The following is a 57,671-nucleotide window of genomic DNA, read 5'->3' on the forward strand; positions in this document are numbered from 1 at the left end:
TTCGATCCGCTGAATATTTTTGCCACGAATGATGACGCATCGCCAGCGGCTAGCAAGACCGGAACCATCTATGGTTCAGAGGTCGAGTCCGAGGTGAGCTTGAAGACAGTCGCCTTTCCGACCAAGAACAGTCCTTTTGCTTTTGCCGGTGCGATGAGTTTCGACGAAGTTGAAGAGGCCGTCCGCTCCAACGGTTCGATGTTGACCGATGGCAATGAGCAACTGTCGGCGCTTTATTATATCGACCCACGTCGTTTCGAAGCGACCGAGGACGTGGATATGACGGCGGGACTTTCGGCGCGTGTGGTGGAGCAGAACATGTCGGTCTCCACGCCGCAGGCCTCTACGGTCAAGGTTCAGGAATATGCCGACGACGTCATTCCGGTGCGTCAGGCTGAAACGATGGAAGAGGCACTGTTCGGGGCCGGCTATTCCAAAGAACAGGCCAAGCAGACGGCGCTGGCACTCAGCAGCGAAAATGGGTCTGGCGACGTGCAGGCTGGCGATGTTCTGCGGATCGGTATTCTCCAGAGCGACGAGAAGAGCGATATCGTCCGCGCCAGTCTTTACCGCAAAGCACGCCATGTGGTCACCGTTGCGACCGATGACAGCAAGACCTTCGTGAAGGCAAGCGAGCCTCCGCATCTCGACGCTGTCGCCACGGCCTTTGATAGCAGCAACGCACCATTGACCGCCAATCGCGATCTGCCGCGGGTCTATGACGGCGTATACCGCGCCGCCCTGACCTATGGCATGAACCAGACGATGGTCGCACAACTCGTCAAACTTCTGGCGAGCAGCGTCGATTTTCAGGCGCAATTGAAGCCGACGGATTCACTGGAGGCCTTCTTCTCGGTCGAAGGACCGGATGGCAAGGCGACCGACCAGTCAGAGCTTTTGTATGTGAATGCCAAATTCGGCGACAACGAAACCCGCTTCTATCGTTTCCAGAACCCCGATGACGGCAGCGTCGATTACTTCGACGGTCAGGGCAAGAGCATCCGGCAGTTCCTGCTGCGCAATCCCGTTCCAAACGGGCGCATGACATCCGGCTTCGGGATGCGTCGTCACCCTGTGCTGCGTTTCAGCCGAATGCATACCGGCACGGACTGGGCAGCCCCACGCGGGACGCCGATCATTGCGACTGGCAATGGTGTCGTGGAGAAGGCGGGATGGGCATCCGGTTACGGCAACCAGACGCTGATCCGTCATGCGAACGGCTATGTCTCATCTTACAATCACCAGAATGCCATCGCCAAAGGCGTGACCGAGGGGGCACGCGTGACGCAGGGCCAAGTGATCGGCTATGTGGGCTCGACTGGATTGTCTACCGGCGCGCACCTGCATTACGAACTGATCGTCAACGGCACCAAGGTCGATGCGATGAAGGTGCGCCTGCCGGGCGGCAAGTCGCTTTCAGGCGAGGCGCTGGCACGCTTTTCCGATGAGCGACGTCGTATCGACACATTGCTGAACATCGAAGGCAAGCCCGAGCAGGTGGCGAGCAGGTAGCGCGTGATTGTTCCCTCGCAGACGACGACCGTTTCGCAGACAATCTCATTCGTTGAAAAAGGGCTCCACATCGGGAGCCCTTTTCATTTTCATCAAGCTGCGCTGATCATTACGCGGCGTCGGCGGTCTCGACGTCGGGTCGCAGCGGCTTCACCTTGAACAGCAGCCGGTCCGTGCCCGAGGTGACCTTGACGCGCGAGCCGTCAGGAATTTCCCCGCCGAGGATCATTTCAGCCAGGCGGTCCTGGACGCTCTTCTGGATGATGCGCTTCAGCGGGCGGGCACCATAGGCGGGGTCGTAACCCTTGTCGGCCAGCCAAATCCGGGCATCTTCGTCGAGGTCGAGAACGATCTTGCGATCGCTGAGCAGCGAGACCAGCCGCTGGAGCTGGATGTCCACGATCGCACCCATCTCGTTGCGGTGCAGGCGATGGAACAGAATGATGTCATCGATACGGTTGAGGAACTCCGGCCGGAAGTGGCCGCGAACCCGCTCCATAACCAGTTCACGGACCGAACCGACATCATCATTGTCCCCCATCTGCGTCAGGAACTCGGAACCGAGGTTCGAGGTCATGATGATGATCGTGTTCTTGAAATCGACGGTGCGGCCCTGCCCGTCGGTCAGACGGCCATCATCCAGCACCTGCAGCAGGACGTTGAACACATCCGGATGCGCCTTTTCGATCTCGTCGAACAGCACGACCTGATACGGCCTGCGACGAACGGCTTCGGTCAGGGCACCGCCCTCCTCGTAGCCGACATAGCCCGGAGGCGCACCGATCAGCCGGGCAACGGAGTGCTTCTCCATATATTCCGACATGTCGAGGCGGACCATCGCGGTCTCGTCATCAAAGAGGAAGCGGGCCAGTGCCTTGGTCAGCTCGGTCTTGCCCACGCCCGTCGGGCCAAGGAAGATGAAGGAGCCGATCGGGCGGTTGGGGTCCTGCAATCCGGCACGCGAACGGCGAACCGCACGTGAAACCGCCTGAACCGCCTCGCCCTGTCCGACAACGGACTTGGCCAGATCGTCTTCCATGCGCAGAAGCTTTTCACGCTGGCCCTCCAGCATCCGGTCGACGGGAATGCCGGTCCAACGCGAAACGACCTGGGCGATGTTGTCTGCCGAAACCACCTCCTGCACCATCGAAGCGGCACCGCTGCTGTCACGTTCTTCAGCGGCTGCAAGCTCCTTTTCAAGGCCGGGAATGATGCCATAGGTCAACTCACCCGCACGCTGGAACTGGCCGTTGCGCTGTGCGGTGGCCAACTCGTTGCGGGCATCGTCCAACTGCTTCTTCAGGTCTGCGGCATGGCCGAGCTTCTGCTTTTCCGCCTGCCAGCGGGCCGTCAGCGCATCGGCTTTTTCTTCCGTTTCGGTCAGCTCGTCTTCGAGTTTCCTGAGGCGATCGGCAGACGACGCATCGGTCTCCTGCTTGAGCGCTTCACGCTCGATCTTGAGCTGAATGATACGACGATCCAGCTCGTCCAGCTCCTCGGGCTTGCTGTCCACCTGCATGCGCAGGCGCGATGCGGCCTCGTCCATCAGGTCGATGGCCTTATCCGGCAGGAAGCGGTCGGTGATGTAACGGTTGGACAGCATGGCGGAGGCCACCAGAGCCGAATCCGAAATGCGGACCTTGTGGTGCTGCTCGTATTTTTCCTTGAGGCCACGCAGGATGGAAATCGTGTCCTCGACGGTCGGCTCGCTGACAAGTACCGGCTGGAAACGGCGGGCAAGCGCCGGGTCCTTCTCGACATGCTTGCGATATTCGTCCAGCGTCGTGGCACCGACGCAGTGAAGCTCGCCGCGTGCCAGAGCCGGCTTGAGCAGGTTGGACGCATCCATCGCGCCATCCGCCTTGCCCGCGCCGACCAGCGTGTGCATCTCATCGATGAACAGAATAATGCCACCGGCTTCCGCCTGAACTTCGTTCAGCACGGCCTTCAGGCGCTCCTCGAACTCGCCGCGATACTTCGCACCGGCGATCAACGCACCCATATCGAGTGCCATCAGCTTCTTGTCCTTGAGGCTCTCGGGCACATCGCCATTGATGATGCGCAGCGCCAGACCTTCGGCAATCGCCGTCTTACCGACGCCGGGTTCACCGATGAGGACCGGATTGTTCTTGGTGCGGCGTGACAGGACCTGGATCGTGCGACGAATTTCCTCGTCACGACCGATCACTGGATCGAGCCTGCCTTCGCGGGCCTCTTCCGTCAGGTCGCGGGCATATTTCTTCAGCGCGTCAAATCCCTGTTCGGCATTGGCACTGTCGGCTGTGCGCCCCTTGCGGATATCGTTGATGACCTGATTGAGCGCCTGCGCGGTAACGCCAGCCTTTTTCAGGGTGGACGCGGTGGAGGCGGACGTCTCGATGGCAAGCGCCTGCAACAGCCGCTCGACGGTGACGAAACTGTCTCCGGCCTTTTTCGACAGGTCTTCTGCGGTTGAAAACACCTTGGCCAGAGGCCCGGTCAAAGACAGACCGCCATTGCCGCCGGAAACCTTGGGCAGACGCGCCAGTGCAGCATCATTGGCAAGACGCGCTTCCTTGGCGTTACCACCTGCCCGTTCGATCAACGCCGCTGCCATGCCCTGATCATCGTCCAGCAGGACCTTCAGGACATGTTCGGCTGCAAATTGCTGATGGTTTTCGCCCAGCGCATAGGTCTGCGCCGATTGCAGGAAACCACGAACCCGCTCGGAATATTTCTCAATGTTCATTCTTATAACTCCTCTTACCGCCCTGCCCGTCGTCGGCACAGTTTGGAATGTTAGGGTTGAGGCCCCCTGAAGCGGCAGACCCCGTTACGATATCGGGCAGATGGATTTGCCCGTATCGCCTCAAGCAGACGTTCGGCCCCTGGCCTCGCAATCCGCTCTGATGGGCTTGATATGGTATGGGATTTTGCCTATTTAAAGAGGTGGGTGATGGGGGTGTGACGATTTTTTGGAGTGGGGAGATCAGAGGGGGCGAGCGGCATACACTGACCTCTCGATAGGCTCCCGGCTACCACACCGCCGCTCTCATGCTGAGGTGGGAGCGAAGCGACCCTAGAAGCATCCGCCACGCACTCCTGCCTCAAGCCCGCAACCCTCGTCCTTCGAGGCTACGGCTGCGCCTGCGCACCTCAGGATGAGGGTTGCTCTGTTGCACTCTGCATCCCAAGCTGAAAACGGCCACGCTTTCGCACTTGGCATCCTATTTGTCCTGTCAAAAACCCCGGCCACCGCTCAGCCAAGCTTCGCCGTTCACGCGGCAGCACCTGCCCGTGGTATGACCTTCAATCAGTTCCCACCGCCATTCGCGGCCATGGGTATTCGGACGGGGCGCTGTAAGTTGCCTCGTTGGGTAGTCTAAGAATGGCACCTCGCAGCGCCCCGTTCAGCTCTTTTGGCCAAACAGCGATCCNCGACACGAGCTCAGACCGTTGCCTGAGCAATTGATTCCATTCGCGGCCATGGGTATTCGGACGGGGCGCTGTAAGTTGCCTCGTTGGGTAGTCTAAGAATGGCACCTCGCAGCGCCCCGTTCAGCTCTTTTGGCCAAACAGCGATCCTCTTGCCATGGCTGGCAGAACCCGGGAGGGCAAGGGGGCCTTGCCGTTGGAACGGTCGGACATGTTCAAGGTCCGACCCTTACCCCTCCGGGTGGCGATGGCCCGTTGCCAGTTCATCGCCCTGCCAGTTCGGCCACATCTGCCTTCGAGGATGCGGACGCTCATTCTGACGAAGCGCCCGCAGCCATCGATCCGTTCTCCGCAAGGGCGWTCCACAGCGCACATGGCTGCGGTTTCCCTTGCGATCCGTCCGCGCCGTTTCACAACGGTGCGGGGCAGATGCAGCGTGTTCCTGTGTACCGCCTGACTTTCGCTTCAATCCCCATGGTCGCAGATGGCTGCGGTTTCCCTTGCGATCCGTCCGCGCCGTTTCACAACGGTGCGGGGCAGATGCAGCGTGTTCCTGTGTACCGCCTGACTTTCGCTTCAATCCCCATGGTCGCGTTCGACCAGAGGACGATGAGCTGTCGGTACACCCGGTGGTGGGCGAACCGGACCGCCATGACCTCACCCGCAAAACCCGAAACGGTGTTTTGGGGCGGAGACATGCCGGGCCGGTCCGGACATTGGAAAGGCAACGACAGCCGGTCCGAAACCGCCGCCGCCTTTCTCCCGTCCCACCGGGGAGATCCCTGCCCGACCCCGAGGTTGAGAGGTTTGCGTCACCCTCCCAACCCCAGCGCCGGTCCCGCCTCGCCGCAACGCCTTGCGGTGTATCCGAGGGCGGAACGGGACCAGTGTGCGGGTGATTCGCGCGCCATTTTGGCCCTCATCCCTCCTGCCTTATCCTCGGCGACAACATCTTCTACGGNAGGTTTGCGTCACCCTCCCAACCCCAGCGCCGGTCCCGCCTCGCCGCAACGCCTTGCGGTGTATCCGAGGGCGGAACGGGACCAGTGTGCGGGTGATTCGCGCGCCATTGAGAAAGTTGCAGGGGGAATTTTGGTGTTTTTTGCGGGGTTTCGAGTAAGGGATTGATTTGGTTGGGAAGTATTTTCATCCGCGCAGTGTGGCGTCCGTATCGTAAGACCTGAGGGTGGGGCTTACCCCCCTCTGGCCTGCCGGCCATCTCCCCCTCAGGTGGGGAGATCGACTCGTGGTTGGCTCCCGGCCATCTTGGACGTCGAAGATGGAGCGACGAAAGCGCGGCTGGCCGATCTCCCCCCTTGAGGGGGAGATGCCTGGCAAGGCAGAGGGGGGTTAGCGGCTGGCTTTGTTCATTGAGGCGGGCACGGGGCACCCTCGGCATTCGCTGAAAAATTCAGGGGCGTCGAGCGATGCCGCTCTTTTATCCAGTCAATCCCGACCATCCCTCACAAGCCCGATTTCTTCACGCCGACGCAGACGCTATCGTTCCGCGAAAACTCATCCATTCCGGCATTTCAAAGCAGCGAATTTGGCGTCTGGTCGGTTGATGTCGCACACGATATCGGCTAAGAACGGCCCGCGACAGCGCATTGATGTCCACGTAGCTCAGCAGGATAGAGCACAGGATTCCTTTTAATTGGGGGTTGCACTGGGAAACCTATGCAATCAAGCCGCTCAAAGTCGGGGAACGCTTCGCTGGACTTCCAGCATGCCAATCCCGAGCCAAGCCCCGGAGAAATCCGGGGAAGTGTGTAGAGACTGGACGGGCGGCACCTAACGGCTTCATGCCCATGGTGAAGGGACAGTCCAGACCACGAACGCGCCGATCCTTACGGACGGGGCGGCGGCGAAAGTCGAAGTGGTATGAATCCTGGGGTCGGAGGTTCGAATCCTCTCGTGGACACCACTTTTTCCAAAGATAATCAATGCATTAACGGGCCTGATAATCAGGCCCCCGTATTTCCATCTCCGTGGTGACGGCAGACGAAGTCGCGCCTGAGCGGGAAATGTGGCCGTCGCTATCGTGCGATCAACGGCAGAGATGCCGTTGATCTGTACAGGTGTTGGAAGACGACCTCGACGATTTCGCTCGCCTGAGCTGATCAAGCCGACATGGTTTTCCCGGCGTAGGGAACGGGCGTTTCCAGCAAATCGTCCTCGTCCTGCGCTGTTGTGGGCGTCAGTTGTCCTTCCCATTTCGCAACGACTGCCGTTGCTATTCCGTTGCCCAGCACGTTGGTCATGGTCCGTCCCATGTCGAGGAACTGATCTATGCCCATGATGAGCAGCAGGCCGGCGGCGGGGAGGTTGAACATGGGGATCGTGGCGGCGACGACGACGAGGGAGGCGCGGGGAACGCCTGCGACACCCTTGCTGGTGATCATCATCGTCAACAGCATGGTGATCTGCTGCCACAAATCCATTTCGATGCCGTAGGCCTGTGCGATGAACAGGGCCGCAAAGGCCTGATACATCATGGAGCCATCGAGATTGAAGGAATAGCCGAGCGGCAGCACGAAGCCGGACACGCGGGGCTGGACGCCGAAGGTCTTCAACTGCTCGATCATCTTGGGATAGGCGGCCTCGCTGCTGGCGGTGGAAAATGCAAGCAGCATGGCCGGGCGCAACAGCTTCAGAAGGTCCAGCACCGGCCGGCCGAGCACTAGGGCACCGGCACCGATCAGGACCGCCCAGAGAACGACCAGGGCCAGATAGAAGGAGGCGATGAATTTTCCGTAGGTGATCAGAACGCCGAAACCCTGCACGGTGACGACGGCAGCGATTGCCGCAAAGACTGCAATGGGTGCAAACCGCATGACATAATCGGTGATCTTGAGAATGACGTGAACGAGTTCATCGATGCAGGTGGCGATCGTCTTTGCGTGGGTCGAGCGCAGCTGGCTCAGCGCGAAGCCGAAGAAGACCGAAAACACCAGAATCTGCAGGATTTCGTTCGTCGCCATCGCCTGGACGGCGCTGGTGGGGAAGATGTGGCCGATGAAATCCTTCAGGTTGAGGCTGGTGGTCTGAAGGTTCGTCTGGGCGTCCGCTGCCGGAAGCGCCTGGGCAAGGCCGCTGCCGGGGGAAAACAGGTTGGCAAACAGCATTCCCAGCCCGAGAGACACCAGAGAGGCGGTGACGAACCAGCCCATCGAGCGGACGGCCATGCGGCCCACGACGCCGCTTTCGGAGCCCAGGCTGGCAATGCCCGACACGATCGTCGCAAACACCAGCGGCGCGATGATCATCTTGATCATCTTCATGAAGATATCGGTGAGAAGGGAGAAATACCCCGCAATTTCCTTGAGCATCGCCTGATCGGCGGCCAGCATGTTGCAGGCGTAGCCCACACCTATTCCAAGCACGAGACCGATGATGATCGCTCTCGTCAGCTTGTTGATCTTGTTTTCAGTCGCAACCGCAGTGTGCGCAGCCATGGTCTTATCCTCCTGTCAGATTAGGCCTCGTTCGAACGGGTGTTCGAGCGTCAGGATGCCGCCGCAAAAGCTTGAGGCCTCGTCAGCATTTCGGGGTTCAATATCTCGGCGAGCTTTTCTCTGGAAAGCAGGCCTTTTTCAAGAACCAGTTCGACGACGCCCCTGCCCGTCGAATGCGCTTCCACGGCAACAGCCGTTGCTGCCGCATAACCGATATAGGGGTTGAGCGCGGTGACGAGGCCAATCGAGTTCTCGACATCGGCTCGCGTTCTGTCCCGGTTTGCGGTGATGTGGGTCACGCAACGGTTTTCGAGCGTCAGAAACGCCTGCGTGAGATGGGTGATGCTCTTGAAAAGGCTGTGGGCGATGAGCGGCTCGAAGGCGTTCAACTGAAGCTGCCCACCCTCGGCAGCAAAGGTGATGGCCACATCATTGCCGATCACCTCGAAGGCGACCTGATTGACCACTTCGGGAATGACCGGATTGATCTTGCCCGGCATGATGGACGATCCGGCCTGTACCGGGGGCAGATTGATTTCGTTGAAGCCTGCGCGCGGGCCGCTGGAAAGAAGGCGCAAGTCGTTGCAGACCTTGGATATCTTGACGGCGACGCGCTTGAGGACACCGGACAGATGCACGAATGCGCCGCAATCCTGTGTTGCCTCCACCAGATCCGCAGCGGTTTCCAGAGGAAGCCCCGTGATTGCCTTCAAATGTCTGCAGACGACCACGGCGTAATCGGGATGCGAGGCGATGCCGGTGCCGATGGCCGTGCCGCCCAGATTGATTTCGTTGACCAGACGGCCTGCCTCACGCAACCGGTTCTGATCCTCCTCGATCATGACGGCATAGGTTCTGAATTCCTGACCCAGCGTCATCGGAACGGCATCCTGCAACTGGGTGCGGCCCATCTTCAGCACATCGGCAAATTCGACCGCCTTGCGCTCGAAGGTGTTGCGCAGCACATCCATGGCGTCGATGAGATCGAGAATGCTGCTGTAGGAGGCGATCTTCAGGGCCGTCGGGTAAACGTCATTGGTGCTCTGGCTCATATTGACGTGTTCGTTGGGGTGCAGACGCGTGTAATCGCCGCGACCGTGGCCCAGAAGCTCCAGCGCCCTGTTGGCGATGACCTCGTTGGCATTCATGTTGGTGGAGGTACCGGCGCCACCCTGAATGACGTCGATCGGGAAGTGTTCGTTGAGCAGACCCTGGCGAACCTCCCTGCAGGCCGCAACGATCGCCTCGCCCCGCACAGCGTCGAGAAGCCCCAGCTCCATATTCGCCAAGGCAGCCGCCTCCTTGACGGCGGCCAGTGCCTGGATCAAAGATGGGTAGGTCGAAATCGGTATTCCGGTAATGCGGAAATTCTCGATCGCCCGCAGGGTATGGATGCCGTAATAGGCATCCGCAGGCACATCGCGATCGCCGAGAAGGTCGTGTTCGCTACGCGTTTGTGAAAATTGCATCTGTTCCTCCCATGTGCAAACTGGTCGTGACACGCAGCATTCCGGCGTGATTGGCGGGGACTCCTCACGCTTTCTGCCCCGCCAGTCCAATGCTTAGTCGGACAGACCTATGCAGGTTCGGAATAGTTATGTGGCGCAACGGCTTTTGCGGCGGGCCGCGGGGCGGTCTTATTTACGCCAGAATTTTCCATTGGTGGAACGCAATCGCCCGTCTGGCGACAGGGCACCGCGCAGGGTAGGAACAGATGGAACTGAAGTGGCTGGAAGATTTCCTGAGCCTTGCAAGAACGCGTAGTTTTTCACGCTCCGCCTCGGAGCGGAACGTGACGCAATCGGCGTTCAGCCGACGCGTCAAGGCGCTGGAACAGTGGCTGGACGTCCAGCTCATCGACAGAAGCACCTACCCGACCACCCTGACCGATGCGGGCCTGCAGTTTCTCGAAACGGCGGAGGAAACCGTCAGAATGCTGCAGACATCGCGCGCTGCGCTGCAGGCGAAGTCGCGGCCCGGCACGCAGGTCATCTCTATCGCCGCGTTGCACAGCCTGTCGCTGCAGTTTTTCCCCCGATGGTTCCACCTTGTGGAGGAACAGACAGGCTTTGTCGGCAGCCGGCTGCTTCCCGATGATTTCCACAATTGCATACAGGCGCTGGTGGAAGGCACCTATGACTTCCTGCTGACCTATCACCACACCAGCGTCACGGTGCCGCTGGACAGCACCCACTACCCGCACATCATCGTTGGCCATGACGAGCTGGTGCCTATTCTGGCGGCGCGTTACCGGGTGTCGGACAAAGCGTCGAACCCGCTGCTGAGCTATGCGCCGAATTCCTTTCTGGGACGTGTGGCGATGTTTGCATCGTCGCAGCCCGGTGCGCCGCAGACATATATTGCCCACACCAACGAAAACGCCATGGCAGAGGCGCTGAAAGCCATGGCTGTCGAGGGACACGGGCTTGCCTGGCTTCCCAAAAGCATCATCTCGCGCGAGCTCTCCGACGGTGTTCTCGACATCGTCGGGCCGGCCATTCCGCTGGAAATCCGGCTCTACAGAAACGCACGCCGCATGCGCCAGGTCGTCGAGACCGTATGGACCGCAGCCTCCAAGATTGAGTTCACGCCGTAAACTATTCGAATCGCGAATAGATGCTTCCGAATTAGCATTGGAATTGCACATGCCGAGCGAGCATGTCTGCGGAACAACCCGGAGATTCGATATGCTTGGTATTCTCGGCGGCATGGGCCCGCTCGCTACCGTCGACTTTATGACCAAGGTCATCAGGAACACACCCGCATCCTACGATCAGGATCATATCGAGATGATCGTCTCCGTGGCGACCAAGATTCCCGATAGAACTCGCGCTATTCTCGAACAGGGCGAAGACCCCTTCCCGCTGATGAGAAAGGCAGCCCACGACCTTGTCGAGGCCGGTGCAACTCTCATCGCCATTCCCTGCAACACCGCGCACTTCTGGTACGATGCCCTGCAAAAGGAAGTCTCGGTCCCCATCATCCATGTGGTCGATGCCTTCGCAGAGGCCCTGCCTCCGTCGAGCCGACAGGGATCGACGGTCGGCATTCTGGCGACGGATGGCACGATACAGGCGGAGATATACCAGAAACGGCTGGAACTGCGCGGCATTCACTGCCTTTCTCCGGATAGGGATGGCCAGGCGGAGGTCATGGCCGCGATCCGCCATGTGAAAGCTGGCGACATTCCAACAGCAACCGGAATTCTGGAACGACAGGCCGAACGTCTGGTCGAGCGCGGCTGCGCTGCCGTTGCCATGGCCTGCACGGAAATCCCGCTCGCTCTCCTTCATCCCGCCCCGGCTCTTGCCCCCTTCCTGGTCGATCCGACCGAGGCCCTCGCCCTGGCGTGCATCAACGCCTACGACCGTCACGCGACCCCCATCCTCCTGTCTGCGTGACCCGACTGCGGGTGGCGACGCCACTCGATGAAACGACGGAGACCTCCCCTCCGTCGACTGTTGAAAACAAGAAAGCCAAACATTGAAAGCCTGCCTGCCTCCCTCTCTCCTCGCCCGCTCCGTCCTGATGATGTGTCTTTTGGCCGGTGCCGGGTGCACAACCTCGCAAACGGAAAAACCCGCCCTTCAAACGAAGCCTGAGAAAACCGCGACCTACCCCAGTCCCGAGCCCGTTTCGCTTGCCTATGCGCCGATAACCGACAGCCCGGAATACATGTATCGCGAGATCGTGGATAACGGCTTCCGCATCGTGGCCAGAGATACGCGCAAGATAAAGCCAAGCCACGTCCGGCAAGTCGTCGATTATGCAACGACCGAAAAGCCCGGCACGATCATCGTCGATCAGAAGGCGCATTTCCTCTATTTCATCCTTCCCGACGACAGGGCGGTTCGCTACGCAATCGGCGTTGGTTCAGCGGCCAAGGGCTTTCAGGAAGGCGATGCCATCATTGACCGCAAACAGACCTGGCCGAGATGGATTCCGACACCGGATATGGTACGCAGAAGCCCCGAGCATTACGAAAAATATCGCGATGGCGTCGATGGTGGACCGACCAATCCTTTAGGTGCTCGTGCGCTCTACATGCAGAAGAACGGGCAGGACACCTATTACCGGGTGCATGGCACCAACGATCCGTCATCGATCGGCAAGTCCGTTTCGGCTGGCTGCATCCGTCTTCTCAATCAGGACATTCTCGATCTTTATGAGCGCGTAAAGATCGGCGCACGCATCGTCGTGCTGTGATTTCTGCAACGGGGGCTGCGCTGCGCATCGCAGCCAGCACCCCGCGCCGGGAAACGACCGTCAAAGACAAAAAAGTTTCTCGTTCTTTTTCAATTTCTTGACGCCCGAGAGCGCCCTTGCCTCCACATTTTGCAAGACCGATGCAAAATTTGCATTGGCCATGCAATTAACGTTGTGCCATCGTTCATGCAGTAATATCTCACTGCCTGGAAGGTCATTACCGTGCGCCAGAAGAGTCTTATAGGTTTACTTGGAGGAATGGGGCCTGCGGCAACTGTAGATTTCATGTCGAAGGTTATTTCTTTGACGCCCGCCAATTTCGATCAAGACCATGTACCGCTGATTGTACATGACGTACCGCAAATTCCAGACAGATCGACTGCAATCGAAGCAGGAAAGGACGATCCTTTTCTTCCGATGCTCTCGGGTATTCGTTTGCTGGATGCGGCAGGCGTCGACTTTATTGCGATCCCCTGCAATACCGCGCACTATTGGTACGAAAGACTGCAGAAGGGCTGCCGGGCCGAAATCCTGCATATCGCCGACGCGGTCGTCCAACATCTGATCGATACGCAGGGACGCGTCGGTTCGATTGCCGTCATGGCGACGAGAGGCACGATTGCAGCTGGCATCTATTCCGAGCGTTTGCTGAAGGCGACAGACCGCGTCATCATTCCCGATGAAGACACCCAGCGGCTGATCGACAGGGCCATCGCATCGGTCAAGGCTGGCAAGCTGACCGTGGCGCGCAGCCAGGCGGTCGAGGCGGCGGACAAGCTGACGGCCATCGGCGCCGACTGCCTGCTGCTGGCCTGCACCGAACTGCCGGTCGTGCTTGGAGATTTTGCCGGAGGACCTGTCATTGCCGACGCGACCGAGGCTCTGGCGCGCGCCTGCGTCAAGGCCTCCATCGGAACTGCTCCTCTAGCGATGGTTGGCTGACATGGACATACGGTGGCTGCAAGACTTTCTGGCGGTGGCGGAAACGGGCAATTTCACCCGGGCTGCGAGCGAGCGTAACGCATCGCAGGCCGCCTTCAGCCGCCGCATACAGTCTCTGGAATCCTGGCTGGGCGTCGCCCTGATCGACAGAAGCGTGTTTCCCACACGCCTGACCATCGAAGGCGAGCGTTTCCGCGATCAGGCCGCCGTGATCCTGCGCAGCCTTCTCGACACACGCACCGAGCTTGGCAAGGAGCCGGTCACCCGTCGCGATCAGGTTCGTCTGGCGCTGCCGCACGCACTGGCGACAGGACGCCTGCCCGGCTGGTGGTCGGACTGGTCCGAAGGACGCGCGCTGAGTTGCCAGCTGGTGCCGGGCAACGTGCACGACACCGTAACGTCGCTCGTTGCGGGCGAAGTGGACATGTTGGTGTGCTTCCACCATGCCCAGCAGCCAATCCATCTGGACCCGGATGTCTATGAGCGGGTGGAACTGGGAACGGAAAAACTCAGACCCTATGCGGCCCAGCATGTGGCCGAAACCTTCTCCTTTCCGGGAACGGCGGCAGCACCGCTGCCTCTGCTCGGCTATTCCCATGGCACCTATCTGGGCCGAATGGTGGATCTTGCCATAGAAACCTCGGCACAGCCCTTCTTCGGCACGCCGGTTTTCAAAAGCGACATGGCGGACGTGTTGCGGGAATTGGTTCTGACGGGCGCAGGCGTGGCCTGGCTGCCGGATTGTACCGCACGGAAAGCCGGTGACAGTCTCGTCGTGCTCGACGACGACAAATGGGCCGTAACCCTGTCGATCGTCGCATACCGCGATCGCAACAACGTATCGCGGGCGCTCAACCGATTATGGGCGGCTATCGATAACTGACCGCTGCCGATAGTTCAGCAGTCAACATACTTCGGCGCGTCCGGACACGACCGAAGCCATAAAAATTTCCGGCATCATCAACACTTGAACCAGAGGGAAACCAAATGAAAATCAATAGAATTCTCGCCGCCGCCTTCGTCGCCGCAACCGCGTCGTCCTTGCCGGTCATCGCCCATGCCGAAAGCGCCACGCTCGACCGCATCAAATCCGCAGGCGCAATCACGCTCGGCTATCGCGAAGCATCCATTCCGTTCTCCTATCTCGGAGCGGATCAGAAGCCGATCGGTTTTTCACTCGATCTTTGTGCCGATGTCGTTGCGGCGATCAAGACGAAGCTCAACCTGCCCGACCTGACGGTCAACTACACCCCCGTCAATTCCTCCAACCGTATCCCGCTCATTCAAAGCGGCACGGTCGATCTGGAATGCGGCAGCACGGCGGTAACGGCCCAGCGTGTGGAACAGGTGTCCTTCAGCGTTTCGACCTTCATGGTTCAGCCAAGCTGGCTGGTGAAGACCGCCGCCAAGATCACCGGCGCGAAGGATCTTTCGGGAAAGACTGTCGTGGTGACACAAGGGTCGAACGCAGTCGGTTTCGCCCAGGGCCTCAACGCCAAGGACAACCTCAACCTTTCGCTCATTCAGGCGAAGGACCATGCGGAATCCTTCCTGACACTGAACACGGGCCGCGCCGTTGCCTTTCTTGAAGACGACATTCTTCTTGCCGGTTTCCGGGCGTCTTCGGGCAATCCGTCCGCATTCACCATCGTTCCCGGCGGTTTCGGCAACATTCCCTATGCTTTGATGTTCACCAAGGGTGATACCGAATTCAAGGCCGTCGTCGACGAAACCCTGTCGAAGAAGATGGCGTCTGGCGAGTTCGAGAAAATCTACAAGAAGTGGTTCATGACACCCATTCCTCCGCGCAACGAAAACCTCGAGTTTCCGATGAGCGAAGCGTTGAAGGCTCGCGTCGCCAAACCCAGTGACGCTCTGTGATCAACCGCAGGGCCGCGACCTTCATAGGCGCGGCCCGATTTGTGGAGTAAGTCATGTTTGATATTCTCTTTCAGCCTGCGCCAGACGGCCAGCTGTACATTCAATGGCTCATAACCGGCCTCGGCTGGACCCTGCTTCTGGCCTTTTTCGGCTGGTGGATCGCATTTGCTCTCGGCGTTGTCGTCGGCGTGGGCAGAACGCTTCCGTCCAGATTGCTGTCGAGCCTTGCGCGCACATATGTCGAACTGTTTCGCAACGTTCCGCTGCTGGTCCAGATGTTTCTCTGGTACTTCGTCATGCCGGAAATCGTGCCGCAGGCGCTGGGCGATGCCATCAAGCAGATGCCGCCGCCATGGGGTGCTTTCTGGCCCGCTCTGCTGTGCCTGAGCCTTTACACCTCCGCACGCGTTGCAGAACAGGTCAAAGCCGGTATCGAAGCCCTGCCGCGCGGCCAGATCGAAGCCTCTTCGGCGCTGGGCATGACGACGTTCAAGACCTATCGCTACGTCATCGTGCCCCAGGCTTTGCGGCTGATCATCCCCAGCCTCACCAGTGAAGTCATGGGCATTTACAAGAACACATCCGTTGCCCTGACCATCGGGCTGCTGGAACTGACCGCACAGGCGCGCGCCATCAGCGAGGCGACCTTCCAGACCTTTGCCGCCTTCACCGCCGCGACCGTCATCTATCTGCTGCTTGCGCTTCTCGCCTATCAGATCATGGCGACGATCGATCGCAAGCTGACGATACCCGGCATGAGGAGCGCCACTCAGCGCAAGAAGTTCAGCTTCTTCAAACGAGCAGGAGCACAGGCATGAACGAGATCGATTTTTCCACCATAGTGCCTGCCATTCCCTATCTCTGGGAAGGCCTTAAATTCTCGCTTGCGTTGACCGTGGTCGCATTCGTCATCGGCATGGTGCTGGGAACGGCCCTTGCCCTGGCGCAGCATCTGGAAATTCCGGTGCTTCGGCAGTTCGCAAAGGGGTACATCACCCTGATGCGCTCCATCCCCCTCATTCTGGTGCTGTTCTGGTTCTTCTTTCTGGTTCCGATCCTCATCGGCTTCCTGAACGGATCGGGCCGACCCGTTCCGATCGGGGCGACCTATACCGCCTTCATCACCTTCGGCATGTTCGAGGCCGCCTATTACGCTGAGATCATTCGGGTGGGGCTCAGATCACTGCCGCGTGGCCAGTATGAAGCCGCCGACGCCCTCTCGATCCCGACCTGGAAGATCTATCGCTTCATCATTCTTCCGCAGGTCTTCCGGGCGGTGGCACCCATCATTCTCAGTCAGACGATCATCCTGTTTCAGGACACGTCGCTGGTCTACGTGCTGTCATTGACGGACCTGCTCGGCGCTGCCTCCAAACTCGGACAGATCAGCGGACGCCTCGTGGAACTCTATGTCACGATTGCCGTCATCTATCTCCTGATTTGTCTGGCTGCATCCCAACTGGTCGCTTTCCTGAAAGCGCGAACCGCAATCAAGGCGCGATGAGCCCGCGTGGCGTCATCCCTTCCCGATTTAGCGAAAGATACTCATCATGCTGACCAATGAGCAGATTAAAACCGAGAGTGCATCAGGCCCCAACGAGATCATCAGAATCGAAGGCCTGGAGAAACGCTACGGACATTTCACGGCGCTGAACTCCGTCAACCTGACCGTTCAACGCGGCGAAAAGATCGTGATTTGCGGGCCGTCGGGGTCCGGTAAATCGACGCTGATCCGCTGCATCAACCGCATCGAGGAACACGATGGCGGGCGGATCGTCGTCGACGGTGTCGAGCTGGACGGCAAGATGCGCAACATCCACGCCATTCGCCGCGAAGTCGGCATGGTGTTCCAGAACTTCAACCTGTTTCCCCATCTCTCGATTCTCGAGAACTGCATGCTGGCCCCCATTCAGGCGAGCGGAATCTCCAAGGCCGAGGCGACCGAGCGGGCCATGTATTTCCTGAAAAAGGTCAAGATTCCCGATCAGGCGAACAAATATCCCGGTCAACTCTCCGGCGGGCAGCAGCAGCGCGTGGCCATTGCACGCGCCCTGTGCATGCAGCCCAAGATCATGCTGTTCGACGAACCGACATCCGCGCTCGACCCCGAGATGGTCAAGGAGGTTCTGGACACGATGGTGGAACTGGCGGGCGACGGCATGACCATGCTGTGCGTGACCCACGAGATGGGGTTTGCCAAGGAAGTCGCCGATCACGTCGTCTTCATGGACAAGGGAACGATCATCGAAGTCGGCACGCCCGACAGCTTCTTCGCAAATCCGAAGAGCGAGCGCGCCAAGGACTTCCTCGGCAAAATCCTGCACTGAACGGCTGTGACATCGAGGTGTTTTGCGCCACTGAGAAGAGCGCCTCGATGGACCTGCATCGATAACCCGGCTACATTGCCCCGTCATTTCACTCCATGCAGCCGACGGTCGATGAGCAACCATGATTAGCACTGCCTTGCGTTACTTCCTCGAGGCTGTCGACAGCGGAACCATCGCCGAGGCAGCGCAGAGACTTCACGTCGCGCCGTCTGCGGTGAGCCGGATGATCAGAAAACTCGAGGAAGAACATGGCGTTACCCTGATCGAGCGCCGGCCCAGAGGCATCGTGCCCAGCGAGGCGGGGACGCTGCTGGCCGAATATGGCAGGCGCGTCATTCTGGATTCCGAACGCACGCGTGCGGATATTCTGGAACTGTCGACGGCAGGGCAACGAACCATTCGCGTTGCGACCAATCAGGCCTTCGGGACCGAACTGATGCCCAACATCATCGCGAGGATGCAATCACACGATCCCTCGCTCGTGTTTCATCTGTCCATCTTTCAATCCGAGATCATCAACGAGCGCGTGCGTGAGGGCAAAGAGGACATCGGCATAACGCACGACATGTCGAGGCCCAAAGGGGTCGACATTCTTCATCAAAGCAGCGCGCCGCTCTATGCCGTGATGTCCGCCACGCACGAACTGGCGCACGAAAAAGAGGTGACGTTTCAGGCGGTTCAAAAATATCCGGTGGCGCTGATGTCGAAGGGGAGCACCAATCGCCTGACCGTCGACATGTGCGCGCTGGCCGAAGGCGTTACGCTGGAGCCGAGCCTGACGACAAACAATGTGAGCGCCATTCAGAACTATTGCAGAATGCACGGCGCGATATCGTTTTTCAGCCGGGTGACGGTCAGCTCATCCATCGCGCGCGGGGAACTGCGCGCCGTGCGGCTGGCATCGAAACATCCCGGCAAACGCTTCTTCCACATTCAGGCCATGACCGGGCGCGAGCTTCCCAAGAGTGTTCTGCGACTGGTGGAGACCTTGCGCACCGAGCTGACCGACATCTAATAATTAGATGCCAGCCTTGAGTTAATTATATTTTTCATCCCCGAAAAAACTTCCTATCGTTGGCTCAGCCGGAAAAATACGGCGCGCTTCCACATAAGAGAGGGGAATTTCTCATGGCGGCTGACAGCAATCTCAATCCGCATTCGGGCGGACATATCACTTTCGACGGGGCAGCCATGCTGCTCGTCATCATCATCAGTATCGCCACCTGCGTCTTCGTCGGGCTGAACGGAATGGCGGCCAGCGTCTGGGGGCTCGTTCCGATCCTGCTCTATGCGGCACTATGCGTCTGGGGGCTCGATATCGTTCTGGCCACGGCGGTCGCGCTTGTTGCAGCATTCGCAATCCTCCAGCCTCAACCGGCAGCCGTCGGCAAGATGCTGGGCTCCGCACTCAGCGAAAACGTCACCCAGATCGGCATGATCTCGGTGCTGGGAGCCGGATTGGGCGAAGTTCTGCGCGCGACCGGCGTTGCCAGCAACGTCGTCAACGGCGTGTTGAGCGTCATCGGCCAGCGCTCGAAAAGCTTCGTCATTCTGGGCATCATGTTTGCTGCCGCGCTCGTCATCTTCATGCTGGGCACGATCGGTGGCGCGCTTGCCATTGCAGCACCCATCCTCATTCCGCTGGCAAGCCGCTTCGGCATCACGCGCCGTGCGACTGCCGTTGCCTTTCTTTACGGCGGATGTGCCGGACTGGCACTTGCACCCTTCGCCGGATCCAACATCGCGATCATGGTCGCTGCGAAGGTGAGCTATCTGGACTACGTCACCTATGGCGCAGGCCCGCTGTTCATCATTTCTTTCGTGCTCGGCTTTCCCATTTGCCTCGTGCTGCAGAAAAAAGCCGCACAGGAAAATGATTTCTACCCACCGGTCGAAACGCCTGAAGAGGCCGTGTCCTACAAGGCCAGCAAGCAGGCGACCGCGACCTTCCTCATCGGTCTCGTCATAACGGTTTCCTATGCCCTTCACAGCGGCGGCGGCGTATCCGTTCCGATGATCGCACTTCCTCTGCTGGCATTCCTCACCGGCACGGTCGGTCGCAATGCGCCGACCGAAACCCTCAAGCAGTTCTATCGCGGTGCCGGTGCCGTCATTCACCTGTTCCTTCTGTTCTGGCTGCTGTCCACGCTGTTCAACGTTCTCGACGAACTGGGTCCGCTGAAAGCCATGGCCACCAATCTGAGCGCCGATCTCACCTCGTTCTCGAAATATTCCTTTGCGCTGGTCGTGGCATTGATCGGACTTGCAGGCGTGCCGGGCGCTTCTGCGGCCGTGGTCGTCCTCGTGGACAACATCTTCGGCGGCATGGCGGCCCAGGTCGGCATCAGCACAGCCGCCTGGATCATCGTGCTGATCTTCTCATCCAAGGGCGATACCTATGGCCCCTTCCCCAACCCCAACATGGTGACGTGCATGGGCATGGCCCGTTACGACAAGCTCAAATACATGCTGCTCAGCGGCTGGATGCTGCTGATCCCAGCCACGATCGTCTATGCAATCCTGCTCTACTTCGTCGTCTAAAGGAGCGCGCTCTATGACCATATCACTGAAAAGCAGTGATCTGCCTCTGCTCAACCATCTCGGATCATGGGTCGCGGAAAGATCGAACCAATGGCCCGAGGCCGTCATCGAGCGCGTCGAGCATGCATTTGCAGACACGATGGTCTGCATCGTGGCGGGGTCGGTCGACCCCGTTACCCTCAAAGTCCGCACCGCCGCGAAATCCTGGGGGAACGGACAGGCGACGGTCGTGGGGCTTCACGACCAGCTGAATGCTCCGGCAGCGGCCATGATCAATGGCACTGCCGCGCATGTTCTTGAAATCGACGATAATTTCTATCCCGCACTGACCCATGCCTCCGCCGTTATCGTGCCTGCGCTTCTTGCACTGGGCGATGAAATCGGTGCATCCGGGGAGGACATCATCGACGCCTATTCGGTGGGGCTGGAACTGCACGCGCTGCTGGGACGGGGGGTCAACCGGTCCCACTATTTCGCCGGATGGCACCCCACGGCCACGATCGGCTGCATTGGAACGGCGGGCGCCTGCGCCCGCCTGCTGAAGCTGGGCGTGGAAGAAACCATCGCAGCCATGAGCATTGCAACGAGCATGGCGTCCGGCAACAAGGCGCAGTTCGGCACCGAGGCGAAATCCTTTCAATGCGGAATGAGTGCGTCAAATGCCGTGACGGCGGCCCGGCTCGCGCAGGCCGGGCTTCAGGGCAACCCCGATGTTCTGGAAGACCCGCAAGGATTTCTCCCGCTTTACGGCGGCCCCGACCCGCGCGGCTGGGCCGAGCCTCTTCGCAAGCTGGACAATCCCCTGGCGATGCTGGAATTTGGTGTAGCACCCAAAAGGCATGCCTGCTGCGGCTCGGCACATAATTCGCTGGACTGTATTCTCGACCTGCAAAGCCAGTACGGTTTTGCACCGGAGGACATTGCCGCAATCAATGTGCTCGTCGGGTCCAGCAACAAGAAGAACCTGCGATACGACGATCCGCAGGACGAGTTTCAAGCCCGCTTCTCCCTCCACTACAATGTTGCGCTCATTCTTTTACAGGGAAAGGTGACCTTGCAGGATTTCACGCCACAGGCGGTTGCACGCCCGGAGGTTCGCGCCCTCTTGTCGCTGACGACGATGCGGGCCAGAACCTTCGAGGAAGAACCGAAGGACCCCGACATCCGCCCGCCGCACGTCGTCACCATAACACTCAAGGATGGACGGACCCTGGAGCAATCCCGCGCCTTTGCCAAAGGCCTGATCCAGGACCCCTTCACGCAGGCCGAACGTGACCAGAAAGTCGAAGACTGCTGTTTGCCAGTGCTTGGAAAAACAAGAACCGCAGACCTTCTTGCGGCGATGAAATCCATTTCGGCGACGAGCAACATTCGCGCGATCACGGATATTCTACGGAGTGGCATGCAGTGACCAAGACGTCGGCATTCGAAGCCGTTGACCGGTATTTTCTCTCAGGCGCGTTCGAAAGCGATCTGCGCGACCGTGTGCGTTACAGGACGGTCAGTCAGGACATATCAGCCAGAGGGGAGCTGGACCGCTATCTGCGCGAGATCATCGAGCCAGAATTATCGGCCATGGGTTTCACCTGCCGCCGCATGCCGAACCCGAAGGAAGGTGGCCCGGATTTCCTCTTTGCCGAACGCATCGAGGACGAAAGCCTGCCGACGATGCTCATTTATGCCCACGGCGACGTTGTCGAAGGCATGGACGGTTCGTGGTCGGACGGGCTGGACCCGTGGACCCTGACCGAGAAAGACGGCTGCTGGTACGGGCGCGGAACGGCTGACAATAAGGGACAGCACGCGGTCAACTTTGCGGCCCTCAAATGTGTTCTGGAGCAGAAGGGCGATACGCTTGGCTTCAATGTGAAATGCCTGTTCGAGATGGGGGAAGAGTGCAGCTCTCCGGGGCTGCGCGAATTCTGCGCCATCAACAGGGACATGCTGAAAGTGGATGTTCTCATCGCCTCCGATGGCCCACGCCTCAGTCTCGATGTTCCGACCATCTATCTCGGCTCTCGCGGTTCGGTTTTGATGGAACTGACATGCACGGCCAGAAAAGAGTTCCTGCATTCCGGCAACTGGGGCGGCATCGTCAAAAATCCGGCCTCGGTTCTCGTCAACGCCATCTCATCGATTGTCGACGGGCGAGGTCGGCTGAAACTGCGCGATCTCGTGCCGCAGGACATTCCCCCGTCCGTGCGGGACGTTCTGGCAACGCTCGACATTTCCGAGGCCTCGATGAAGCGGCCACTCGACGCCGACTGGGGTGAGCCGGGACTTTCGGCTGCCGAACGGCTGCTGGGCTGGAACAGTTTCGAAGTCATCACGCTCGATGCGGGCAATGCGGACAAGCCCGTCAATGCGGTGCCGCCTGTCGCACGCGCCCATTGCCAGTTGCGCTTCGTGGTGGGAACCGATTGGAACGACGTGGTTCCAGCGATACGCCGCCATCTGGACGACAATGGTTATCGCGACGTCGAGGTAACATTGATCCGCGGCGGGCCGGCAACGCGGCTCGACCCGGCGGACCCGTGGGTGGAGTGGGCGGTTCAATCGCTTTCCGAAGCGCTGGGTTCGAAACCAGCCGTCAATCCCAACATCGGCGGCACCGTGCCGAACGATGCTTTCGCAACCATTCTCGGCCTGCCAACGATCTGGATTCCGCACAGTTACCCCGGCTGCAAACAGCACGGTATAGACGAGCATCTTCCCAAATCGATTGCGCATCAGGGAATGAGAATGATGGCATCCCTGTTCTGGGATTTCCCGGAGGCGCTGAAGACGGCGCGCTAGCAACTGACCCCTGGGGTGTTCTCAGAGATTGAAGAGACGGTATCCGATGATAGCCTTCGGATACCGCATTTGTTTTAAAGTCAGTGCGCCTTCATCTCGCTGACGATCTGTTTTGCGCTGAGCGACGACGGATAATAGGTCGGCCAGTTGGTAACTTCCGAGAGAAGTGCGGTACGGTCATTGCCCCAATAGAGATGGTAATGATCGGCTTTCTCAGGAGCGATCTTGTGATCGCTGAACTGGATGAATTGCGGTGCCGCCTCATCGCCAGCAGTCTTTTTGAAAATAAACCGGACGCCGCGATTGCCTTTCTTGTAGGTCAGGATTTCCTTGCCGTCATAGGTGTAAGTGCCAGTGGTGGCCTTGCCATTCTTGTAAAAGCTGACCTCGCCCGCTTTGATCGAGATGTGGTCGACATCCGTCTTGTAACCGATCTCGTATTCCTTGCGGTAATCCTGCGCACTCATCGTGCCGGTTTCGGCCTTATGCGCCCAGACCGGATCGAGTCCACCATTCTGGAGATAGGGATAGACCGACTGCCAGTCGCCGGCATAATCCGACAGTGGTCGGTCCTTGACCTGGCTGTCTTCGAAATATCCCTTGTAAATCTGCGGATCGCCGTGGCTGTGGGCATGTGTTTCGTCGTGACCGTGTTCGTGGACCTTTCCGCTTCCGCCCGAAACAGCGATGTTGTAGGGCTTGCCCTCGACCTTGATGGCGGCGATTTCCGTCAGCTCATCTTTGGCGATGCGACGCACCAGACCCTGATTGGGATCCGTCACCACGATCTCGTCGCCAGCCATGGCGATGCGGGGACGCGGATCGTTCCAGTGGCCATCCATCGAATAGGGTTCCGTTACCTTCGCGCTCTGGGCGATCTGGGCGGTCAGGATGTTGATGCGATGCAGTGAGCCGTCCTCGGTCAAGACATATCCAAAACGCGCATCTGTCGGATCAAGCGTGAAGTCGACACGGCGGAAAGGCAGGTCCAGATACTGGAAATGCGGTGTATCGACGGGATCGACCACGACCAGCCCCTTGGCTCCATAGTTACCCAGAAACACCTGCATGCTCTTTGCACCCAGAAGCGTGCCGGTGGTCTGACCGGCCGGGAGATCGGCAGGATAGGCCAGCAAAGCAGGCACGGGTCCATCCTTGCCTGACGTTACAGTGAGGATACCTTCCTTGCAGCCAGCCGCGAGATACGCACCGGAAAAGGCTTCGCCGTGAATACCGGTGCAGGTGGCAACATCGCCGGCGGGCGTGCCGTCAACCTTGACCGCCTGTAGACCGACACGTGATGGTGCGGCATCCCCTTCAACCGCAGCATCCGATGCAACGGTCGTAACCCAGCCGTTGCCGACAGGCGCAACGAAACCATGGTGGGCACGTGCCTGCTTCAGGCTCGTCGTCTTCAACTCCCCCTTTGACAGCGCGTCACTGTCGACGATCGCTGCATAACCGCCCTTGTCGAAATTGACGGCTATCTTGCCGTTATGATCAATGACATGGAAAGGCCGAGGACCTTCGAGCGGGGTTTTTACGGCGGCGGGATCGGCAAGCTCTATATCCGAGTGATCACCGTGCGCGTGCAAGGATATACCGCTATTGATGAACTGAACCGTATCCTTTTCGGACTGAACGGCCACGATGCTGGCGCCGTCATTCACACTGTAGAGTTTGCTCTGGCCAACAGTGGCGAATGTCCAGCGATGATCAGCCTTGCCCAGATCGAACGCCGTGATTTTCCCATCTGCATGATCGCCAACGAAGACGCGGTAGACCGTGATACTTTCCTCGTCGTCATTTGCGTAGGCTATCTGGCCGTGCAGGCCAACCACCAATGCAAGGGCCGATACGCTGAAAATCAGGCGTCTCATCATGTGTTTCTCTCCTTATTAATGTTATTACATTACATTTCGACTGTGAAATACTCTCGAATTGTCAGTGCGTCAGCCATGACAGTGCCAAGAGATTGATCGACGTCCGCTCGAAAATGTTATTACATAACGTCTTGTGGCGACGCAATCCCGTCTGGCCGTTCTCCCGGTGGATAAGTGGCGCGGGTTTGAAAGGCGACGGTGGGGTGGTCGACAGTGAATGAAGGATAAAGGGTTGTGTACCCAGCCTGACGGTTCATGACGGCTACTGCGTGCTAACCGGTCACGAAACCTGCCGCTTCAAGCTCACGGTGTGCAATAAGCGCAATTTTTTCAAGCTCTTCGATGGACAGATCGGCCTTGAATCCGGTGACAGCGACAGCGCCTGAAAACTCTCCACTCACCTCGTTTACCGGCACGGCGACGGATGCCATTTGCTTGTGCATCTCGCCCCAGGAAATATAGTAACGCTGGTTGCGGATCACATCAGCGTCCGGAAACACATCGCCCGTGTAAGCTCGAAGTATCTTTGCCGCAGAACCGCCATTGCTCAGTGGCGCGGTCGCACCGATTTCGAGAAAGTAACGAATGCTTCGCTGCGTGCGGTCTCTTGCCAGACAAATCCGTTCTTCAGCCGACCTCGAAAAGAAGGATGCGGTCTGGCCGGTTTGCTGGCTGATCGCATCAAGCGGTGACTGTATTCGGGAGATGATGTTGGAGGTCGCGCTGAACAGAGCGGCGAGACGCAAATTCGTCGGACCCGGCGAGTAGGTTCCATCCGCTGATTTGAGCAGATAGCCATATTGGACCAGCGTCCTGAGCGCCCGCGAGACGGTCGCCCTGTCGAGGCCCGTCTGCGTGGCGATTTCATGCATTTTCAGCCGCGGAGACGCCTGCGTGAACGAGCCGAGAATGAACAGGCCACGCTCCAGCACACCCACCGGGCTGTGCATTTTCGTGTCTTTTCCCAGATCCGCTTGTCTTCGGGTCAATTCTTCCAATGGCTGCCTCGTTTTTAAAAAAACCGCGCTTGAGAACGGCAGACAGGAATGTTCATTTAATGAAATGAATTTCACTGAATGAAACTTACACATAAACAAACCCGCGCGCTGTTTCAAGTCCCGCCATGACCAGCGGTTTCAGACAGATTGCAAGTCTCGATATGACAATGAAAGTATATGATATGACAGGTTTCGACTTCACCCGCCGCGCCGTCTTGAAGGCTGGCGTTGGTTCAGGCTTGGCGATCTTGGCAGGAGGCCTGCCAGCATTTGCAGCTCAAGGCTCCCTTCCCGACTATTACCCAGCCGACTATCAGAAGATCATCGATGGCTCGAAGGAAGAGAACCGGCTTTTCATCTATTCCAATATTTCCGCAAAATCCTGGGCTGGGGTTCAGCGACGCTTTAACGAGCTCTACCCATGGATTCGCGTCGAAATTCTGGAATTGAGCGGTTACGATCTGATGGAGCGGCATCTGGCGGAGGCCGGGACAGGTGCTCCCACCTGCGATCTGATCTCGACCACGATCGTTGAAAAATGGATCGAATATGTCGAGAAAGACGTGATCCTGCCCTACAAGTCGCCGGAAGAGCAGTTCTATCCCGCATGGTCGAAACCGGCCAATGGTCTTTATACGATCGCCATCGATCCGCTGCTCATGATCTACAACAAGCTGCTTTTAAAGGAAGACCTGCGACCGAAAGGGCTTGGCGATCTGGCACTGCTGGTCAAGGAGAACCCGGATCTGTTCAAGGGTCGGATCGCCGTCATCGGTGCGGATACGAATCCATCCAGCTATGTCGGGCACAAGGGCGTTACCGACCTTCATGGCGAAGAAGCCTGGGAATGGTTCCGAACCTTCGGACCATCGACGAAAAGCGAGCGGCAGGCCGGTACCGTGGTCGACAAGGTGCTATCCGGCGAATACCTCGTCAGCTACTTCCAGACATCGGGCGTGCCTTGGCAGGCTGCCAAGGATCCAGCCAAGGCGCAGGTGCTGGGCTGGGACTTCATTCACGACGGCCAACCGCTGGTCATTCGCGCCGCAGCCGTTCCGAAAGCCGCAAAAAACGTCAACAGCGCCAAGCTGTGGCTCGATGTGACCCTGTCCTTCCAGGGCCAGGTGGGGTTGGTCGAAGGCGGTCGAACGCCGCTGCGCTCTGACGTGAAGAAGTCCGATGTCAACGGTGACTATACGCTCACGTCGATCGTCGAAGAGGTCGGCGAGAAGAACGTCATCATGCCAAGCTATGATGCCGCACAGTTCAAAACCTACGATGACTATATTGCGAAATGGCGTGAAGCCTTCGCGCGCAAGTGATCGGCAGGCGCTGGCAGATGGAACGCATAAAGCATCACAGGCATGGCCTTCAGGCCGACCTGATCCAGTGGGCGGTGATCATCATCACCGCCCTGCTGGCGGTTGGCCCCCTCATTCCGATCGTCATCCAGGCCTTCGTGGACGGGCCGCTCTATGGCAAAGACCTTCATTTCACCTTGCAGAATGTCGTAGACCTGTTTGCAGACCGAGAGTTTCCGAGTGTCCTTGCGAACACCCTGCTGTTCGCCGCATTGACCACGGTCATTTCGCAAGCGATCGGGCTGGTCCTGGCCGTTCTCGTCGGGCGCACCGATCTGCCGGGCAAGAGATGGCTTCAAGTCGGCACCCTGGCACCGCTGATCGTCTCCAGTCTTGTTCTCGCCTTCGGCTGGTCACTTGCCTATGGTCCCGCCGGTTTCCTCACGCTGTTCGTGCAGCAATGGGCGGGCTTTGCACCATGGAACCTGAACTCGCTACTGGGGATGTCACTGGTCGCGGCCTCCACGCAGGCACCGCTTGCATTTCTCTATTGCCTTGCTGCGACCGCGAAGATGGATTCGCGACTGGAGGAAGCCGCGCGCGCCTGCGGCGCTGGCCCTTTCGCTATTTTCTCGCGAATTACCATTCCGCTGATGATGCCGTCGATCACTTACGGGCTGCTTTTGAATTTCACGGCATCGCTCGATATGTTCAGCATTCCGTTCGTGTTCGGGGAGCCTGCCGGCATCCATCTCTTCATGCCCTGGCTTTACCTGAATGGATTGCAGACGATGCGACCCTCTCACGGTCTGGTCGCTGCGGCATCCCTTCTGTTGCTGGCCATCGTCGGACTGCTCATCCTCATCCAGTCACGAATTCTTCGCAACGATCGTCGATACATCACGGTCGGCGGCAAGGCGTCTCACCTCAAACCGTTTCAATTGGGCTACCTGCGGTGGCCGATGGCCATCATCGCGTGGCTCTACATCGTGCTGTTCGCCGTGATGCCCATAGGCATCCTTTTCATCCGCGCCTGCACCTCGTTCATGACGCCGCTGATTCCATTCTGGAAACTGTTGACGACGGAAAATTTCGCCTTCGTTCTTCAGTCCGATGTGTTTTTGACGCCCATCGTGAACACGATCAAGATTTCGGTCTTCGGCGGCCTGATTGCCACGTTGTTTGTTGCTCTCGTCGCCATCGTGGCGCGACGTTCGGAATTTCGATTCGCAAGAACACTCGAGACGCTCGCGATGATACCACGCGCCATTCCCGGTCTGATCGCGGGGATCGGCGTCTTCTATGCGGTAATATTCTTTCCGCCGCTTGGCATTCTCAGCGGCAGCATCTGGTTGCTTGCCATCGCCTATACGTCCCAGATCATTCCCAAAACATTCGGTGCTATCGTTCCGGGTCTGCTGCAGATCAGTGGTGATCTGGACGCCAGCGCCCGTGCGAGCGGCGCCGGTTGGTCGACAACGACATTCCGCATCGTTTTGCCGTTGCTGGCACCATCACTGCTTGTCGCCTTCTCTCTGACCTTCATTTCCTTTTTCAAGGAATACTCGATCGCCATCTATCTGGTGACGCCAGCCACGCAGGTCATCGGCACAAATCTTCTACAGAGCTGGTTGCAGGGGCAGATCGGACAGGTCGCAGCCCTGGCAACGATCCAGCTTGTCATGACCTTGATGTTCATGGGTATTTTCCGCGGCATTCTGGCAATCTGGAACCGGCGGCGCAACACGATATCCTCCAACCATCGCGAGGCTGAAGCTGCTGCTCTCGCCTCCTCCGCGCGCTAGGTGATAATCCATGTCTTATCTCGAAATCGAAAATGTCACCAAATGCTACGAAGGGGCCCGCGCCGTTGAAAACGTTTCGTTCACAGTTGCGGAAGGCGAGTTCGTCACCCTGCTCGGCCCCAGCGGTTCCGGCAAATCCACGACGCTCAACCTGATTGCTGGCCTTTCTCTTCCCGACAGCGGGCGCATCCGGTGCGGTGACCTGACCTACTATGACGATCGACAGAAAATCAGCCTGCCGATCGAGGCAAGAAACCTGGGACTGGTGTTCCAGTCCTATGCGCTGTGGCCGCATATGACCGTGCGCGAAAATGTAGAGTTTCCTTTGCGGCTGCGAAAAGTCGCACGCAAACTGCGCCATGAACGGGTTGAGGCGACACTTCAACTGGTTGAAATGAAGGCATTGAGCGAGCGCTATCCACACGAACTATCCGGTGGGCAGCAGCAGCGCGTGGCTCTGGCCCGCACGCTGGTCTATGAACCCAAAATCCTTCTTCTCGATGAGCCGCTGTCCAACCTCGATGCAAAATTGCGAGAACGTGCCCGTAGCTGGCTGGCGGATATTCGCAATGATATCGGCATCACGACCATTTATGTCACCCATGATCATGGTGAGGCATTGAGCCTGAGCGACAGGATCGTTGTTCTCAACAAGGGCCAGATCGCCCAAATCGGGACACCCAGAGAACTTTACGAGCGGCCCAGCGACCCGTTCGTGGCCGAATTCATCGGGTCTGTGAATTTCATCGAGGGTATCGCGAGCGGAGGCTCCTCGGACATTCCAGTGCTTGAGTTGGCCGGTGGCCAGCGACTAGCCGTCGCCGATGCCGGTAAAATCAGCGTGGGCAGAAGGGCATCCGCCGCTATCAGACCCGACAAGATTGTGATTGCCGGGCTGGGTGTCGAACCGGACGGCAAGGAACTCAACCGCTTGAAGGCGACGCTTCTCAACAGGAGCTACTTCGGATCGAGCTGGCAATATAACTTCGATATCGGCGGCAGTGTCCTGAAAGTCGAGAGTTCTCTCGAATTCAACGGTAATGAAGCCACGCTTCTCATACCCCCGTCCCAAATCAGAACCTTCGAGGTTGCTGCCTAATATTGGCGATACAACCGCCGTTTCAAACTATCAGCGAAAGGTACACTCCCATGCGTTTTCGGGACGATCTCATTAAAATCCGGCCCAGCACGGAATTACGCCGTTTGATCGCGGAAAAGCAGTTTCCAATCACATCCGTATCCGGTTCGACGCCTCAACATGCGCAGATTGCAGAATCCCTTGGTGTAAGGCTTTTCACCATGTCAGGGTCCGCGGTTTCGACGGAGCTGTTCGGCCTGCCTGATGCGGGCCTGCTGAGCATGACCGAAGTGATCGAGGCAGCCAAGCGCGTTTGCAACTCCGTCTCGATCCCGGTCGTGGTGGACTGCGACACGGGATACGGCAATCCTGTTGGAGTGAGCCGCACGGTCAGCGAGGTCATCAAGGCCGGAGCCGCAGGCTTTTTCATCGAGGACCAGACCTCGCCGAAGCGTTGCGGGTTCACCGAAGGCAAGGAAGTCGTCTCGATCGAAGACATGGTCGGCAAGCTCAGGGCCGCCAAGGACATGCGGGACAAGCTTGATCCGGATGTCGTCATGATGGCCAGGACCGACGCGCGCAATGCGGTGGGCGGAAGCCTCGACGAGGTCATCAGACGCGGCCACGCCTATATCGAGGCAGGTGCGGATGTTCTGATGGTCGTCGCGCTGAAATCCCGCGACGAACTTCGCGCCGTGCGCAACGCATTCCCGGACTTTCCACTGAAAGCCGTCGTCCACAGTATTCGCCCTCGATTGACGGCAGCGGAATATGCGGAATTTGGCCTGCTGACCCAATCGTTCAAGATGAATGTCGTGGCGTCCATGGCGTTGCACAGCTTTATCAAGGACTACCAGAGCCGCGGCGTCGATGCCTATAATGAACTTCTGGACGCCAACAAGGGGCACCCGCTGGTCGATTTCGGCTTTCTTGAACTGACGGGGTTCCAAAAAGTTGTGGAACTGGAACAGAGATACCTGCCTGCCGAAGCGCTTACCAAATACAAAGCCGACGGAGAATAAAGCTTCCCGCCACCCTGGCTCCGGCGCTGCCCTTAGCGCGCCTCATCGATCATGGGGATGCGAGTCACACCGAGTCCGTCGATCATCCCCGCTGCATCTAGACCGACAGAGGCCTTTGCGGGCGGCGCTGAACAGGCTGACGACGAGCGAGCGCTTCGGTCTCCGAACCCTGATCAGCTTCTGCAAACAGCTTGCCGACCGTCTTGGCGTTATCGCGATCTTTCAGCCCTAAAACGTTCCCCTCAAGCCGCCGGGCAACTGGGAGAGCTTGACAAACGTATCATGTGTAATGTTATTACACTCAAATACGTTCTGGTATAACGTTACGATATTGTTTCAGAAAGCGGCCAACAACCGCTGAGAAACAGGTTTGATGGGAGTGAGTGATTTGTATCACCAACGATTGGGAACATCCTGCAAGTGGCTGGTTACGACCTTTTCCTTTCGATGTCGGCGCATTCCTCACGGCTCAGCCACTTTGCCCGCACGGACACGGTAGCCACGACACATTCGTAGCCGGACACCGCTTCGTCCAACGCTGCCAAGAGATTTCACAGCGAGGCGTACCGGACGATCCGGCTGTGGAACAGCCGTGTGATGAGCCGCGATGCTCTGCTTGCGGCGGTCCACGCCTTCGACATTCTTTACGATCCATGGAGAACCACATGACTACGAAATTACCGGTAACGGTGCTGTCCGGCTTTCTGGGAGCCGGCAAGACGACATTGCTCAACCACATTCTTGCCAATCGCGATGGTCTTCGCGTGGCGCTCATCGTCAACGACATGAGCGAGGTGAACATCGACGCGACACTGGTGCGTGATGGTGGGGCCAATCTGTCGAGAACGCAGGAACAGCTGGTGGAGATGACCAACGGCTGTATCTGCTGCACGCTTCGTGATGACCTGCTGCAGGAGGTACGAACTCTGGCAGAGCAGGGTCGCTTCGACTATCTCCTGATCGAATCCACCGGTATCGCAGAACCGCTTCCCGTTGCAGCCACTTTCGACTTCCGCGATGAGAATGGCCGTAGTCTCGCAGATGTCGCGAAACTCGATACGATGGTGACCGTCGTGGATGCGGCAAACCTGCTCAAGGACTATAGCTCCATCGACTTTCTTGCTGATCGCGGTGAAACCGCAGGAGAGGACGATAACCGCACACTCGTCGATCTCCTGGTCGAGCAGATCGAGTTCGCCGATGTGGTCATTCTCAACAAGGTCAGCACCGCCACCGCCCAACAATGCGATGCAGCCCGTAAAATCATCGTGGGTCTCAACCCCGACGCCAGGCTGATCGAGGCTGATTTCGGTCGCGTTGATCTGAGGGACGTGCTGGGCACGGGACGTTTCGATTTCGCAAAAGCGGAAACGCATCCACTGTGGTTCAAGGAACTGCACGGCTTTGCCGATCATGTTCCGGAAACGGAAGAGTACGGCATCCGGTCCTTCGTCTACCGGACGAAGAGGCCGTTCGACCCTTCCAGGTTCCAGTCTTTCATCAACCGCCCATGGCCCGGCGTCGTGCGGGCCAAAGGGTTCTTCTGGCTTGCCACCCGACCTGACCATGTCGGCGAAATCAGTCAGGCAGGTGCCTTGGTGCGGACACAGAAAATGGGGCTCTGGTGGACGTCGATACCCAGGGATCGTTGGCCCAAGGACCCCGGTTTCAAAAAGATGATGAAGCCATATCTGGACCCGGTCTGGGGCGACCGTCGTCAGGAGATCGTGTTCATCGGCGCCGACCCGATGGATGAGGCGACGATCCGGGCAGAGCTGGACGCATGCCTGATCGACAGTGCAAAGTTCCGACCGGAGCTGTGGCAGGATCTTCCCGACCCCTTCCCGTCCTGGCAGAGGCAGGCCGCTTGATTCTGGAGCAAAGGCGAACTGAAACTGGCGTCGACAATACCGGTGCCAAGCTTGTGGTTTGCCCAAGAAGACGCTGAGATCAACGCATCGACGGGCTATTGCGTGGCTCGCTCCTGAAACGGCCACCCGCTCCGCGTCACATGGTCTCTGGTCAACTGCTGAAGGGTGCTGACACCGACCAGAGCCATGTCGGTCAGGATCTCGTTTCGCAAGAGGGTGTAGGCATGGGCGACCCCTGCCTCGCCCGCAATGCTGGCGGCATAATTGAACGGGCGGCCAAGCCAGACGAAAGCCGCGCCTAACGCCAGCGCCTTGATGATGTCGGTACCGCGCCGGAAGCCGCCATCGATCATGACCGGCATGTCTCCGGCTGCCGCGACCGCAGCGGGCAGCACACGCATGGCCGAAGGAGAGCCATCCAATTGTCTGCCGCCATGATTGGACAGGATGATCGCATCGACGCCCGCCCTGGCTGCCATGCCGACATCGTCTGGATGCAGCACGCCCTTGACGACCAGCTTTCCTTTCCAGCGTTCGCGCAGGCGATGCAGATCGTCCCATGACAGCCAGTCCCGACCGCCCGTCTCTCGCGAAACGTTGCGGGAGACGATCGGCACGCCGCGTGTCGCCTCGTTGTTTTCGAAGTGCGGAACGCCGTGATGCAAAAGCGTGCGAAAGGCGGTGTTGATGGTCCAGCCCGGATGAGAAATGCCCTGCCACAGCAGTGCGAGATCGGGGGCGAGCGGCGTCTTGAAACCGGCGCGAATGTTGTTTTCCCGGTTTGGAAGAACACTGACATCGACGGTAATGACGAGCGTGGTGAAGCCCGCCGCTTCGATCCGCTGGATCAGCGCTTCGGTGCGCTCCCGCGTGGGCGGCACATAGGCCTGAAACCACGTGCCCGGCGCTTCGCGCGCCACGTCTTCGAGACGGATCAGCGAGGAACCCGACATGATTGCCGGAATGCTGAGCGCTCGAGCCGCCCGAGCCTGCACGATATCGCCGCGATAGGCCGAAAGGGCGCTGAGACCCATGGGCGCAATACCGAAGGGGGCGGAAAACGTCTGTCCGAACAGCGATGTGATCGGTGCGCGCTGGCTGACATCACGCAGGACGCGCGGCATCAGGGCAATATCGCGGAATGACCTTCTATTGTCGTCAAGGCTCTGATTGTCTTCGCTGCCGCCCGCAACATAGGCAAAGACGGGCTTGGGCAAATGGCGTCGGGCTGCATGTTCGAAGTCATCCAGATTGAGGATGGAGCCAAGCGCCCGGCGCGGAAAGAACGTCGTCATGCATGAAATTCCAGACAAGGACCCGACATCGTCGCATCGACTGTCGGGATTGCGCACTCGCTCCACATGTGATGGCTGAACGGACATGGAAGGCGAGTGCGCATGGGACTGTTATACCTCGTCGACAATACCGTTCGTCAAGACGCCGATACCGCTGATTTCGACTTCGGCGGTGTCGCCCGGCTTCATGAAAATCGGCGGTTTGCGGGTAAAGCCGACGCCACCCATCGTACCGCTGGCGATCACGTCACCCGGCTTCAGCGGAAGCCATTCGGAGATGTAACTGATCAGCTTGTCAACCGGGAAGATCATATCGCTGGTGCTGGCCTTCTGAAGCACCGTGCCGTTCAGGCGGAATTCGATATCCAGCGCCTGCGGGTCGGCAATCTCGTCTGCGGTGACCAGCCAGGGGCCGACGCCGCCGGTGCGATAAAAGTTCTTGCCCGGCGTCAGATTGCGGGAGTGAAACTGGTAGTCTCGAATGCTTCCCTCATTCATGGCGCTATAGCCGAACACATATTGCAGGGCGTCTTCCTGCTTGACGTAACGGGGCACGTTCTTGCCGATCACCACCAGCAGCTCGGCTTCATAATCAAGATCGCTCGACGCCTTGGGGCGCACGATATCGCCGCGGTGGCCCAACAGTGTGTCGGCCATGCGGGCAAACATCATCGGGTATTTCGGTGTTTCGCGACCGCCGGGAAGATGCGCATTGGCCTCGGCGACATGGTCGCCGTAGTTGAGCGCTACACACAAAATCTTCTCAGGATTGGGGATGACGGGCAAAAGCGTGACGCTGTCGAAATCCGCCTCACCGCTTGCCGACGCAAGCGCATCCTCGGCGATCTTGCGCCAGTCATCATGTGCGATGAAGGCCTTCAGATCGGGAACGGACCCGTTCAGGCGCGCCTTCAAATCGATGATCTTGTTATCCCGGACAAGCCCGAAGCTGGCCTGCCCCTGCGTTTCATAGCTGACAAATTTCATTGTATCGGTCCTCCAAAAGCTGTTCGTCTGTGAATGGTCAGAATTTCGGGCCTTCGCCGCGCTCGCCTTCCGCAAATGTCAGGCCGCCCAGGCGCGCATGAACTCTGCCGCCGTTGGACATGGCCAGGGCAAAGAGCACCTCGTTGGGACGGGGGCCGTCGGCGACGCTGATATCGATTCCATCGAAATGGCTGCGAACCCACGGGCTGTGGACGCTGACAAGCGGGATATGCAGCCGATCTCCGGCGTTGCCGATGATCTGGCCAGCGGAGACGAAGCCACGCACGCCCAGCAGTTTCTTGATGGCAGCGCCGCCCGGTGCATGCCAGGCCGCGCCGGTCTCGATATCGCCGTTGATGCCGACAATCGTGCCTTTGCCGAAGGATTCGATCGCGCTGCCTTCCAGTTCCAGCGCATCCAGCAGGCGCCGGGCCAGCGTCGCACCGAGCTCCTCGAGTGCTTTCATCCAGTCGGAAAGGTCTTCGACGTAACGGCCTGCATAGGGGTTGGCGACGATTGCCGCGGCGGCACCCTTGCGAAGCGGATGCTCAACCGGCTTTCCGCCATCGTGCCAGATATCTTCCACAAAGACCGCGATCTTTCTGCATGCAAGTTCAACCATCATTCGCTCCCTTCGCCAGCCAGACAGAGATGCCCGGCATATGCGTTTCTCAAATTTCGTTATAAACTAATTATTTCGAAAATTAAATTTATGCTAGACAAAATTTTTTATGACGGATATTTTTTAATCATGGCCGGTCCATTCTCGGCATCCGCCTGATGATTTAAAAATGAATCCGAGTCGTGCTGGGAGGCGCGGCGGTTGTTCCAAGTCACATTGTGCGTCACGCAAAGACGCTATCGGATCGCCCTTCCGGCGAAGCGATGATTTGCGGTCAGATTTTTACGGCAGGCATATGGAGTGACGCCGACAGTCATGAACGGCACGTCACCCAATGAGGAGGTTGAGTTATCGAATGACACAGCAAGATATCGGCATTCAAAGAGTATTCCGAAAAGCGCGCCCGGCTGACCATCCGGATGCGCGCTACCCCGGCTTTCGCCCTCTTCAAAAGACATTCCGCGCCGGAACGCAGGTGCGCGAAGGGGCGCTTTCACTGACATGCGATATCGTGATGGATCAGGACGTCGCGGTCGAAATGCGGGACGGCAAGCATATCTATGTCGATATCTTCAGGCCGGTGGGCCATGATCAATCGCTGCCGGCGCTGGTAAACTGGGGGCCTTACGGCAAACAGGGCGGGGGTGCGATTACCTTTGAAGACCTGCCGTTTCGCGGCGGCGTTCCGGTAAGCGCGCTTTCGGGGCTGGAAATGTTCGAAGGCGTCGATCCGGGCTACTGGTGCCAGCATGGCTACGCTGTCGTCAACGTCGATGCCCGCGGTGTAATGAGCAGTGAGGGCGACATTCATTGCTGGGGCCGCCAGGAAGGCCGGGACGGTCATGACCTCGTCGAATGGATCGCCCGCCAGCCATGGAGCAATGGCAAGGTTGGTCTGACGGGAACATCGTGGCTTGCCATCGTGCAATGGTTCATTGCCGCAGAAAAGCCACCGCATCTGGCAGCCATCTCGCCTTGCGAAGGCTGGACCGACCTCTACCGGACAGACGTCGTACGCGGCGGCATCCCCGACACCGGGTTCAACGATCACATGCTGTCCAAGTTCTCGGGCGGCGGTGGGGTCGAAGACATACCGGCGATGGTGCGTGCCAATCCACTGATGAACGAATACTGGCAAGACAAGATACCGGACCTCGCCAGCATCGACGTGCCGACCTATGTCATCTCCAGCTGGACGAACCTCATCCATGCCGTCGGCACCTTCAACGGCTGGCGCGGCATCGCCTCGCAGAAGAAATGGATGCGGGTGCACAACAGCCATGAATGGAATGACTACTACACCGAGTTCGAGGATTTGCGCCGGTTCTTCGATCGCTTCCTGAAAGACGTCGACAATGGATGGGATGCGGTGCCGAAGGTGCGGCTGGCCGTGCTGGACCCCGGCGGCAAAGACACGGTCGACAGACCGGAAGCCGACTTTCCGCTGGCCAATACACAATACACACCGCTTTATCTCGATGCGACATCCGGATCGATGGCACTCGACAAACCGCAAAAGGCAGGCTCGGTCGATTATGATCCTGTCGACAAGGCCGGGCGTGCGGTCTTTACCCACCGGTTCGAGCGAGACACCGAAATCGTCGGCTACATCAAGCTGCGTCTGTGGGTGGAAGCGCTGGAAGCCGACGATCTCGATCTTTATGCAGAGGTTCGAAAACTCGATGCCGATGGAAAACATCTCGGCTGCTGGACCTTCCTGCCACCGGGGAAATCCCGCGATGAACCGCCGGAAAACCCTGAAAACCAATCCGGTATGGTGGTGTTTTCCGGCGCCAAGGGCATTCAGCGCGCCTCCTTGCGGGCGACCGATCCGAAACTGTCTGGCCCAGCCATTCCGTACCATACCTTCGACCGCGTCGAAAAACTGACTCCGGGTGAGGTTGTTGCGGTCGATATCCAGATATGGCCGCTTGGCATGCGCTGGTCGGCTGGCCAGCAAATCCAGCTGGTGGTGGCTGGACATAAGGTCTCCGGCCTTGAGTTTCCGGGTCTTGCTGGCCCCGACACGATCAATCGCGGTCGCCATGTGATCCATACCGGCCCCGATTATGATTCACATCTGCTTTTGCCCGTGACCGGATAAGCCACGCCGAAGCTGCACTGACAATAAAGGCCTTGCCGGACGGCAAGGCATGATGATGGAGGACATCTTGAAAATCGCAGTAATCGGAGCCACCGGAACGATTGGCGCCCATGTAACACGCCTGCTTCTCGAGCGTGGACACGCGGTAACGGCCATTGCCCGCAATACCGAAAGCATTGCAGACCATCCGCTGCTGACGCGCAAGAAAGCGGACCTGTTTCGTTTTCCCGAATTGCAGGAGGCGATTGCCGGTCATGAGGCAATCGTGGTCGCCTTCGCGCCGAAAGATAACAGCTATCTTGGATATACGCAGTTGGTGGAAGCGGCCTGGCGGATCAAGCGGGCGTTCAAGGCAGTCATTCCCGATGCCTATTTCCTCAACATCGGAGGAGCCTCCAGCCTTTGGACCCCACGCGGGTTCCAGATGTTCGAAGACCCGCAATGGCCGCACTGGTTCTTCAATGCCGCCGAGCCGGCTCACTGGCACCGCCTTCATATCTTGAGCGGCGGCGTGCCCGCCTTCAAGGAAATGGGAGAACAGCGCGACCGGATTCTGGCTGATCCCTCCAAGGATCGCTACGCCAATTTCACGGGCGAGATCATCGAGACCTGGTATCGGGAAATAGACAAGATTTTCGGTAAAGGCATGGGCGGTCGCGCCCAACTCGAACTGTTCGAAAGTGACCTCAGCCTGCGGTGGAGCTTCGTATCGCCACCATGGTTGCTCGGCCAGCCCGAGGTGACAGGGCGATATCGCACGACGATCGATTTGCTACCCGTCGAAGACGGACAGCCTGCAGGCATTTCCGTCGAGGATCTCGCATTGGCGATTACAGATGCCGCCGAAAAGCAGGACCGCGTCCACCAGCACTGGAGTGCTGCGCGCGTATTGCCGGAAGGCGTGACGGGTTGATCTTCACCCCTTGAGAGAGGCCGGCCTGCGCAACGCGGGCCGGCCTCTTTATGTCAGGCTGCTTTCACGCCGGCATCTGCAGAGAACAGATGCGACGCAGAGCTTAAAACGTTTTCTGTCGTTTCCCGAATGTGACGCTCGATCAGATCGAGAGCTTCCGGCGAACGATCCAGCACCGCATCGCGGATGATCTTGTGTTCGGCTTCTTTCGGACGCCAGCTCGTGCGGAACTGCGCCGACATGCGCCGGTAGCGGTGCGCCCTGTCGAACAGTTTCTGCCGGATTTCCAGCAGCAGAGGCGAACGGCAGGCGCTGACCAGCGACGTGTGGAACTTGCTGTGCAGCATCGTCCACTCAGCATCGGCCTGATAATTGTCGCCCAGTCTCTCCTGAAGCCTTTCCATCCGGTGGAAGACCGCCAGAATACCGGCTTCCCAGCTGTCATCGCCATATTGCATGGACAGGCGCATCAACTCACGGTCCAGAAGCACGCGCGCATTCGTCAGATCCTCGAGATCCGCAATGGATACAGGTGCAACCGCAAAGCCTCTTTGCCCCTCAGACAGGACAAGCCCCTCTTCAGACAGCCTTGCCAGCGCTTCGCGAAGCGTCGAGAAGCTGACCTCATAACGATCCTTGAGGATTTCGAAGCGCAACTTTTCACCGGGGGTCAAACGACAGCTCAGGATGTCATCACGAATGCGAAGCAGGACGTCTCCTGCACGGGTTTCTCCCTTGGTTTTCATGCTGGACCATTCCCTTCTCTGGCTAATATGGGCTCGGCGATTCCAAGCGAGACGTTACCCACAGATAATAATCGAAAATTTCGCAAAATTCAAGTTTTTTCGCATATTTCAACTTATGGAGGCAGAACGCATTGCAGCAAAATCAAAACTATAAAGATCAATAATTTCGCAATATAGAATTTTTTCGAAATTTCTTGATTTTCTCATTCGTGCGGATTATGCCTTTTCATAGACGTTTTTTATGCCAGTTCAGCGGAGGAGTTGCATGGCCCAGATCGTTCACGCAACGGGACATTTGAAGATTAACGCGAAGGATGCGGAGGCATTGGTTCGCGATTCCACAGATATTTTGGGACTTCATGTGACCCGTCAAACCGGCAATCAAACATGGTTGTCATCCAATGGCCGCGCAGCGGAACTCGTCGTCATCGACGCGGGAGAGAATTCCACGCACACGATCGGTCTAGAAGCACTTACCGCCGAGGACGTGCGAAGCGCAGCTTCCCGGATCGAAGAGGCAGGCTGCACCATCGTTGCCGATGGTCCCAGCCTCGACTGCATGGATGATGGCGTAACCTTCACCACACCGGAAGGTCTGCGCTTCGAAATCCACACGCCTATCCGTGACTCGATTTTCCAGCCACGCCAAGACACGCTCGGCGTCGGCCCGCGCCGACTGGATCACATGAACATTCTGACGCCGAACCCTCTGGCGACATTCGCGCAGTTGAATTTGATCGGCGATCTGCGCCTGGCCGAAAAGATGGTCGACAATTCGCTGACCTGGCTTTATGGCGGCAATCGCCAGCATCACGTTATCGGTCTCGTCAAAGGCCAGGGTCCGGGGCTGCACCACTATTCCTTCGAATTCGTGGAATTCAACATGTACTGCCGTCTGGGCGACCTTCTCGACCGGAAGGATCGTCAGGTCCTGTGGGGACCGGGACGCCACCGTCCGGGCGACAATACTTATGCCTACTATCTCGACACGAGCGGCGCGATGGTGGAATGCTCTGGCCCGATGGCGTCGATTGCCGACGAGAAATATTTCAAGCCGCGCGTCATCACCAATCTCGAAAGACCCGGCAATGTCAGAGAAATGAACGTCTGGGGTTCTCCCGCCCCCCTGGAATGGCGGCAGCATTTCCATCCCTTTGCGGCGCTCTGACGCCTGCTGAGATGATGGCGCGTCCGGGTCATATGAAAAGCCGGACCGAATATGAAAGCCCAAAGGAGTGGAGGAGTGATCCCCTGCGGGTTTTAAAGACAGGCGATCTGTTCCGCCAGTCAAAGCGCCAACGTGACGCTCTCCTTCGACAGCGTCACGGTCAGACTGAAAAGGGAGACGGGTATGCGGCCCAAAGCTTTGCAGTTCTCTGCCAGCGCCGCCTTCCCTGAGAGGACTTAGGAGGAACCAAAATGATGCTTGCCCGGGTCGACCGTACAGCCTTGGCTGTGACGGAGCGTATTGCCGCGTTCGGTGTTCTGGCGATCGTGGCTGTTGCCGTGATCACCGTTGCGGATGTGGTGCTGCGTGAACTCTTCCACAGCCCGATCCGTGGCCTCAACGAAATCACCCAGCCGCTGATGGCGCTGGGGGTTGCGGCCTGCATTCCAGCCGGGGTCATGGGCCGGGTGAACATCACCATCAACGCCCTGGAAGGCCTTGTCCCCAAAATCGCATTTGCCTGGCTTCGGGTTCTGAGCGCCTCGGCGCTGTTTCTCTTTTTCGCGCTGGTGACGGCAAGATTATGGGCGCTGGCGGCCAGAGCGAGCGAACTGGGCAGCACGACATCCATTCTCATGCTGCCGACCGGCACCATGCTGAAGGTGACGACCACCCTTTTGTCACTGGCAGTTCTGGCGCAGATCGTTCCCATCACGCGCACCGTTGCCGATGCATTTCAACTCAATCGGCGCATCTCAACGATCGTTTCGACCGTAATTGTCTGCCTGGCGGCCATCGCCATCATCTGGTGGCCGTCCATCAGCGCTTTCCTGCTGTGGCTCATCGAAATGCCTTCTGCCGATCTGGCGCTTGCCTGTTTCGGCCTCGTTCTGGCATCGGTTCTTCTGACGATCCCGGTTGCCTCGGCAATGGGCCTTTCCGGTCTGTTGGGCAGCGTGATCCTGCTGGGCAACGGCCCCGGGCTGACGATGTTCGGCATCAAGGTGCATGAGATGCTGTTCAACGACAGCCTCGCCGTTCTGCCGCTGTTTCTTCTGATGGGCTCCTTCGCAACGATTGCTGGCATGTCGGGTGAGATTTATCGCTGTGCGCACGCCCTGATCGGGCATCTTCGCGGTGGTCTCGCCATAGCAACGGTTCTTGGATCGGCCGGGTTTGGGGCGCTGACGGGCTCCTCCCTCGCCACTTCTGTCACCATCGGCAAAGTGGCGCTGCCAGAAATGGAATCGCGCAAATACAGTCGCTCGCTTGCGGCCGGGACGGTTGCAGCCGGAGGCCCGCTCGGACAGCTCGTACCGCCTTCCACCCTCATCGTGATCTACGCACTCCTGTCTGAGGAGTCCGTCGGGACGCTGTTCATCGCCAGCATTGGACCGGCGATCCTGACGACGATCCTCTATATCGTCGCCATCATGATCATCACTCACTTCCGTCCCGAACTCGGGCCACCCGGCTCCCGTTCGACCGGTCGTGAGATCGCCTTTTCGCTTACCGCTTCCTGGAAAGCCATCCTGCTGATCGGCTCGGTGATCGGCGGCATCTACACCGGCATATTTACCGAAGTCGAAGCGGCTTCCGTTGGCGTCATCGGCGCTTTTACCGTCGCCGTGATAAAAGGGGCCGTCAGACGCGACACCATCTGGGACGTGATGCGTGAGACGACCGCAACGGTGGCGCTGATCTACCCCTTGATTTTCGGTGCAGTCAGCTTCTCATTCCTGATGGGCATTTCCGGCCTGCCGGATTTGTTCGTGCACATCATGACCTCCGTCACGCAAGAGCCTATGCTCATCGTTGTGATGATCGTGGTCATGTATCTGGTGCTCGGCACCGTCATGGATAGCAACGCCATCATGATCATCACAGTGCCGGTGTTTCTGCCGTTGATCCACCAGCTTGGACTAGACCCCGTATGGTGGGCGATCCTGACGATCTGCCTCGTCGAGACAGGGTTGATCACACCACCATTCGGTCTCAACCTGTTCATCATGAAGTCGATCGATCCGAAGCTTACCCTGCCGGAAATCTATCGCGGCGTGGCCCCGTTCATTCTGGCGGACCTGTTCAAGATCGTGCTGCTGATCGCATTCCCGTTCATCACGCTGTGGCTGCCCGGAACGCGTTAGCGCGCCCGACAATACCCAATTTGGGCAGCCGCCACAGGCGCTGCCAAGACCGACTGGAGAGTTGAAATGGAAAAGAAACTGAGATTTGGCGTCATTGCAGGCAGTCTGCGCAAGCAATCCTTTAGCCGTGCGCTGGGAAACTGCCTTGAGAGCCTGGCACCCGCCAACATCACTATTGAGCAATTGCCGTCAATTGGTGATCTTCCCCTTTTCAATCAGGATATTCTGGATGAAACAGGTGCGCCTGCGGCGCTGACAGAACTGGCCGAGCGTATCGCAGCCGTCGATGGCGTCATCATCATATCGCCCGAGTATAACTGGTCCATTCCCGGCGCTTTGAAAAACGCCCTGGACTGGCTCTCGCGTCTCAACCCCAATCCGCTTGCGGAAAAACCGGTGACGCTGTTTACCTGCTCGCCCGGCCTTTTGGGTGGCGCACGGGCACACCCACCGATCCGCAACGTCCTGCATGCGCTGGATTGCCGTATTCTGGCGCGCCCGGAAGTCCAGATCACCCAGATCAAAGGGAAGATGGCACCCGATCTCAGCGCGGTTACAGACACCGCGACAGCCGAGTTCATCACCCAGCGCCTTTCGGCGTTCGGTGCCTTTGCACAACGGGGCTGACGTCACGTCTTGCATGAGAGGCATCGCCAAAATCATCATGGGAGGAAAATGATGAAAAGACGCGTTCTATTGATATCCATGCTGCTTGCGGCTTGCCTCGGCTCGGTCGCGCATGCCGAGCCGATCGAACTGCGATTTGCCGTCTCGTCGTCGGCGCAGGTGTTCTACAATTCCAAAGCGCTGATCCCCTGGGCCAAAAAAGTCACCGAAGATTCCCAAGGCACGCTCAACGTCAAAATGTACTTTGCCGGAGCGCTGGGAAGGGCCGGGCAGTTCGTCGATATCGTCGAGAGCGGTGCCGCCGACATCGCAATGGACATTACCTCCTATTATCCAGGCAGGTTTCCGCAGGCCGACGTAACGTATCTGCCATCGCTGGTCGGTGACGATGCCGTCAAGGCGTCGGACGCGCTGTGGTCGATGTATGAGGAAGGCCTGTTCGACCGCGACTTCGCCGGTCTGAAACTGCTGGCCATCGGCACGCCGACGGCCGCCATGCTGATGACGACCGAAAAGCCCGTAAAGCTGCCATCCGACACGGTCGGTCTGAAGATTGGTGCCGGCGGCAGAATGAAGGCATCCATCCTGGACGCCACCGGTGCGGCCATGATCAATCTCGAGGCCTTCAACATGTATCAGCCGATGGAACGCGGCGTGGTCGATGGCGTGATCACCCACATGACCGGCGTTCCACCCTTCAGGCTTTACGAAATCGGCAAATACTACACGATGGTGCCATTGGGTGGCTCGTTCACACCCGTCTTCATGTCACAGGCCCGTTTCGATTCCCTGCCGGAAGCCGCCCGCCACGCCATCGAAATCAATTCCGGCGCGGTGCTGACGAAAACGCTCGGCACCGTCTGGCAGAAGGCCAGCGACGACGGCGTCGCACTGGTCAAGCGCACCGGCGGCACCATCATCACGCCCGACGAGGCACAGCATGCAGAATGGGAAAAGACGATGCAGCCCGTCGTGCAGGCCTGGATCAAAGGCGGTGACGACAGGCAGAAGATTTTCGATACGCTCAAGGCAAAGCTTGCACAATAAGCCCGGCGCACCGGCTCTTCATGAAACCTTCGGCGCTGGCGTCACACCGACGCCAGCGCCTTCACCATAAACGGGCGGGATCGTAAACCCGACAGACCCGCCAACCGCATTCTGCGATTTCATCAATCGTCATGCGCTTGGCAGGTGGCGTTCGTTACGCTGCCATCTCGAGGCACATGGCTATGCCCATTCCGCCGCCAATGCACAGCGTGGCGAGGCCCTTTCGAGCCTTGCGGCGCTGCATTTCATGCAGAAGCGTCACGAGCACTCTTGCGCCGGACGCTCCGATGGGATGGCCGATGGCAATCGCGCCTCCGTTGACATTGACCCGATTTGGGTCCCATTCCATGTCTTTCAGCACAGCGCAGGCCTGCGCAGCAAAGGCCTCGTTTGCCTCGATCAGATCCAGATCGCCCGACGTCCAGCCAGCTTTTTGCAAGGCCTTTCGCGATGCGGGAATTGGGCCCGTGCCCATGAGCTTTGGATCGACACCCGCCGTTGCCCAGGAGGCGATCCGCGCCAGAACAGGAAGTCCTCGCCTTTGCGCTTCGTCTTCCGACATCAGAAGAACGGCTGCTGCACCGTCATTGAGCCCGGAAGCGTTACCGGCCGTGACCGAGCCGTCCTTGGCAAAGGCGGGGCGCAGAGCTGCGAATTTTTCCGGACTGGCATCGGCGCGAATGTACTCATCGCGGTCGATGACAACGGACCCTTTACGGCTTTCGATCGTAAAGGGCGTGATCTCGTCCTTGAAGTGGCCCGCAGCCTGCGCAGCAGCCGCCTTGCGCTGTGACTCGTAGGCAAAGGCATCCTGCTGCTCACGCGTTATGCCGAAAGCAGCAGCCACGTTTTCAGCCGTTATACCCATGTGATAGCCATTGAATGCATCTGTCAGGCCATCGACCAGCATGGTATCCTGAAGGGTGACGGAGCCCATTTTCGCAGGCGTGCGCAGGTTCTGACAATGCGGCGAGAGCGACATGGATTCCTGTCCGCCGGCGACGATGATCGTCGCGTCACCACTGGAAATCTGTTGCGCCCCAAGAGCAACCGCCCGCAGACCGGAACCGCAGACCTGATTGATCCCGAAAGCGGTTGCCTGCTCTGACAGGCCGGCTTTAATCGCAGCCTGCCTGGCTGGGTTCTGCCCCTGCCCCGCCGTCAGAACCTGACCGAGAATGACTTCATCGACGGCCTCCGGGGCTACTCCCGTCTTGGCGAGGAGGCTGGATATAACAGCCGCCCCCAGCTCATGGGCAGGCGTTGCTGCAAAAGAGCCCATGAAACTGCCAACCGCCGTGCGGCTGGCTGCTACGATGACGATCCCACTCATGACACAGCTCCTTCCAGAGCAACCTCGAAAGGCGCATCCGTTTTTTTTCTGATTTCCTCGACGGTAACACCATCGGCCAGCTGGATGAGTGTCAGCCTGGATGGCCCCTGACGAGCAACGGTGAAGACCCCGAGATCGGTGATAACGAGATCGGCCACACGCTGACCCGTCAGCGGGAGATTGCAATGTTTGAGCAACTTCGGCTCACCCTTGGCCTCATGCTCCATGACGACAACGACGCGTTTGACGCCAGCCACGAGATCCATGGCCCCACCCATGCCTTTGACCATCTTTCCGGGTATCATCCAGTTGGCGAGATCGCCACTTTCCGAGACCTGCATGGCGCCGAGGATCGACAGGTCGATATGGCCACCGCGCACCATCGCAAAACTATCGGCGGAGGAGAAATAGCTGGTTTTGGCAAGTTCCGTGATCGTCTGCTTGCCCGCATTGATGAGATCGGCGTCTTCCTCTCCCTCGAAGGGGAAAGGCCCCATACCCAGCATTCCGTTTTCGCTTTGCAGCGTTACCTCCATTCCCTCAGGAATGTAGTTCGCAACCAGCGTGGGAATGCCGATGCCGAGATTGACGTAAAAGCCGTCCTGCAATTCCCTTGCAGCCCGTGCTGCCATCTGTTCGCGTGTCCAGGCCATCTTATGCGGTCTCCTTCTGCGCTCTGGTCCGCGTGGTACGTTGCTCGATCCGTTTTTCCGGATTGGGGACGTGGACGATGCGCTGAACAAAAATTCCCGGCGTATGAACGTGGTCCGGGTCGATTTCACCCGCAGGCACGATGTGCTCGACTTCGGCAACCGTGAGCTTTGCAGCCGTCGCCATGACCGGATTGAAATTGCGCGCGGTCTTGCGGTAGACGAGATTGCCTTCGCTATCCGCCTTGAAGGCGTGGATGATGGCGAGATCCGCAACCAGCCCGGTCTCCATCACATAATCACTTTCGCCGAAGCGGCGAACCTCCTTGCCCTCCGCGATGAGGGTGCCGACCCCGGTTTTGGTGTAGAAGGCCGGAATGCCCGCGCCACCGGCGCGAATGCGTTCTGCCAGCGTGCCTTGCGGATTGAATTCGAGCTCGAGAGTGCCTGACAGAAACTGCTCGGCAAACAGCTTGTTCTCGCCCACATAGGACGAAACCATCTTTCGGATCTGTTTCGTTTCCAGCAGAATGCCAAGGCCGTACCCATCGACGCCCGCATTATTGGAAATGACCGTCAGGTCTTTCACGCCAGACAGGCGAATGGCCTCGATCAGGCTGGTGGGTATTCCGCACAGTCCGAACCCGCCGGACATCACGGTCATGCCGTCTGACAAGACATCCGCCAGAGCTTCTGCCGCCGTTGCTTTCAGTTTCCTCATATCTCCTCCTTCTCCGCCGCTAAAATGCGCGATGGCTCTTTAAAAGTAAGCTTGATCAGTTGCACCGGTTAGCCGTATTTATACGGCAACGGGGGGAGCAACAGATGACGGAAGACGGCCAGGATAATCGCTTTTTGCTGAGAGAGATACCGGTGCCCATGGTCTATGCCACGCACCGCATCATCCGTGATTGCAACGAGGAATTTGCCAGGCTTTTCGGTTACCTGCGGCTTGATCTGATCGATGAGAGTTTTGCCCGCCTCTATCCCAAGCATGCCGACTTCGTGCGCACAGGACGCATGTGGAAAGCCCATCTGCCCGGTGGCAAGGTCTATTATGACGAACGCATCATGACGGCGAGCGACGGCAGGCGGTTCTGGTGTCAGGTTCACGGACGAACGCGTCATGCAAAAGACCCTTTCGCTCAAGCCTTATACTGCTTCCAGCCCCTGGCCCGACCCGTTGCCCAGCAACGCCTTACGCTGACCGATCGCCAGCGACAGATCGTGACGCTCATCGCGCAGGGAAAAACGAATGCGACTATTGCCGCAGAACTGGGCTTATCGGCCAGAACCATCGAGTCGCATCGCGCACGGCTGATGAAAGCAGCCGGACTTAAAAACACGGCAGAACTCGTCGCTCATTTTGCAACGGAGAAATGATCCCGGGCCCTACCTGAACATCACGCGTCTGCGGATTGGGACAAGCGATGCCCCGGTCCGTTCGCTGATCCAGCCCCAAATCCCACGCGGAGCCTTCAACATGATGATGATGGCCATCGCACCGAGGATCATCAAATAGGTCGTGCCGAGGTCGGCCAGCGTTTCTCGCAGAAGAAAGAACACCAGCGTACCGATGATAGGTCCCTCTATCGTTCCGATGCCACCTATGACAGCGATGAAAATGACGTAGGCGGTCCAGTCATTGACGCTGAACGCAGCATCCGGAGAAATGCGCAGTTTTTGCAGGAAGATGAAAGAGCCTACCATGGTCGTGAGGCCTGCGACGCAGACATAGACGGTCATTTTTGTCATCCAGGCGTTGATTCCCAAGCTTTCTGCGGCAATCTCGCTGTCTCTCAAGGCCGTCAGTGCCAGCCCCGTTTTCGACCTCAAAAGCAGGACGACGGACAGCAACGCCACGACAGCGATCGCCAGTCCGGTCCAGTAGACGGCAATCTCCCGCCACTCCCTGTTGCTTGCGATGCTGGTCACGACGGCACTTGGCAAACTCGAGCCGGACCCGCCTCCAAGCGATGACGTTTGCGCAAAAGACAGGCGAAGGACTTCGGCAAACACCCAGCTGCCGATGGCGAAATAGGCACCGTGCAGCCGAAACAGCAAAACCCCGATCGGAATGGAGATGAGCGCGCCCAGAATGCCGGAAACGAATATCGCCAATATGGGATTCACACCCAGAAAAATGGCCAGCGCAAAGAGCATGTAGCCGCCAAAGCCGACGAACGCCTGTTGGCCGACAGAGACCAGTCCGCAATAGCCAGCAAGAAGATTCCATAGGCTGGCCAGCGCCAGAAAAGAAAAAATTTCGCCCATCAGCCGGATATTGGCCCGTCCAGTCAGCCACGGCGCGGCGATCAATATGACCAGCAGCAACAGAGCCACGACCGATGTGGCCCTGCTGGCCGGAGTGGAGCGTTCGATTTGGAAGCTCATGATGATCAATCCATTTTCGGGAAAAGGCCACGCGGGCTGACGGCAAGAATGATGAAGAAGACGATATGACCCGCCAGGATTTGCCAGCCTGGTGAAATCTGGGCACCGATGGCCTGTGCCACTCCCAAAACCACGCCGCCTGCCAGCGTGCCCCACAGGTTGCCGAGACCTCCGATAATGACGGCCTCGAAGCCGAAGATCAGTCTGGTCGGTCCGGATGCGGGATCGAAGTTGGTGCGAATTGCCAGAAATATGCCAGCGATAGCGACAACGCCCAGAGAAAGAGCCATGGCCATGCTCGTGATATGGCGGCGGTCGATCATCATCAGTTGCGCAACCTCACCATCGTCAGACGTTGCGCGAAATGCACGACCAAGAGAGGTGTGGAAGAACACGCGGTCCAGACAGAAAATCACGACGATGGAGACGACGAACATCAGGAGCGGAAGAATACCGACCGTCAGTCCCGGTAGTATGTCGAGGCTGGCCGTCTCGAGCGTTCCGGCCGACAGGCGTTGGCTATCGGCTGTAAAGCCCAGCAGAAGGCCGTTCTGTAGAAGAACCGATATCCCGAATGTGACGAGCAGAGGCGAAAGCACGTCTTTGCCGAGCACGGGGTTCAGCAGAAATCGCTGCAACAGGTACCCGATCACCGCCATGATGGGTACGACGAGCAGAGCGGAAACAAGTGGGTGCAAGCCGGTCGCCTGCACAACGACAAGCGCGATATAGGCCGCAAGAACGATCAGGTCTCCATGGGCGATGTTGACCAGCCGCATGACACCGAAGATCAGCGAGAGCCCTGCGGCAAACAGCGCATAGAGGCCACCGAGCAAAATTCCCTGAACAATCGCGTTCATCCAAAACATAGCTGTCATATCCCGAAATAGGCTGCCGTGACGTCGGCTCTGCTGAATTGCGATGGCGCGCCCGTCAGGGACACTTTCCCTTCCTGAAGGCAAACAAAACGGTGGGCGACGGAAAGGGCCCGCGACACATCCTGCTCGACCAGAACGATGGAAACGCCGCTGCCGGCAATGACGGGAAGCACCGAGTAGATGTCTTTGATGACCACGGGCGCAAGGCCGAGTGAAATCTCGTCAAAGAGAATGATGTCGGGATTGGCCATCAATGCTCTGCCAATGGCGACCATCTGCTGCTGGCCACCCGACAAAGCGGTGCCCGGATTGTTTTTGCGTTCGCGCAAGACGGGAAACAGGGAATAGATGCGGTCCAGCGACCATTGGCCGGGCCGCGCCCTTTCGCCACCAATCACGAGGTTTTCTTCCACGGTAAGAGACCGGAACAGACGACGACCTTCCGGGACAAGCGCTATCCCGCATCGGGCGATCCTGTCTGGCCGCATTCCGCCAATGTCATTGCCACGGAAACGAACCATGTCTTTGCGGCATGGGACCAGTCCGGTTATGGCCTTCAGAAGCGTGCTCTTGCCTGCTCCATTAGCGCCGATGAGTGCCAGCGTCTCTCCGTGAGACAGGGTGAAGTCGACGCCGAACAAGGCCTGGAAGTCCCCGTAACCGGCCTTGAGGCCGTGCGTGGACAGAAGGATGTCAGACATGATTGACCTCCTCGTCCGTTCCCATGTAGATGGCGCTGACCTGCGGGCTTGCCATTGTGGCCGCGGGATCGCCATCCGCAATCTTGCGACCGAAATCGATGACTGCGATCCGGTCTACGATGGCCAGAAGCGCGTGAACGACATGCTCGATCCAGATGATCGAGACACCCTCCGCGCGCACGGTCTTGATGGTCTCTACGAGTTCCAGGCACTCCGGCTGTGTCAGGCCACCAGCGATCTCATCGAGAAGCAGAAGCTTGGGAGAGCTTGCCAGCGCTCTGGCCATCTCCAGGCGTTTTCGCTCGAGCAGCGTGAGGTGACCTGCCAGTACATTGGCCTTTGCTGCAAGCCCCGTGAGTTCGAGGACTTCGATAGCCTTGGTCGAACCCGCGGTCTCTGTTCTGCCCGCCCCGAAAGACGCTCCGATAAGAACATTTTCATAAGTCGTCATCCCCACAAACGGATGAGGGATTTGAAACGACCTGCTGATACCCCGATGACAGCGGCGACGCGCAGGCATACGCGTCACATCGGCTCCGTCGAAGCGGATCGTCCCCGCGTCAGGCAGGGTGGTTCCGGCAATGAGGTTGAACAGCGTCGTCTTGCCCGCGCCATTGGGGCCGATGATGCCCAGGGCTTCGCCTGCGGTGACGGACAGGGAAACCTGATCCGTCACCTGCAGCGCACCATAGCGCTTGCTGACCGTGTCCAGTTCTATGATAGACATTGCCTTCTCCTGACTGGTTTTGCAGGCTGGAACCGTTCTCTAAAGGAGTTTGAGTTCACCGCCGACCGGTATGTCAGGAGCTTGCTTGTTGGTGGTGATTACCAGTTCGGCCCTGCCGTTCACGCTCTGCCACTGGCCTGCGACCAGCGGCGTTTTGGTGACGTTCTTGACCGGACCCTTGGACCAGTCGACCGGCCCGACGATCGTCTTTATATTGGTGGCCTTGATGGCATCGATGATCGCGACCGGATCGTCCAGATCCGCGGTTCGCTTGACCACATCGGCAACCACTTCGAAGAGGGCGTGTTTGAAACCGATGGGCTGCGTCCACGGGCGATTGGCAGCTTTGGTGTATCCCTCCGCCAGCACTCTGGAGCTTTCCCCCGTCAGGCTGGATGAAAACGGATGATTGGGCGACCACCATATTTCCGAGGATAGACCAATGCCGCGCTCGCCCAGCGATGCGATGACGGAGGGGAATAAAAGTGCCTTCCCAATCGTCACGATCTTGGGCCGCAAGCCCTGCTGCCCGGCCTGGCTCCAAAAGGTGGCGAAGTCCGGCGGGATCATGTTTCCCGTGACGATCTCTGCACCGGCTGCCTTGAATGCGGAAATATAGGCCGAAAAATCATCCGACATCGGCTGGTAACGGCCAGGATCGGTCAGGGCATAACCACTTTCCTTGAGCGGTTTGGGGAACCCACGCTCCGGATCGCCCCAGGCATTGCCATCCGCATCATTGGGGAAAAGGCCGCCGACCTTTTTCGCCACATTCGGATTGTCCCACAGGGACTGGAATGCGGCGATAACATCTTCAAGACCCCAGAAGAAATGATAGGTGGACTCAAAACCTTTGTCTGGCAGGCCGTTTCGGCCGAAAAAATAGGGCTGCCATGGGCAATCCGTCGTGATGCAGGGCGTGCCGTTTGCTTCGGCCTGATCTGAGACCGGATTGACGGTATCGGGAGTGGAGGCCGCGACGATGATGTCGACTTCATCCTTCAGGATCAAATCCGCAGCCACCTCTGCCGCCCGGTTCGGGTTCGACTGGCTGTCTTTGGAGATGATCTCGATGGCCCAGGACTTGCCGTTGTTATCCACACCGGAAAGAGCTTTTTTGATGCCGTTCAGAATGTAGTCATTGGCTTCTGCAAAGCCCGCAAGCGGGCCGCTGACCGGGCTGACATGCCCGACCTTGATGGTCGGTGTGGCGGCATAGGCCCGCGTAAACCGTAAAATTGCCGGTGCAGCAAGTGCGGTACCTGCTAGCACCATGAAACTGCGGCGACCCATGTCGCCACCTGTTGCCTTCAAACCCCGCATGCGCTCCTCCCAGATTTGCGTGCCGTTGTTTCTGTTATGCTTGGCTCAGATGTCACCTACCCTGCGGTATATCCTCCGTCGGCGTAGAGTGTATGCCCGGTATAGAAGTCCGATGCTTTCGATGCGAGGAAGAGCAGCGGTCCGGCCAGATCGGAGGGCTCGCCGAGGCGGCCTTTGGGGACGCGTGTGAGAAAACCGGTGCGGACCTCCCTGGCTTTGTCGGTATCCTCGAACATCCAGGCCGTCAGCGGCGAGCGGAAAACCGTGGGGGCTATGGCATTGACCGTAATCCCCGTTTCGCCCCACTCGCAGCCCAAGGCTCTGGTCATGCCATCGACGGCAGATTTCGATGCGCAATATGCGGTATAGCCAGCGGGGTGGCCGAGAAGTCCGCGTGCGGACGACATCAGGACGACCTTGCCTCCCTCTCCCTGTTCGATCATGCGTTTGCCCGCAGCCTTCGCCATCAGCCAGCTTTGCGTGACATTGGCATCCATGACGTCGAGAAAACGATCCGGTGACATATCGACGATTTTTGCGACGTCGTTCTTTCCGGAAGCAACGACCAGCACATCCACGCGCCCAAAGGCTGCAACCGTGTCGGCGATGATCGCCTCGCACGCTGCTTCATCGGTGGGACGTCGATTGATCGACAGCGTTTCTGCACCCAGCGCAGAACAGGCATCCGCCGTTTCCTTGAGGGCATCGCGGTTGCCAGCGACCAATGCGATGTGAGCGCCTGCGCCCGCGAGAATTTTTGCTGCCAGCGCACCGAAGGCGCCCGAGGCACCGGTTACGATAGCGACTTTGCCGCGAACATCGAAAAGGGCTGAGGGGTTTTTGAGAAAGTCATCCGAGGTCACGTCGAGGCTCCTGAAGGATAGGGAATGACAACAAGCATCTTGCAGATGTGATTGGTGCGATTTTCGATCTCACGGATCTCGCCGGCGGGTATCGTGCAACTGTCCAAAGGGCCCAGCACGACCTCCTCCCCTCCCGCAATCACCGTCATATGGCCTTCAAACACCACATAGACTTTTTCGAACGGCGTGGAATCCGGGCCTGCCCCACCCCCAGGGAGAAACTGGGACAGTCCGACCCACTGGTTCCTCGGCCCTCTGTCTTCGAACCCCTGAAGCCGAAGCCCCACGACACCCCTATGGTTCGGGGCGTCATAGGGCCGTGCTTCCTCAAAGCGTTTTACGAACATGTCTCCTCCTCCTCGTCCGTGGACGCGTAACGGCGACCATCAAGGAAAGAGATTTGCTCACCCGACATCGCTGTACCTTATAACGGTACATCTGTATCGAAATTTGTCAATCGACCTGTGAAGGATAAATCGACAGGCGTGCCGCGCTAAGCTCAGGCCTCAGCAAACGCCTGCCGAGCTATGCCTCGTTCTTTGCGGTTCCCAGCGCACGCACCATTGCAAAGCGCGCTTCCTTGAGCTTGACGACGATCTCGTCCATCACCAGCGGAAAACGCGGAGACGGTACAGGAACGGAAATCGCGTAGATGTTTCCCGCCGTGTCGCGAAAGCCTGTCCCGACAGCACAGATGCCGGGAGTGTGTTCCCCGTGATCGTAGCTGACGCCAGTCCGACGCGCCTGCTCGACATCTTCGGCGATTGCCTCCACGGATCGCGACGCGTCTGCTCCCAGACCGGCAACCTCATGCTCGATCAGTGCGAGCGCCGTTTCTGGATCGAGCATCGACAGACAGGCCTTGCCGGTGGCCGTATTTGTCAGCGGGAAAACCTCACCCACCGCCGACACCGTTCGAAGTCGGTGCGTCCCGGTAATCTGGTCGATGAACAAAACCTGACCTCCCCGCATCATGGAAAGGTCAACCGTTTCGCCGGTCGCTTGCGACAGGGCAACGACATGGCTGCGCGCAGCGGTCGCCACATCGACGCGGCCTGCCTGTGCCAGAGCCTGCAAACTCGGCCCGAGCCTGTAACCGCCTTCATCGCCCGCTGGCACGACAAAATCTTCTTCGATGAGGGCGTTGACGATTCGCTGGACGGTTGAGCGCGGCAAGCCCACCTGATTGGCAATCTGCGCAAGGCTTGGCGCTTTGCCGTCTCCCTTCAGGCACCTCAGGACGGAAGCCGCCCGCGCAATTACCTGAATTCCCGGCACGCGACCCTGCTCGGAGTCATCATTCTCTATCGCCATAAGGCCTCATTCCCTTGTTTGTTCGCGGCGATTTTTCACCATGGCGGCGCGGCTGTCAATTTAATTGTACCGCCATATGATACAGGCAGCTCATTTTTAAGATGGATAATTGACCGCATTGCGGTTCATGTGTATCAATATGCAAGACAGGCAGGAGGAGCCTTCCTGATTTCAAGCGCATATGGAGGAGATTTTCATGGTGAAGATCCGCGGCATCGAGTTCGAGGCCAACCTTGATAATTCGATGGGACTTGAGTTCTACAACCTGAGCCACCGGTTCGGTTTTCAGAACCCAAACTGGCCTTATTTTCAGGACACAAAAATTGAACGCATCCACTACATGGCGAAATCTGGCGTTCTGAGCCAACGCATCACGACAACCATGCATGCGACGACCCACATCGATGCGCCTGCCCATGTCGTACAGGGCACGCCTTTCATCGATGAAGTGCCGCTACCGCACTTCTTCGGCAGCGGCATCGTCGTTTCCCTGCCCAAAAAGAAGTGGGAGCCGATCACGGCGGACGATCTGGAAAAAGCGTGCGGGCATGCTATTCGCAAGGGCGATGTCCTCATCATCAATACCGGCTGGCATAAGCAATATGAGGACGGCGACTACTTCGCCTATTGCCCGGGTTTCGTCGCCTCGGCTGGTGAATGGATGGTGGAAAAGGGCGTCAAGGTCGTTGGGCACGATACCCAGGCAAACGACCATCCGCTGGCAACGGCGATCGGCCCGCAGCGCAACGGCCCTCTCCTGCCACATCTCAAGGAAGAATATGCCGAATGGTCCGGCGGTCGCGACTGGAAGGACGATTTCCCGGATTGGGAACCCGTCCATAACATCCTCTTCAAGAACGGCATTCTCGGCATTGAGAATGTGGGCGGCGATCTCGACGCGGTGACCGGCAAACGCTGCACATTCGCATTTTTCCCATGGAACTGGGATCGCGGCGACGGCTGCATCATTCGTCTCGTCGCAATGTTGGACAAGGGCCAACAATACCGCATCGAGGCCGGCGAGAGCTTCTGACCCCCTCACCCATGGCTGATCCGACAGTCATGCACTGGTCGTAAGCCGAAGAGTGCCGACACGAGTGGCGGCTGGTGATGATTGCGCCAGTCGCCCGTTCTCTCGTCATGGCAGAGTTGCCATGACGGTCGGCCTTGCCTCGCATATCGTGACGGAAGAGAGCAGAGAATGACCGATATCAATCGCATTGCCGTCATCGGCGCAGGCCTCATGGGGCACGGGATTGCTCTGGCATGTGCCCGTGCAGGCTTCGACGTCACCATCACCGACCCGGTACCCGAAGCGCGCACATCCGTCAAAAGCCGCATCGCCGAAAGTCTTGGCCTCCTCGGTGCAGACCAGGCTCAGGTGGAAGCGGCACTTGGCAACGTCCATGTCCGGGCGAACGTGCGTGACGCCGTCGAGACTGCCTCCCTGGTGTTCGAGGCGGCACCGGAAAAACTCGAACTGAAACAATCCATTTTCTTGGAAATCGAGGCTTATGCACCGCCGGACGCCATTCTTGCGTCCAATACCAGCGTGATGCCGATCACCGCGATCATGAGCCAGTTGCAGGACAAGAGCCGCGCGCTTGGTACCCACTGGTGGAACCCGCCGCACATCATTCCTCTCGTTGAAGTCATCCGGACCGCGGATACGACCGAAGAAACGATGGCGGCAACGATTGCCGTTCTGACACGGGCGGGAAAGACGCCCGTTCGCGTGGAAAAAGATGTTCCGGGGTTCATCGGCAACAGGCTGCAGCACGCGCTGTGGCGTGAGGCCATCAGTCTGGTCGAGCGCGGCATTTGCGATGCGCCGGCCGTCGACACGGTGGTCAAGGCAAGCTTTGGACGGCGTCTCGCTGTTCTCGGGCCACTGGAAAACGCCGATCTCGTCGGTTGCGACCTGACGCTCGACATCCACAACACTGTCCTTGCAGACATCGAAAACAGAGCCGGGCCTTCGCCACTGCTTGAGGACCTCGTCTCGAGCGGGCGGCTGGGCATGAAAACGGGAGAAGGCTTCCGCGCGTGGTCACCCGAAGAAGCAAAGGCATTGAGGGAAAAGGTCGTCTCTCACCTGCGCAGGCTGGAAGACATTCTGGACTGAGCAATCTGACTTATTTCGCGAGAAAACGGACATGTTGTCCGTCTCCATCATCCTGTTAAGAAGGCAATTCGTCATGGCCAAGCGTCCAAAAACCATCATTACCTGCGCTATCACGGGCGCCATTCACACACCCACCATGTCGGATGCACTTCCTTACACGGCAGACGACATTGCACGGCAGGCGGTAGAGGCGGCCGAAGCTGGCGCATCGATCCTGCACCTTCACGCGCGTCGGCCCGAAGATGGCGGCGTGACAATCGATCCGGACGCATTCTCCGCCTTCCTGCCAAGGATCAAGCAGGCGACGAAAGCGGTGATCAACATTTCGACGGGTGGCAGCCTCAAAAATTCCATCGAGGAGCGCATCGCACCGGCGAAGCGGTTTTCGCCGGAAATGTGCAGCCTCAACATGGGGTCTATGAATTTCTCCTTCCATCCGCTGGCGAAGCGCTACGATTCATGGAAGTTCGACTGGGAAAAGGACTATGTCGCCAATTCCGACACCTATATTTTTCGCAATACATTCCGGGACATAGAAACCGTCGCGTCGGAACTGGCACCGCATGACATTAAATTCGAACATGAATGCTATGATGTCGGGCACCTCTATAATCTGCGCTTCTGCATGGATATCGGTCTGTTCAAGGCGCCGATCTTCATCCAGTTCATCTTCGG

The 57,671-nt window shown here is 58.4% G+C and carries 48 protein-coding genes and 1 pseudogene (2 of these 49 only partly in view); 29 read left to right on the plus strand and 20 right to left on the minus strand.

Features of this window, described 5'->3' with window-relative positions:
- Nucleotides 1–1,512: the 3' portion of a M23 family metallopeptidase gene (locus ASF29_RS12700; RefSeq protein WP_062451051.1), read on the plus strand. It extends 426 nt beyond the left edge of the window; only the last 1,512 of its 1,938 coding nucleotides appear in the window; its start codon lies beyond the left edge, outside the window; its stop codon occupies nt 1,510–1,512.
- A gap of 109 nt (nt 1,513–1,621) precedes the next feature.
- On the opposite strand, the gene clpB is transcribed toward ASF29_RS12700, so the two are convergent.
- From clpB to aspA, 3 genes are all read right to left on the minus strand, one after another.
- Complete coding sequence (gene clpB, locus ASF29_RS12705) at nt 1,622–4,240, minus strand: ATP-dependent chaperone ClpB (RefSeq protein WP_062451052.1); 2,619 nt, start codon at nt 4,238–4,240, stop codon at nt 1,622–1,624.
- Nucleotides 4,241–7,046: 2,806 nt separating this feature from the next.
- Nucleotides 7,047–8,381, minus strand: a complete 1,335-nt coding sequence (locus ASF29_RS12715; protein WP_062451054.1) for a dicarboxylate/amino acid:cation symporter — start codon at nt 8,379–8,381, stop codon at nt 7,047–7,049.
- 50 nt (nt 8,382–8,431) lie between these two features.
- Nucleotides 8,432–9,850, minus strand: a complete 1,419-nt coding sequence (gene aspA / locus ASF29_RS12720) for an aspartate ammonia-lyase (protein ID WP_062451055.1) — start codon at nt 9,848–9,850, stop codon at nt 8,432–8,434.
- Between the two features lie 245 nt (nt 9,851–10,095).
- Between aspA and ASF29_RS12725 the strand changes: the two genes are divergently transcribed.
- The 13 genes from ASF29_RS12725 (at nt 10,096) to ASF29_RS12785 (ending at nt 23,074) form a co-directional block, all read left to right on the plus strand.
- Nucleotides 10,096–10,977, plus strand: coding sequence for a LysR family transcriptional regulator (locus ASF29_RS12725; RefSeq protein ID WP_062451056.1), 882 nt, complete (start codon nt 10,096–10,098; stop codon nt 10,975–10,977).
- Between the two features lie 91 nt (nt 10,978–11,068).
- Entirely contained in the window at nt 11,069–11,782 is a 714-nt protein-coding gene (locus tag ASF29_RS12730; RefSeq protein WP_062451057.1) for an amino acid racemase, read from the plus strand.
- Nucleotides 11,783–11,864: 82 nt separating this feature from the next.
- Entirely contained in the window at nt 11,865–12,587 is a 723-nt protein-coding gene (locus ASF29_RS12735) for a L,D-transpeptidase (RefSeq protein WP_244473549.1), read from the plus strand.
- Between the two features lie 285 nt (nt 12,588–12,872).
- A complete protein-coding gene (locus tag ASF29_RS12740; protein WP_244473550.1) occupies nt 12,873–13,529 on the plus strand; it encodes an amino acid racemase in 657 nt (218 codons plus the stop codon).
- A 1-nt stretch (nt 13,530) separates the two neighbouring features.
- Nucleotides 13,531–14,412, plus strand: a complete 882-nt coding sequence (locus tag ASF29_RS12745) for a LysR family transcriptional regulator (protein ID WP_062451059.1) — start codon at nt 13,531–13,533, stop codon at nt 14,410–14,412.
- Nucleotides 14,413–14,516: 104 nt separating this feature from the next.
- Nucleotides 14,517–15,410, plus strand: coding sequence for an amino acid ABC transporter substrate-binding protein (locus ASF29_RS12750; protein ID WP_062451060.1), 894 nt, complete (start codon nt 14,517–14,519; stop codon nt 15,408–15,410).
- A 53-nt stretch (nt 15,411–15,463) separates the two neighbouring features.
- Nucleotides 15,464–16,228 carry an amino acid ABC transporter permease gene (locus tag ASF29_RS12755; RefSeq protein ID WP_062451061.1) on the plus strand — a complete coding sequence of 255 codons (765 nt, stop codon included), beginning with the start codon at nt 15,464–15,466 and terminating at the stop codon, nt 16,226–16,228.
- A complete protein-coding gene (locus ASF29_RS12760) occupies nt 16,225–16,914 on the plus strand; it encodes an ABC transporter permease subunit (protein WP_062451062.1) in 690 nt (229 codons plus the stop codon). The genes ASF29_RS12755 and ASF29_RS12760 overlap by 4 nt, the downstream gene beginning before the upstream one ends.
- A gap of 46 nt (nt 16,915–16,960) precedes the next feature.
- Nucleotides 16,961–17,737, plus strand: coding sequence for an amino acid ABC transporter ATP-binding protein (locus tag ASF29_RS12765; RefSeq protein WP_062451063.1), 777 nt, complete (start codon nt 16,961–16,963; stop codon nt 17,735–17,737).
- A 121-nt stretch (nt 17,738–17,858) separates the two neighbouring features.
- Complete coding sequence (locus ASF29_RS12770; RefSeq protein ID WP_062451064.1) at nt 17,859–18,752, plus strand: LysR family transcriptional regulator; 894 nt, start codon at nt 17,859–17,861, stop codon at nt 18,750–18,752.
- A 113-nt stretch (nt 18,753–18,865) separates the two neighbouring features.
- Nucleotides 18,866–20,278, plus strand: coding sequence for a Na+/H+ antiporter NhaC family protein (locus tag ASF29_RS12775; protein WP_062451065.1), 1,413 nt, complete (start codon nt 18,866–18,868; stop codon nt 20,276–20,278).
- Nucleotides 20,279–20,291: 13 nt separating this feature from the next.
- Nucleotides 20,292–21,689, plus strand: a complete 1,398-nt coding sequence (locus ASF29_RS12780; protein WP_156462662.1) for an MmgE/PrpD family protein — start codon at nt 20,292–20,294, stop codon at nt 21,687–21,689.
- Nucleotides 21,686–23,074 (plus strand): M20 family metallopeptidase, encoded by a 1,389-nt coding sequence (locus ASF29_RS12785; RefSeq protein ID WP_062451066.1) that lies wholly within the window; start codon nt 21,686–21,688, stop codon nt 23,072–23,074. The genes ASF29_RS12780 and ASF29_RS12785 overlap by 4 nt, the downstream gene beginning before the upstream one ends.
- Before the next feature lie 80 nt (nt 23,075–23,154).
- Here ASF29_RS12785 and ASF29_RS25100 read toward each other — a convergent pair.
- Nucleotides 23,155–23,733 (minus strand): annotated as a pseudogene (locus ASF29_RS25100) (metal-binding protein ZinT); the annotation flags it as partial.
- Nucleotides 23,734–25,229: 1,496 nt separating this feature from the next.
- Entirely contained in the window at nt 25,230–26,072 is an 843-nt protein-coding gene (locus tag ASF29_RS12795; RefSeq protein ID WP_156462663.1) for a helix-turn-helix domain-containing protein, read from the minus strand.
- A gap of 50 nt (nt 26,073–26,122) precedes the next feature.
- Here ASF29_RS12795 and ASF29_RS12800 point away from each other — a divergent pair, with 50 nt between their 5' ends.
- From ASF29_RS12800 to zigA, 5 genes are all read left to right on the plus strand, one after another.
- Complete coding sequence (locus tag ASF29_RS12800) at nt 26,123–27,277, plus strand: extracellular solute-binding protein (protein ID WP_162237902.1); 1,155 nt, start codon at nt 26,123–26,125, stop codon at nt 27,275–27,277.
- A gap of 17 nt (nt 27,278–27,294) precedes the next feature.
- Nucleotides 27,295–29,061 (plus strand): iron ABC transporter permease, encoded by a 1,767-nt coding sequence (locus ASF29_RS12805; protein ID WP_156462664.1) that lies wholly within the window; start codon nt 27,295–27,297, stop codon nt 29,059–29,061.
- A 10-nt stretch (nt 29,062–29,071) separates the two neighbouring features.
- Nucleotides 29,072–30,160, plus strand: a complete 1,089-nt coding sequence (locus ASF29_RS12810) for an ABC transporter ATP-binding protein (RefSeq protein WP_062451070.1) — start codon at nt 29,072–29,074, stop codon at nt 30,158–30,160.
- Nucleotides 30,161–30,210: 50 nt separating this feature from the next.
- Nucleotides 30,211–31,161 (plus strand): isocitrate lyase/PEP mutase family protein, encoded by a 951-nt coding sequence (locus tag ASF29_RS12815; protein WP_062451071.1) that lies wholly within the window; start codon nt 30,211–30,213, stop codon nt 31,159–31,161.
- A 665-nt stretch (nt 31,162–31,826) separates the two neighbouring features.
- On the plus strand, nt 31,827–33,032 hold the full coding sequence (gene zigA, locus ASF29_RS12820; RefSeq protein WP_062451072.1) for a zinc metallochaperone GTPase ZigA: 1,206 nt from the start codon (nt 31,827–31,829) through the stop codon (nt 33,030–33,032).
- A 95-nt stretch (nt 33,033–33,127) separates the two neighbouring features.
- On the opposite strand, the gene ASF29_RS12825 is transcribed toward zigA, so the two are convergent.
- From ASF29_RS12825 to ASF29_RS12835, 3 genes are all read right to left on the minus strand, one after another.
- Complete coding sequence (locus ASF29_RS12825) at nt 33,128–34,327, minus strand: alpha-hydroxy acid oxidase (RefSeq protein ID WP_062451073.1); 1,200 nt, start codon at nt 34,325–34,327, stop codon at nt 33,128–33,130.
- Nucleotides 34,328–34,438: 111 nt separating this feature from the next.
- The gene (locus tag ASF29_RS12830; RefSeq protein WP_062451074.1) at nt 34,439–35,314 is read right to left on the minus strand and encodes a fumarylacetoacetate hydrolase family protein; all 876 of its coding nucleotides are present in this window, start codon (nt 35,312–35,314) and stop codon (nt 34,439–34,441) included.
- 37 nt (nt 35,315–35,351) lie between these two features.
- Complete coding sequence (locus ASF29_RS12835) at nt 35,352–35,936, minus strand: amino acid synthesis family protein (RefSeq protein ID WP_200925538.1); 585 nt, start codon at nt 35,934–35,936, stop codon at nt 35,352–35,354.
- 355 nt (nt 35,937–36,291) lie between these two features.
- Between ASF29_RS12835 and ASF29_RS12840 the strand changes: the two genes are divergently transcribed.
- Entirely contained in the window at nt 36,292–38,040 is a 1,749-nt protein-coding gene (locus tag ASF29_RS12840) for a CocE/NonD family hydrolase (protein ID WP_062451076.1), read from the plus strand.
- A 67-nt stretch (nt 38,041–38,107) separates the two neighbouring features.
- A complete protein-coding gene (locus ASF29_RS12845; protein ID WP_162237903.1) occupies nt 38,108–38,953 on the plus strand; it encodes an NAD(P)H-binding protein in 846 nt (281 codons plus the stop codon).
- A 53-nt stretch (nt 38,954–39,006) separates the two neighbouring features.
- Here ASF29_RS12845 and ASF29_RS12850 read toward each other — a convergent pair whose 3' ends face one another.
- Entirely contained in the window at nt 39,007–39,699 is a 693-nt protein-coding gene (locus ASF29_RS12850) for a GntR family transcriptional regulator (RefSeq protein WP_062451078.1), read from the minus strand.
- A 265-nt stretch (nt 39,700–39,964) separates the two neighbouring features.
- Here ASF29_RS12850 and ASF29_RS12855 point away from each other — a divergent pair, with 265 nt between their 5' ends.
- The 4 genes from ASF29_RS12855 to ASF29_RS12870 all read left to right on the plus strand — a co-directional run bounded on the left by ASF29_RS12855 (nt 39,965) and on the right by ASF29_RS12870 (nt 44,688).
- Nucleotides 39,965–40,867: a VOC family protein gene (locus tag ASF29_RS12855; protein ID WP_062451079.1), complete on the plus strand. Its 903-nt coding sequence runs from the start codon at nt 39,965–39,967 to the stop codon at nt 40,865–40,867.
- A gap of 251 nt (nt 40,868–41,118) precedes the next feature.
- Nucleotides 41,119–43,014 carry a TRAP transporter large permease subunit gene (locus tag ASF29_RS12860; protein ID WP_062451080.1) on the plus strand — a complete coding sequence of 632 codons (1,896 nt, stop codon included), beginning with the start codon at nt 41,119–41,121 and terminating at the stop codon, nt 43,012–43,014.
- Nucleotides 43,015–43,080: 66 nt separating this feature from the next.
- Entirely contained in the window at nt 43,081–43,641 is a 561-nt protein-coding gene (locus ASF29_RS12865; protein ID WP_062451081.1) for an NAD(P)H-dependent oxidoreductase, read from the plus strand.
- Nucleotides 43,642–43,692: 51 nt separating this feature from the next.
- Nucleotides 43,693–44,688, plus strand: coding sequence for a TRAP transporter substrate-binding protein (locus ASF29_RS12870; RefSeq protein WP_062451082.1), 996 nt, complete (start codon nt 43,693–43,695; stop codon nt 44,686–44,688).
- A gap of 154 nt (nt 44,689–44,842) precedes the next feature.
- Here ASF29_RS12870 and ASF29_RS12875 read toward each other — a convergent pair whose 3' ends face one another.
- Genes ASF29_RS12875 through ASF29_RS12885 form a run of 3 tightly spaced genes read right to left on the minus strand, consistent with a single transcriptional unit; the run spans nt 44,843 to nt 47,392 of the window.
- Nucleotides 44,843–46,021 (minus strand): acetyl-CoA C-acetyltransferase, encoded by a 1,179-nt coding sequence (locus ASF29_RS12875; RefSeq protein WP_062451083.1) that lies wholly within the window; start codon nt 46,019–46,021, stop codon nt 44,843–44,845.
- Nucleotides 46,018–46,674: a 3-oxoacid CoA-transferase subunit B gene (locus ASF29_RS12880; protein ID WP_062451084.1), complete on the minus strand. Its 657-nt coding sequence runs from the start codon at nt 46,672–46,674 to the stop codon at nt 46,018–46,020. Before ASF29_RS12880 ends, ASF29_RS12875 begins: the two co-directional genes overlap by 4 nt.
- A 1-nt stretch (nt 46,675) precedes the next feature.
- On the minus strand, nt 46,676–47,392 hold the full coding sequence (locus tag ASF29_RS12885; RefSeq protein ID WP_062451085.1) for a CoA transferase subunit A: 717 nt from the start codon (nt 47,390–47,392) through the stop codon (nt 46,676–46,678).
- 104 nt (nt 47,393–47,496) lie between these two features.
- Here ASF29_RS12885 and ASF29_RS12890 point away from each other — a divergent pair, with 104 nt between their 5' ends.
- The gene (locus tag ASF29_RS12890; protein ID WP_082453494.1) at nt 47,497–48,054 is read left to right on the plus strand and encodes a LuxR C-terminal-related transcriptional regulator; all 558 of its coding nucleotides are present in this window, start codon (nt 47,497–47,499) and stop codon (nt 48,052–48,054) included.
- Between the two features lie 9 nt (nt 48,055–48,063).
- On the opposite strand, the gene ASF29_RS12895 is transcribed toward ASF29_RS12890, so the two are convergent.
- The 8 genes from ASF29_RS12895 to ASF29_RS12930 all read right to left on the minus strand — a co-directional run bounded on the left by ASF29_RS12895 (nt 48,064) and on the right by ASF29_RS12930 (nt 54,871).
- A complete protein-coding gene (locus tag ASF29_RS12895) occupies nt 48,064–49,065 on the minus strand; it encodes a branched-chain amino acid ABC transporter permease (protein WP_062451284.1) in 1,002 nt (333 codons plus the stop codon).
- 5 nt (nt 49,066–49,070) lie between these two features.
- Entirely contained in the window at nt 49,071–49,934 is an 864-nt protein-coding gene (locus ASF29_RS12900) for a branched-chain amino acid ABC transporter permease (protein WP_062451086.1), read from the minus strand.
- A gap of 5 nt (nt 49,935–49,939) precedes the next feature.
- A complete protein-coding gene (locus ASF29_RS12905; protein WP_062451087.1) occupies nt 49,940–50,644 on the minus strand; it encodes an ABC transporter ATP-binding protein in 705 nt (234 codons plus the stop codon).
- Nucleotides 50,637–51,371, minus strand: a complete 735-nt coding sequence (locus tag ASF29_RS12910; RefSeq protein WP_062451088.1) for an ABC transporter ATP-binding protein — start codon at nt 51,369–51,371, stop codon at nt 50,637–50,639. Before ASF29_RS12910 ends, ASF29_RS12905 begins: the two co-directional genes overlap by 8 nt.
- Nucleotides 51,372–51,410: 39 nt before the next feature.
- Nucleotides 51,411–52,694, minus strand: a complete 1,284-nt coding sequence (locus ASF29_RS12915) for an ABC transporter substrate-binding protein (RefSeq protein ID WP_082453495.1) — start codon at nt 52,692–52,694, stop codon at nt 51,411–51,413.
- Nucleotides 52,695–52,750: 56 nt separating this feature from the next.
- A complete protein-coding gene (locus tag ASF29_RS12920) occupies nt 52,751–53,557 on the minus strand; it encodes an SDR family oxidoreductase (RefSeq protein WP_062451089.1) in 807 nt (268 codons plus the stop codon).
- Nucleotides 53,554–53,904, minus strand: coding sequence for a cupin domain-containing protein (locus ASF29_RS12925; protein ID WP_062451090.1), 351 nt, complete (start codon nt 53,902–53,904; stop codon nt 53,554–53,556). Before ASF29_RS12925 ends, ASF29_RS12920 begins: the two co-directional genes overlap by 4 nt.
- A 178-nt stretch (nt 53,905–54,082) precedes the next feature.
- A complete protein-coding gene (locus tag ASF29_RS12930; protein WP_062451091.1) occupies nt 54,083–54,871 on the minus strand; it encodes an IclR family transcriptional regulator in 789 nt (262 codons plus the stop codon).
- A 196-nt stretch (nt 54,872–55,067) separates the two neighbouring features.
- Here ASF29_RS12930 and ASF29_RS12935 point away from each other — a divergent pair, with 196 nt between their 5' ends.
- The 3 genes from ASF29_RS12935 to ASF29_RS12945 all read left to right on the plus strand — a co-directional run.
- Complete coding sequence (locus ASF29_RS12935) at nt 55,068–55,904, plus strand: cyclase family protein (protein ID WP_244473552.1); 837 nt, start codon at nt 55,068–55,070, stop codon at nt 55,902–55,904.
- Nucleotides 55,905–56,072: 168 nt separating this feature from the next.
- Nucleotides 56,073–56,996, plus strand: a complete 924-nt coding sequence (locus ASF29_RS12940) for a 3-hydroxyacyl-CoA dehydrogenase NAD-binding domain-containing protein (RefSeq protein ID WP_062451093.1) — start codon at nt 56,073–56,075, stop codon at nt 56,994–56,996.
- 73 nt (nt 56,997–57,069) lie between these two features.
- Nucleotides 57,070–57,671 carry the 5' portion of a 3-keto-5-aminohexanoate cleavage protein gene (locus ASF29_RS12945; RefSeq protein WP_062451286.1) on the plus strand. Its footprint extends 331 nt past the window's final position, so only the first 602 of its 933 coding nucleotides appear in the window; its start codon is at nt 57,070–57,072; the stop codon falls past the right edge of the window.

The organism is Rhizobium sp. Leaf262 (assembly GCF_001422245.1).
GTDB lineage: Bacteria > Pseudomonadota > Alphaproteobacteria > Rhizobiales > Rhizobiaceae > Agrobacterium.

Bases quoted from the DNA above. Each gene is read 5' to 3' on its own strand.
- ASF29_RS12910 (WP_062451088.1), bottom strand. From the start codon at position 51,371: ATGTCTATCATAGAACTGGACACGGTCAGCAAGCGCTATGGTGCGCTG.
- ASF29_RS12715 (WP_062451054.1), bottom strand. From the start codon at position 8,381: ATGGCTGCGCACACTGCGGTTGCGACTGAAAACAAGATCAACAAGCTG.
- ASF29_RS12745 (WP_062451059.1), top strand. From the start codon at position 13,531: ATGGACATACGGTGGCTGCAAGACTTTCTGGCGGTGGCGGAAACGGGC.
- zigA (WP_062451072.1), top strand. From the start codon at position 31,827: ATGACTACGAAATTACCGGTAACGGTGCTGTCCGGCTTTCTGGGAGCC.
- ASF29_RS12905 (WP_062451087.1), bottom strand. From the start codon at position 50,644: ATGTCTGACATCCTTCTGTCCACGCACGGCCTCAAGGCCGGTTACGGG.
- ASF29_RS12835 (WP_200925538.1), bottom strand. From the start codon at position 35,936: ATGGTTGAACTTGCATGCAGAAAGATCGCGGTCTTTGTGGAAGATATC.
- ASF29_RS12810 (WP_062451070.1), top strand. From the start codon at position 29,072: ATGTCTTATCTCGAAATCGAAAATGTCACCAAATGCTACGAAGGGGCC.
- ASF29_RS12900 (WP_062451086.1), bottom strand. From the start codon at position 49,934: ATGTTTTGGATGAACGCGATTGTTCAGGGAATTTTGCTCGGTGGCCTC.
- ASF29_RS12825 (WP_062451073.1), bottom strand. From the start codon at position 34,327: ATGACGACGTTCTTTCCGCGCCGGGCGCTTGGCTCCATCCTCAATCTG.
- aspA (WP_062451055.1), bottom strand. From the start codon at position 9,850: ATGCAATTTTCACAAACGCGTAGCGAACACGACCTTCTCGGCGATCGC.
- ASF29_RS12870 (WP_062451082.1), top strand. From the start codon at position 43,693: ATGAAAAGACGCGTTCTATTGATATCCATGCTGCTTGCGGCTTGCCTC.
- ASF29_RS12935 (WP_244473552.1), top strand. From the start codon at position 55,068: ATGGTGAAGATCCGCGGCATCGAGTTCGAGGCCAACCTTGATAATTCG.
- ASF29_RS12895 (WP_062451284.1), bottom strand. From the start codon at position 49,065: ATGAGCTTCCAAATCGAACGCTCCACTCCGGCCAGCAGGGCCACATCG.
- ASF29_RS12740 (WP_244473550.1), top strand. From the start codon at position 12,873: ATGTCGAAGGTTATTTCTTTGACGCCCGCCAATTTCGATCAAGACCAT.
- ASF29_RS12925 (WP_062451090.1), bottom strand. From the start codon at position 53,904: ATGTTCGTAAAACGCTTTGAGGAAGCACGGCCCTATGACGCCCCGAAC.
- ASF29_RS12805 (WP_156462664.1), top strand. From the start codon at position 27,295: ATGGAACGCATAAAGCATCACAGGCATGGCCTTCAGGCCGACCTGATC.
- ASF29_RS12850 (WP_062451078.1), bottom strand. From the start codon at position 39,699: ATGAAAACCAAGGGAGAAACCCGTGCAGGAGACGTCCTGCTTCGCATT.
- ASF29_RS12865 (WP_062451081.1), top strand. From the start codon at position 43,081: ATGGAAAAGAAACTGAGATTTGGCGTCATTGCAGGCAGTCTGCGCAAG.
- ASF29_RS12855 (WP_062451079.1), top strand. From the start codon at position 39,965: ATGGCCCAGATCGTTCACGCAACGGGACATTTGAAGATTAACGCGAAG.
- ASF29_RS12860 (WP_062451080.1), top strand. From the start codon at position 41,119: ATGATGCTTGCCCGGGTCGACCGTACAGCCTTGGCTGTGACGGAGCGT.
- ASF29_RS12725 (WP_062451056.1), top strand. From the start codon at position 10,096: ATGGAACTGAAGTGGCTGGAAGATTTCCTGAGCCTTGCAAGAACGCGT.
- ASF29_RS12940 (WP_062451093.1), top strand. From the start codon at position 56,073: ATGACCGATATCAATCGCATTGCCGTCATCGGCGCAGGCCTCATGGGG.
- ASF29_RS12880 (WP_062451084.1), bottom strand. From the start codon at position 46,674: ATGGCCTGGACACGCGAACAGATGGCAGCACGGGCTGCAAGGGAATTG.
- ASF29_RS12755 (WP_062451061.1), top strand. From the start codon at position 15,464: ATGTTTGATATTCTCTTTCAGCCTGCGCCAGACGGCCAGCTGTACATT.
- ASF29_RS12775 (WP_062451065.1), top strand. From the start codon at position 18,866: ATGGCGGCTGACAGCAATCTCAATCCGCATTCGGGCGGACATATCACT.
- ASF29_RS12730 (WP_062451057.1), top strand. From the start codon at position 11,069: ATGCTTGGTATTCTCGGCGGCATGGGCCCGCTCGCTACCGTCGACTTT.
- ASF29_RS12760 (WP_062451062.1), top strand. From the start codon at position 16,225: ATGAACGAGATCGATTTTTCCACCATAGTGCCTGCCATTCCCTATCTC.
- ASF29_RS12780 (WP_156462662.1), top strand. From the start codon at position 20,292: ATGACCATATCACTGAAAAGCAGTGATCTGCCTCTGCTCAACCATCTC.
- clpB (WP_062451052.1), bottom strand. From the start codon at position 4,240: ATGAACATTGAGAAATATTCCGAGCGGGTTCGTGGTTTCCTGCAATCG.
- ASF29_RS12885 (WP_062451085.1), bottom strand. From the start codon at position 47,392: ATGAGGAAACTGAAAGCAACGGCGGCAGAAGCTCTGGCGGATGTCTTG.
- ASF29_RS12890 (WP_082453494.1), top strand. From the start codon at position 47,497: ATGACGGAAGACGGCCAGGATAATCGCTTTTTGCTGAGAGAGATACCG.
- ASF29_RS12915 (WP_082453495.1), bottom strand. From the start codon at position 52,694: ATGCGGGGTTTGAAGGCAACAGGTGGCGACATGGGTCGCCGCAGTTTC.
- ASF29_RS12815 (WP_062451071.1), top strand. From the start codon at position 30,211: ATGCGTTTTCGGGACGATCTCATTAAAATCCGGCCCAGCACGGAATTA.
- ASF29_RS12875 (WP_062451083.1), bottom strand. From the start codon at position 46,021: ATGAGTGGGATCGTCATCGTAGCAGCCAGCCGCACGGCGGTTGGCAGT.
- ASF29_RS12830 (WP_062451074.1), bottom strand. From the start codon at position 35,314: ATGAAATTTGTCAGCTATGAAACGCAGGGGCAGGCCAGCTTCGGGCTT.
- ASF29_RS12840 (WP_062451076.1), top strand. From the start codon at position 36,292: ATGACACAGCAAGATATCGGCATTCAAAGAGTATTCCGAAAAGCGCGC.
- ASF29_RS12765 (WP_062451063.1), top strand. From the start codon at position 16,961: ATGCTGACCAATGAGCAGATTAAAACCGAGAGTGCATCAGGCCCCAAC.
- ASF29_RS12770 (WP_062451064.1), top strand. From the start codon at position 17,859: ATGATTAGCACTGCCTTGCGTTACTTCCTCGAGGCTGTCGACAGCGGA.
- ASF29_RS12750 (WP_062451060.1), top strand. From the start codon at position 14,517: ATGAAAATCAATAGAATTCTCGCCGCCGCCTTCGTCGCCGCAACCGCG.
- ASF29_RS12800 (WP_162237902.1), top strand. From the start codon at position 26,123: ATGAAAGTATATGATATGACAGGTTTCGACTTCACCCGCCGCGCCGTC.
- ASF29_RS12930 (WP_062451091.1), bottom strand. From the start codon at position 54,871: ATGGCGATAGAGAATGATGACTCCGAGCAGGGTCGCGTGCCGGGAATT.